This window comes from Sphingobium olei (assembly GCF_042678845.1).
GTDB lineage: Bacteria > Pseudomonadota > Alphaproteobacteria > Sphingomonadales > Sphingomonadaceae > Sphingobium > Sphingobium olei.
This window is the reverse complement of sequence record NZ_JBHTLS010000126.1, coordinates 56,408-106,207: the sequence shown is the minus strand read 5'-3', so window position 1 is coordinate 106,207 and position 49,800 is coordinate 56,408. Positions and strand designations below refer to the sequence as shown.

At 65.9% G+C, this 49,800-nt stretch carries 46 protein-coding genes, 1 other RNA gene and 1 pseudogene (1 of these 48 running past the window's edge); 15 read left to right on the top strand and 33 right to left on the bottom strand.

The window, feature by feature from the left end; all coding sequences use genetic code 11:
• Positions 1-110, top strand: a pseudogene (locus ACFQ24_RS12405) (IS5/IS1182 family transposase); the annotation flags it as partial.
• A 3-nt stretch (positions 111-113) separates the two neighbouring features.
• Here the strand turns inward: ACFQ24_RS12405 and ACFQ24_RS12400 are convergent.
• The 3 genes from ACFQ24_RS12400 to ACFQ24_RS12390 form a co-directional block, all read right to left on the bottom strand.
• Positions 114-590 (bottom strand): DNA methyltransferase, encoded by a 477-nt coding sequence (locus ACFQ24_RS12400; RefSeq protein ID WP_380911626.1) that lies wholly within the window; start codon positions 588-590, stop codon positions 114-116.
• A gap of 118 nt (positions 591-708) precedes the next feature.
• Complete coding sequence (locus ACFQ24_RS12395; RefSeq protein ID WP_380911624.1) at positions 709-1,545, bottom strand: hypothetical protein; 837 nt, start codon at positions 1,543-1,545, stop codon at positions 709-711.
• Between the two features lie 4 nt (positions 1,546-1,549).
• Complete coding sequence (locus ACFQ24_RS12390; RefSeq protein WP_380911622.1) at positions 1,550-4,417, bottom strand: SNF2-related protein; 2,868 nt, start codon at positions 4,415-4,417, stop codon at positions 1,550-1,552.
• 96 nt (positions 4,418-4,513) lie between these two features.
• Between ACFQ24_RS12390 and ACFQ24_RS12385 the strand changes: the two genes are divergently transcribed.
• Both ACFQ24_RS12385 and ACFQ24_RS12380 read left to right on the top strand, forming a co-directional pair.
• On the top strand, positions 4,514-4,822 hold the full coding sequence (locus ACFQ24_RS12385; protein WP_380911620.1) for a hypothetical protein: 309 nt from the start codon (positions 4,514-4,516) through the stop codon (positions 4,820-4,822).
• A gap of 146 nt (positions 4,823-4,968) precedes the next feature.
• Positions 4,969-5,718 carry a hypothetical protein gene (locus ACFQ24_RS12380; RefSeq protein WP_380911618.1) on the top strand — a complete coding sequence of 250 codons (750 nt, stop codon included), beginning with the start codon at positions 4,969-4,971 and terminating at the stop codon, positions 5,716-5,718.
• 25 nt (positions 5,719-5,743) lie between these two features.
• Here ACFQ24_RS12380 and ACFQ24_RS12375 read toward each other — a convergent pair whose 3' ends face one another.
• The 24 genes from ACFQ24_RS12375 to ACFQ24_RS12260 form a co-directional block, all read right to left on the bottom strand.
• Complete coding sequence (locus ACFQ24_RS12375; RefSeq protein WP_380911616.1) at positions 5,744-7,054, bottom strand: McrC family protein; 1,311 nt, start codon at positions 7,052-7,054, stop codon at positions 5,744-5,746.
• Complete coding sequence (locus tag ACFQ24_RS12370) at positions 7,051-10,086, bottom strand: McrB family protein (RefSeq protein WP_380911614.1); 3,036 nt, start codon at positions 10,084-10,086, stop codon at positions 7,051-7,053. The genes ACFQ24_RS12375 and ACFQ24_RS12370 overlap by 4 nt, the downstream gene beginning before the upstream one ends.
• 9 nt (positions 10,087-10,095) lie before the next feature.
• A complete protein-coding gene (locus tag ACFQ24_RS12365; protein ID WP_380911612.1) occupies positions 10,096-10,785 on the bottom strand; it encodes an HNH endonuclease in 690 nt (229 codons plus the stop codon).
• Entirely contained in the window at positions 10,782-12,263 is a 1,482-nt protein-coding gene (locus tag ACFQ24_RS12360; RefSeq protein ID WP_380911610.1) for a DUF2779 domain-containing protein, read from the bottom strand. The genes ACFQ24_RS12365 and ACFQ24_RS12360 overlap by 4 nt, the downstream gene beginning before the upstream one ends.
• Positions 12,260-13,156: a hypothetical protein gene (locus ACFQ24_RS12355; RefSeq protein ID WP_380911608.1), complete on the bottom strand. Its 897-nt coding sequence runs from the start codon at positions 13,154-13,156 to the stop codon at positions 12,260-12,262. The genes ACFQ24_RS12360 and ACFQ24_RS12355 overlap by 4 nt, the downstream gene beginning before the upstream one ends.
• Positions 13,153-13,902: a PGN_0703 family putative restriction endonuclease gene (locus tag ACFQ24_RS12350; RefSeq protein ID WP_380911606.1), complete on the bottom strand. Its 750-nt coding sequence runs from the start codon at positions 13,900-13,902 to the stop codon at positions 13,153-13,155. Before ACFQ24_RS12350 ends, ACFQ24_RS12355 begins: the two co-directional genes overlap by 4 nt.
• On the bottom strand, positions 13,899-14,933 hold the full coding sequence (locus ACFQ24_RS12345) for a helix-turn-helix transcriptional regulator (RefSeq protein WP_380911604.1): 1,035 nt from the start codon (positions 14,931-14,933) through the stop codon (positions 13,899-13,901). The genes ACFQ24_RS12350 and ACFQ24_RS12345 overlap by 4 nt, the downstream gene beginning before the upstream one ends.
• Before the next feature lie 84 nt (positions 14,934-15,017).
• On the bottom strand, positions 15,018-15,419 hold the full coding sequence (locus ACFQ24_RS12340) for a DUF3883 domain-containing protein (protein WP_380911602.1): 402 nt from the start codon (positions 15,417-15,419) through the stop codon (positions 15,018-15,020).
• A gap of 602 nt (positions 15,420-16,021) precedes the next feature.
• The gene (locus ACFQ24_RS12335; protein WP_380911600.1) at positions 16,022-16,906 is read right to left on the bottom strand and encodes a hypothetical protein; all 885 of its coding nucleotides are present in this window, start codon (positions 16,904-16,906) and stop codon (positions 16,022-16,024) included.
• A 79-nt stretch (positions 16,907-16,985) separates the two neighbouring features.
• Positions 16,986-17,531, bottom strand: a complete 546-nt coding sequence (locus ACFQ24_RS12330; RefSeq protein ID WP_380911598.1) for a hypothetical protein — start codon at positions 17,529-17,531, stop codon at positions 16,986-16,988.
• Between the two features lie 115 nt (positions 17,532-17,646).
• On the bottom strand, positions 17,647-18,531 hold the full coding sequence (locus tag ACFQ24_RS12325; protein WP_380911596.1) for a 3'-5' exonuclease: 885 nt from the start codon (positions 18,529-18,531) through the stop codon (positions 17,647-17,649).
• A gap of 317 nt (positions 18,532-18,848) precedes the next feature.
• Positions 18,849-19,592 (bottom strand): prepilin peptidase, encoded by a 744-nt coding sequence (locus tag ACFQ24_RS12320; RefSeq protein ID WP_380911594.1) that lies wholly within the window; start codon positions 19,590-19,592, stop codon positions 18,849-18,851.
• Entirely contained in the window at positions 19,589-20,311 is a 723-nt protein-coding gene (gene gspN / locus ACFQ24_RS12315; protein ID WP_380911592.1) for a type II secretion system protein N, read from the bottom strand. The genes ACFQ24_RS12320 and gspN overlap by 4 nt, the downstream gene beginning before the upstream one ends.
• Positions 20,308-20,796: a type II secretion system protein GspM gene (gene gspM / locus ACFQ24_RS12310; RefSeq protein WP_380911590.1), complete on the bottom strand. Its 489-nt coding sequence runs from the start codon at positions 20,794-20,796 to the stop codon at positions 20,308-20,310. The genes gspN and gspM overlap by 4 nt, the downstream gene beginning before the upstream one ends.
• A complete protein-coding gene (gene gspL, locus ACFQ24_RS12305; protein ID WP_380911588.1) occupies positions 20,793-21,911 on the bottom strand; it encodes a type II secretion system protein GspL in 1,119 nt (372 codons plus the stop codon). Before gspL ends, gspM begins: the two co-directional genes overlap by 4 nt.
• The gene (gene gspK, locus ACFQ24_RS12300) at positions 21,908-22,897 is read right to left on the bottom strand and encodes a type II secretion system minor pseudopilin GspK (protein WP_380911586.1); all 990 of its coding nucleotides are present in this window, start codon (positions 22,895-22,897) and stop codon (positions 21,908-21,910) included. The genes gspL and gspK overlap by 4 nt, the downstream gene beginning before the upstream one ends.
• Complete coding sequence (gspJ, locus tag ACFQ24_RS12295) at positions 22,890-23,528, bottom strand: type II secretion system minor pseudopilin GspJ (RefSeq protein ID WP_380911585.1); 639 nt, start codon at positions 23,526-23,528, stop codon at positions 22,890-22,892. Before gspJ ends, gspK begins: the two co-directional genes overlap by 8 nt.
• A 110-nt stretch (positions 23,529-23,638) precedes the next feature.
• Positions 23,639-24,013, bottom strand: coding sequence for a type II secretion system minor pseudopilin GspI (gspI, locus tag ACFQ24_RS12290; RefSeq protein ID WP_380911583.1), 375 nt, complete (start codon positions 24,011-24,013; stop codon positions 23,639-23,641).
• Complete coding sequence (locus ACFQ24_RS12285) at positions 24,006-24,446, bottom strand: GspH/FimT family pseudopilin (RefSeq protein WP_380911581.1); 441 nt, start codon at positions 24,444-24,446, stop codon at positions 24,006-24,008. Before ACFQ24_RS12285 ends, gspI begins: the two co-directional genes overlap by 8 nt.
• A 19-nt stretch (positions 24,447-24,465) precedes the next feature.
• Complete coding sequence (gene gspG / locus ACFQ24_RS12280; protein ID WP_380911579.1) at positions 24,466-24,921, bottom strand: type II secretion system major pseudopilin GspG; 456 nt, start codon at positions 24,919-24,921, stop codon at positions 24,466-24,468.
• Between the two features lie 10 nt (positions 24,922-24,931).
• The gene (gspF, locus tag ACFQ24_RS12275; protein ID WP_380911577.1) at positions 24,932-26,149 is read right to left on the bottom strand and encodes a type II secretion system inner membrane protein GspF; all 1,218 of its coding nucleotides are present in this window, start codon (positions 26,147-26,149) and stop codon (positions 24,932-24,934) included.
• A complete protein-coding gene (gspE, locus tag ACFQ24_RS12270; protein ID WP_380911575.1) occupies positions 26,142-27,665 on the bottom strand; it encodes a type II secretion system ATPase GspE in 1,524 nt (507 codons plus the stop codon). The genes gspF and gspE overlap by 8 nt, the downstream gene beginning before the upstream one ends.
• Positions 27,662-29,869, bottom strand: a complete 2,208-nt coding sequence (gspD, locus tag ACFQ24_RS12265) for a type II secretion system secretin GspD (protein ID WP_380911573.1) — start codon at positions 29,867-29,869, stop codon at positions 27,662-27,664. Before gspD ends, gspE begins: the two co-directional genes overlap by 4 nt.
• Complete coding sequence (locus ACFQ24_RS12260) at positions 29,866-30,711, bottom strand: type II secretion system protein N (protein WP_380911571.1); 846 nt, start codon at positions 30,709-30,711, stop codon at positions 29,866-29,868. Before ACFQ24_RS12260 ends, gspD begins: the two co-directional genes overlap by 4 nt.
• 155 nt (positions 30,712-30,866) lie before the next feature.
• On the opposite strand from ACFQ24_RS12260, the gene ACFQ24_RS12255 reads away from it, so the two are divergent.
• From ACFQ24_RS12255 to ACFQ24_RS12245, 3 genes are all read left to right on the top strand, one after another.
• Positions 30,867-31,517 (top strand): prolyl hydroxylase family protein, encoded by a 651-nt coding sequence (locus ACFQ24_RS12255; RefSeq protein ID WP_380911569.1) that lies wholly within the window; start codon positions 30,867-30,869, stop codon positions 31,515-31,517.
• Between the two features lie 202 nt (positions 31,518-31,719).
• A complete protein-coding gene (locus ACFQ24_RS12250; protein ID WP_380911567.1) occupies positions 31,720-33,306 on the top strand; it encodes a hypothetical protein in 1,587 nt (528 codons plus the stop codon).
• 89 nt (positions 33,307-33,395) lie between these two features.
• Positions 33,396-36,125 (top strand): TonB-dependent receptor domain-containing protein, encoded by a 2,730-nt coding sequence (locus tag ACFQ24_RS12245; RefSeq protein WP_380911565.1) that lies wholly within the window; start codon positions 33,396-33,398, stop codon positions 36,123-36,125.
• 123 nt (positions 36,126-36,248) lie between these two features.
• Here ACFQ24_RS12245 and ACFQ24_RS12240 read toward each other — a convergent pair whose 3' ends face one another.
• From ACFQ24_RS12240 to ACFQ24_RS12230, 3 genes are all read right to left on the bottom strand, one after another.
• On the bottom strand, positions 36,249-36,635 hold the full coding sequence (locus ACFQ24_RS12240) for a tetratricopeptide repeat protein (protein WP_380911563.1): 387 nt from the start codon (positions 36,633-36,635) through the stop codon (positions 36,249-36,251).
• Between the two features lie 290 nt (positions 36,636-36,925).
• Positions 36,926-37,269, bottom strand: a transfer-messenger RNA (tmRNA) gene (ssrA, locus tag ACFQ24_RS12235).
• Between the two features lie 18 nt (positions 37,270-37,287).
• On the bottom strand, positions 37,288-37,800 hold the full coding sequence (locus ACFQ24_RS12230; protein WP_380911561.1) for a hemerythrin domain-containing protein: 513 nt from the start codon (positions 37,798-37,800) through the stop codon (positions 37,288-37,290).
• Between the two features lie 91 nt (positions 37,801-37,891).
• On the opposite strand from ACFQ24_RS12230, the gene ACFQ24_RS12225 reads away from it, so the two are divergent.
• From ACFQ24_RS12225 to lexA, 7 genes are all read left to right on the top strand, one after another.
• The gene (locus tag ACFQ24_RS12225; protein ID WP_380911559.1) at positions 37,892-38,467 is read left to right on the top strand and encodes a hypothetical protein; all 576 of its coding nucleotides are present in this window, start codon (positions 37,892-37,894) and stop codon (positions 38,465-38,467) included.
• Between the two features lie 180 nt (positions 38,468-38,647).
• Positions 38,648-39,238 (top strand): anthranilate synthase component II, encoded by a 591-nt coding sequence (locus ACFQ24_RS12220; protein ID WP_380911557.1) that lies wholly within the window; start codon positions 38,648-38,650, stop codon positions 39,236-39,238.
• A gap of 156 nt (positions 39,239-39,394) precedes the next feature.
• Complete coding sequence (trpD, locus tag ACFQ24_RS12215) at positions 39,395-40,387, top strand: anthranilate phosphoribosyltransferase (protein ID WP_380911555.1); 993 nt, start codon at positions 39,395-39,397, stop codon at positions 40,385-40,387.
• Entirely contained in the window at positions 40,384-41,172 is a 789-nt protein-coding gene (trpC, locus tag ACFQ24_RS12210) for an indole-3-glycerol phosphate synthase TrpC (protein ID WP_380911553.1), read from the top strand. The genes trpD and trpC overlap by 4 nt, the downstream gene beginning before the upstream one ends.
• The gene (gene moaC / locus ACFQ24_RS12205; RefSeq protein ID WP_380911551.1) at positions 41,169-41,645 is read left to right on the top strand and encodes a cyclic pyranopterin monophosphate synthase MoaC; all 477 of its coding nucleotides are present in this window, start codon (positions 41,169-41,171) and stop codon (positions 41,643-41,645) included. The genes trpC and moaC overlap by 4 nt, the downstream gene beginning before the upstream one ends.
• Positions 41,642-42,823 carry a molybdopterin molybdotransferase MoeA gene (locus ACFQ24_RS12200; protein WP_380911549.1) on the top strand — a complete coding sequence of 394 codons (1,182 nt, stop codon included), beginning with the start codon at positions 41,642-41,644 and terminating at the stop codon, positions 42,821-42,823. The genes moaC and ACFQ24_RS12200 overlap by 4 nt, the downstream gene beginning before the upstream one ends.
• A gap of 85 nt (positions 42,824-42,908) precedes the next feature.
• Positions 42,909-43,580 (top strand): transcriptional repressor LexA, encoded by a 672-nt coding sequence (gene lexA, locus ACFQ24_RS12195; RefSeq protein ID WP_380911547.1) that lies wholly within the window; start codon positions 42,909-42,911, stop codon positions 43,578-43,580.
• Here the strand turns inward: lexA and ACFQ24_RS12190 are convergent.
• Complete coding sequence (locus ACFQ24_RS12190; protein ID WP_380911545.1) at positions 43,541-45,700, bottom strand: ComEC/Rec2 family competence protein; 2,160 nt, start codon at positions 45,698-45,700, stop codon at positions 43,541-43,543. The genes lexA and ACFQ24_RS12190 overlap by 40 nt on opposite strands.
• 69 nt (positions 45,701-45,769) lie before the next feature.
• Here ACFQ24_RS12190 and gltX point away from each other — a divergent pair, with 69 nt between their 5' ends.
• Positions 45,770-47,191, top strand: a complete 1,422-nt coding sequence (gene gltX / locus ACFQ24_RS12185; RefSeq protein ID WP_380911640.1) for a glutamate--tRNA ligase — start codon at positions 45,770-45,772, stop codon at positions 47,189-47,191.
• A gap of 20 nt (positions 47,192-47,211) precedes the next feature.
• Complete coding sequence (locus tag ACFQ24_RS12180) at positions 47,212-48,498, top strand: citrate synthase (protein WP_380911543.1); 1,287 nt, start codon at positions 47,212-47,214, stop codon at positions 48,496-48,498.
• Positions 48,499-48,559: 61 nt separating this feature from the next.
• Here ACFQ24_RS12180 and ACFQ24_RS12175 read toward each other — a convergent pair whose 3' ends face one another.
• Together ACFQ24_RS12175 and ACFQ24_RS12170 are read right to left on the bottom strand one after the other, a co-directional pair.
• The gene (locus ACFQ24_RS12175; protein ID WP_380911542.1) at positions 48,560-49,318 is read right to left on the bottom strand and encodes an alpha/beta hydrolase family protein; all 759 of its coding nucleotides are present in this window, start codon (positions 49,316-49,318) and stop codon (positions 48,560-48,562) included.
• Positions 49,315-49,800: the end of a DUF3182 family protein gene (locus ACFQ24_RS12170; protein WP_380911540.1), read on the bottom strand. Its footprint extends 630 nt past the window's final position; 486 of the gene's 1,116 nt are visible here — the last part of the coding sequence; its start codon lies beyond the right edge, outside the window; it ends in the stop codon at positions 49,315-49,317. Before ACFQ24_RS12170 ends, ACFQ24_RS12175 begins: the two co-directional genes overlap by 4 nt.

The following is a 49,800-nucleotide window of genomic DNA, read 5'->3' as shown; positions in this document are numbered from 1 at the left end:
GAAATCGACGCTTGGCAAAGGACTTCGAGCGAACCATCAAATCCGCAACTGCACTTCTATATGCAGCTGCCGCCGTCGTCCTCATCAGGCGCATCGCTCGTTACGCATGAGATTCAAGACAGGCTCTTAAATCCAGATGGTGCATTTGTTGTCGTTGTGACCGTCGCGACGTAGTTTGCACGTCCAAATATTTCGTCCATCAGCACGCGGGCATAGGCTGCTTCGTTATCGTCTAAGTGAACAAAGATATATCCGTCATCAGATAGCAACGTGCGCAACGCTGCAAATCTTTCGTGCATGAGACTTAGCCACAGGGAGTGCTCAAGCCCGTCATCATAATGCTCGAACGCCGCGCCGGTGTTGAAAGGCGGATCGATATAGATGCACTTTACCTTTCCTGCATAATCCTGCTCCAGCGCCTTTAGCGCAAGCAGGTTGTCTCCCTTGATCAGCATGTTGTCGAACAGGTCGCCTTCGCGGCGCGAGGCTGCATGGTGGCCACGCTCCGGATGCTCGAGCAAGATGCGCGGCTCCAGCTGCGGACGCTTGTCCTTGCCCGGCCAGGTCAGTTCGAGTTTGGTCTTCTTCACGGTATCTCGCTCTCCGGCTGGGCAGGATCGATTTGCCGGTGCCGGCAAGGTTGTTTGATGGGTCGCCGTGCGACAGCACAGCGTCTTCGGAATATGCTAACGCCCTGCGGTCGCTCGCTCAACGTCTTGCACGCACCGCCATTCCGCCCCGCGCGGCCCTGGGATCTGTTCGCCCTGCCGCGCGGTCACGCCACCAGGCATTCCGGCGCGTTGCCTCATAGGTGAACTCGACGCGCGGCGGGCGCCAGTCAAAGTCGGCCGTGTGATCGGCCGCGCCGGCAAAGGCGGGCGCTCCGTCGTGCCAGCTCACCACATAGGCAGGTTCGATCTCAACCTTAACCGCCGCGTGTTTCAGCAGCTGACGCTCTTTTTCCCCCGCTTCTGCCCGAATCCGCCCGCGCTCGAGCTCCAGGTTGTGCAGCGCCGCCTCGACCCCGATTTCGAGCGAGGCAATGGCCTCGTCGATGGCGACGCGATTGTCCGCCGTCAGAAGCGGCGAGCGCCGCCGACGACGCAGGTCGCCGACGTCGGCCAGCGTCCGGTCGATGAGGTCGCTGGTCCGGTGCTCCTCGGCGGCGACCGCGGCTTCGACTGCTTGAGCGAGCGTCAGCAGTTCCCGGTTGTTTTCGCGCAGCCAGCGCAGTTTCACCTCGCGCGCCTCGCGCTGGGCGATCGCCTCAAGCACGGCCGGCGCATATTCGTCGCACGGCTGGGGCAGCGAGCATGCGCATTCAAGCAGGTGCGCCGCCTGCCAGCCTGGAATAGCCTCACCCCACTCATCGCAGCCGACCACGATGCCGAGTTCGTGCTCACCGTCAGGCGTGGTCATGACCGTGTTCGCCACCATCAGCCAACCGCGCCGGTTGCGGAAGCGATCAACATGCGTCCACGGCCCGTCATAGCTGTCGAGATCGAGTTCGAGGCAGACCGGTGCCTGTCCGAACCCGTGGAGCATGGCGTCAGGCGACCGTCCAGCGGAGCGTGAACAGCTCCTCGATTCGCGGCTTCTGGTCGAGCATTGCCGCAAGGTCGTCGAGGGCGCGGTTGATATCGGCGTTGACCTGCCGCTTGGTCTCGAACTGCGACATCTTCAGGTCGTCGCGTGCGGTCTCTTTCTTGCGGATGTCCCGCATCTGGGCGAGCTTCTCCTCCATGCCAAGGCCCGGCGCACGCTTGGCCCGCTCCAGTTCCTTGATCTCGGCATCGAGCGCGGCAACCTGCGCCTCGATCTCGATTTCGCGGTCCCGCGCATAGCGGCCGAGCTGCTCTTCCTTCTCGAGCAGCCAGGCATAATTCTCTTTTGTCACGCGTTCGGAAAAGGCGGCGAATTCCGCCTCGCGCAGAGCATCGAGCCGATCCGAAGGGGGCGCGACGTCGGCCGGTCCAAGGCGTCGCGCGGGCGCCATCATCATCTTGTCGCCGACTCCAGCAGGGATGACCTCACCCTGGTCGGTTTCGGCGACGATCAGCACCTCCTCGCGCTCGGCATCCGGCACCGGCATGATCGCCTTGAACGCGCGCAGCCAGCCCGACCGCCCGGTCAGATCGACTACACCGCCGAGCTGACCCGGATAGGGATATGCCGCCGGATCGAACACTACCGCCTCGACGCCGTCCTCGACGCGAGCCTTTGCTCGCTCGACGATTTCGTGCCCCAACGCCTCGCCGACCCGGAAGAACTGCCAGCCCTGCTCGTCCGCCATAGGCCAGCGGGTCGTCCAGCGCTGTCCGTCATAATCGAACCAGATCGCATCCGGCGTGGGGAAGCGCGCTTCCGGCAGCTCGGCCTGCGCAACCATCAGCAGGCGCTGCTGGAACTCAGGCAGGATTTCGGCCAGCGCTTGCTCTCGTCGATGCAGCTTGGCGACGACATCGCTGTCCATGCTTTCCAGCACCTTCGCGCGGGCGGCCTCCATATCGGCATCGATGCTGTCCTGTATGCGAGCGGTCAGGACATCGAACTCAGCGTCGGCCTCCTCGGCACTGCGGCAAGATTGTACGATCCGCAGCACCTCGCGCTCGAAGTCGATGCCATCGGTCAGGATACCGAGCACCTCGTCGGACGCGCCGAATACGCCTTCGAACAGGTGTAGCTTCTGTTCGAGCAGTTCGTGGATACGCGCCTCGGCGCGGTTCTTGAGGTTCAGCATGTTGACGACGGTGACGTCGACCAGCTGGCCGTAACGATGGCAGCGACCGATGCGCTGCTCGACGCGCTGCGGGTTCCACGGCAGGTCGTAATTGATCAGCAACGAGCAGAACTGGAGGTTTATGCCTTCGGCGCCGCTCTCCGTGGCGATCAGGATGGTCTTGTCGTCGCCCCGGAACGCCTCGACGATGGCCGCCTTCATATCCGCGGTCTTCGACCCCGATATGCGGTCGGTGCCGGCGTGCTTCGCCTTCCATGCTTCATAGATGGCGCGACTTTCCGGGTCGTTGTTCGACCCGTTCATCAGCACCATACGGCCGGAATAGCCGTTCTCGGCGAGCAACTGGTTGATGTAGTGCTGGGTTCGCACCGACTCGGTGAAGATCACCGCCTTGCGCTGTCCACCCTTCGCCTCGATCTCATCCAATACGGCGGGCAGGTTGGCGATCAGCTTCTCGCCCTTGCCGTTGACGCCGATACCGCGTGCGATGTCGCGCATCGCCTCAACATGCGCGATTTCGGCGGCGAGCTTTACGGGGTCGATCGGCTCCTCGGCCTCGTCGTCTTCGTCGTCGAGTGCCTCCTTTTCCTCTTCGAAGCTGTCCTCGAAGTCGTCGGTCATTTCAGCCGAGGCGCGCTCCTTGCGCCGCAGCCGTTCGAGCAGCGTGTCGAGATAGCCGGCGACGGCGGCGGTCGACGAGCCTAGGCTCTTGCGCGCCTGCAGGATCACCAGTGCGTTGGTGCGGCTGCCATAAGCGATGGTGTCCGGATCCTGCAGGTATGCCGACAGTTGCTCGTATAGGTCGGTCTCGACGTCATGGGGCTCGAACTGGAAGGTGACGGCGTGGCGCTGGCGGAAGTTGATGTGCCCCGCCTCCTGCACCTGGCGGCGCAGCGTCCGGTGGCAAATGGTCCTCAACCGCTCGCGCAGAATCTCCTGCGACGCGGGTGTGGCGTTGGCCCCCATGTATTGAGCCTTGAACGCATTTTCGCCGCCGAAGTGCATTTCGTCGATCATCGAAACGATGCCGTAGAGTTCCGTCAGCGAATTCTGCAGCGGCGTCGCGGTCAGCAGGATCTTAAAGCGGCCGTCGACTGCCTCCTTCAACACCTTGGCCCGCTTCGCGCCCTTCTTGTGGACGTTGCGAAGCCGGTGGGCTTCGTCGAATACGACCAGATCCCACGCAACCGCGCGAACGTCGTCCGCCTTGCGGGCGGCGAACTCGTAGCTGACGATGACGACCGCGTCCTTGGCCTCGAATGGCCGTGCGATGCCCGAGCGTCGCCGGTCGCCATAGGTCTTGGCATCGAGGATCACGGCGCGAATCGAGAACTTCTCGAACAGCTCCTGCTGCCACTGCTTGCGCAAGGACGCGGGGACAACGAGCAGCACGCGCCGCCGCCGCTCCGCCCAACGCTGCGACATCACCAGCCCCGCTTCGATGGTCTTGCCGAGCCCGACCTCGTCGGCGAGCAGCACGCCCTTGGCGAACGGCGACTTCAGCGCGAACAGCGCCGCATTGACCTGATGCGGATTCATTTCGACCCGTGCCGACGTCAGCGACTGCGTGAAGGCGTCCTCGCCGTTGCCAGCAACGGTAAGCCGGTGCGCGTGATAGCGCCCCTGAACCGGAAGATACCCCAACGCCTGTTTCCCCTTTGCTTGCGAAGTGATCATAGAATGCCTGCAATCTCAATGCGCAGTGTCAGTATAATTGCGCCGATTTTGTATTTTCTCCTCGCTGTAACAGGAGCCACCTCCTACAATGGGAACATGAACCGCGAGGCGCCCCAAACGGACACTGCGGCCGACCCGGCGATCCCCGATCGCGCGCATTCGGCTGACCTGCTGATCATGCTGGGCCAAGTCCTGCGTGCGATCAGCGACGTCCTAGACGGGATCAAAGACAAGCGGCGAGGCTCGCTTACTGCCCGGCGGCTGATCTCGATCTTGTTGTTCTTCATCAGCGCACTTCTGCGAGAGGTGCGCGCCAAACAGCACATTTCCCGGCCGCGATACCGAGCGACGGCAACTTTCGACCGGGCTCTCGTGGCACCGCCGTCCCGCTGGGCGGCACCGTAACCTAGTCCGTCAGCGCAAGCTCCGTCGCGTCCCACCGGCGCGGCGCATGACAATCGCGTCCGCGCGCACGCCGCAGCCTGAGAAACATGAGAGAACTGCGATGCTGCGAAAGGTGAGAACTCGCGGGCGAGCCGAACGAGGCTTCGATGGCAACCAAGGACGAGTGGGTCGAACCGAAAGAGTTCGACAAGATCGCAGACGAAACTCTGCTTGAGAAGGGGGGAGACCTCAAAAAGGTCAACGCCAATATGATTGCGACGCGGATGGGAAAGACGAAAGCCAACGCGACCTTCTATCGCCTGTTCGACGATTGGAAGCAGCGGCGGCGCGTGCAAGCACACCTGCCGCCGTTTGTTGTACAGGACAAGCACCGCGAGATGCTCGAGGCTGTGTTGGTCGCCGTCGGCACCGAGATCTCGGCCGAGGCAACCCACGTCGCAGGCTTCCGGACGCGCGACCTGCAGGATGAGAACGACAGCCTGCGGGGTGATCGGAACGACCTGCTTACGATGGTGGACGAACGCGATGCTGCGCTGGAAGCGGCTGGCCGACAGATCGAGCAGCTCACTGCGGAACTGGCGGAGGCATGCGCTGATGTAGCTGACCAGACTCGCAAGGCTGAGGCGTTGGAAAGCCGTCTGTTCGCGCTGCAGGATACCAGGAACGCTCTCGGCGACCCTGACACCATCCGCCATCTGGCTGGACTGATCGCCAGCGCCGTGTCGGAGAAAACGACGGAACGGCCGGAGCCGGGGGCGAAGGACAGGCCCGCGAACAGGCCGACGAAGGTTTCCGACCCCGCCGCCGACGGGCACGCAGATTTGCTCGGTCATCGCCCAGCGTCCCGCGCATCTGGCTCGAGCAGCCGGGACCTCGACGGAGCCTGTCACAAGTAGATCATTCAGCGACACTGCCCGGCGATCACTCAGTGGTGGCCGGGAAGGTCGTTCCGGCCGCCTTTGTGATCGCCAGCAGTCGGTGATGAATTCGATCGTCGATGGCCACGTCGATCGTGGAAGTGCTGAGGAAACTGGCGGAGCCGGTAATACGATGCATTTCCTGCATCCCCTCGCGACCGCTGAGTCCTGGATGATGCGGATATAGCAGCATGAGCTGATCGCAGGCGTATAGCCGCCCGTAGGCCATCATCTGATAGACGTCTGCCTGCGACACGCCCTGCTTGGGATCGTCAATCCGGGCGGAGATGCGCTTCCACTTGGTGTCGATGATCTGCACGACGGCGTCGCCGCGCTTGATCAGGATATCCGGCCGCGTCTGAAACAAGCCGCGCCGGTTGTCATTTTCCAGGCAATAGAGCCGGCCACCTTGGCTGACGCGACCCAGGTCGGTGTCGGCCAGCGCACGCCTGAGCATTCGCGCAACATACTCCTCGAACAGCGTGTTCATCTCGAACAGCAGGGAGAAGCCGTCGCTGCCGCCGGCGGACGTGGTCTGGAACCGGTCGCCGAGTAGCAGGCGCGCCAGATTAAGCAGCTCACGCCAGCGGGCGTTAGTGCGATCGAGCGTGACCCCATCCCACCGTAGCGCAGCGACGGACACGTCCGCGATATCGGCATAGGCGAAGGCCAACTCGCGCAATCGCCGCTGGTTGTCGGTCGTGCCGGCGATGCGCGACAGCCGCGTGACCGCCGCCTTCATGATGCGGTTGAGCGCGATGTCCGGGGTCAGCGCATCGAAGCGGCACGCCAGCCGCGACGGCTCGACCGCCAGCGTGGTGAACTGCCGCGTCACATTCAGCCGGCCCCGCAACATCGACAGGTCATCGGCGTGCTCGACATAGCGGCGCGGCATCCCCTGCCGCACGGCATCGACCAGCTTTTCCGAGAAGAGGCGGATCAGAATTTCGAGCAGCGTCTCGCGCTGCCAGTCGAGCGCGGTGACCTGACCAGCGTCGATCTTCAGATCGAGCGCGACGGCGAGCATGTGGACGAGACGGCGGCGGATGCTGCCGGTCGCCTGGGCACCGTCCACACCGGGAATGTCGATCTTCGGCAAGATTTCCAGCGCGCAGCCCTGCGCGGCAATGACGCCGACAACACCGCGCGCCCGAAGAGCCTTGCGGCCATGTTCGAGTACGCCACCGCGGCCCCGACCTGCCAGCGGGGACGCCGCCGCCACCGCCGCTATCCGGTCAGCCGCTGCGGCCGGCATCTCATCCGCCGCCTCGCCGTAGCCGATGGATTTCCACTCAAGGATCGTGCGGCGGATCACGCTTCGGCGAAGCCATCGTAGGAGAAGCTGTCGCGAATGCTCCAGCGGTAGCGCGTCGCGGCGTCCTCGTCTCCGCCCAGACCCTTGGGCGCCTTCAGCCGGCGACGGTCGATGAAGCGGCCTTCGCGATCACCCTCGCCATCGTCACCGTCCCCCAGCACTGCGGCGACCTTCGCCCAGTCCTCGTAGAAATATTCCGCCAGCAGCGGGATGACCTTGTGGCGCATCACCTCATCGACATCGGCACGAGTCGCGCAACGAATGAAATACGCGTGGCCGATCTGATGCTCGCGGTCGAACAGATACTCGATCCGCTCGTTGATCGTGGTCAGTAGCCCGGTCAGGTCGATGCCATCGACCGGCTTCAGCAGCTTAGCGTCCGGCATTAACTCACGGAACTCGAACCGGCGGCGCAGCGCGGTGTCGAGCAGCGCGATCGAACGATCGGCGGTGTTCATCGTGCCGATGATGTGCAGGTTCGCTGGCACGCCGAACCGCGCCTCGCTGTAGGGCAAGGTCAGCCGCATGCCCTCGTCCATGCCGAGCCTTTTGTCTGGCTCGATCAGCGTGATGAGTTCGCCGAACACCTTGGAGATGTTGGCGCGGTTGATTTCGTCGATGACGAGGACGTGCTCTTCGGCGCTGGCCTCGGCTGCCTCCGCCATCTGGCGCAGGATGCCCGGCTTGGCCTTGAGCGTGAAGCCGACGCCATCCGCCAGCGGCTGCGGCCGCAGGCCCTCGACGAAATCCTCATAGGCGTAATTCTGGTGGAACGTGACGAAGCCGATCTGCCCCTGTCCCTTCAACTCCTCATAGACCTTACGCAGTTCCTGCCGGCGCTCGACATCGGTCAGCAGCGGGTCGGTCTCGGCCAGGCCGCGGCATAGCCGAACCGCCTCGGCCATCGTGCGATAGGTCTTGCCCGTGCCCGGCGGCCCATAGAGGATCAGGTTGAGCGGCGAGCGCTTCACCGGATCCGGCGCGGGCGCCTCCTCGGCGGGCAGACCGCCCCAGTGAGACATGTTGCGCAGGAACCAGTCGTAATCCTGCGGCTCGTCCATGAAGGCGAAGCGGATCAGCCGCTGCGCCATCTCGTTGGTCGGATACACCTCCCAGATCGTCGGCTGATAGGTGTAGTGATACCATTCGCGCGGCGCATAATCGGTCTGCCAGTCGACCGACACGCGCTCGCCGTCGCCGGCGTTGGCGGTGATCGTGCCGATCGCCTTGATCGACATGACCGATACCGATCGCCCGCGCCCGTCGAACGGCAGGCCGTTCTTGCGGACATAAGTCGCCTTGATCGCGATCCGCTCGCCCGGCTGCATCCGTAACACCTGCTCGCGATTGCGGTCGCTGGGGCTGTCGATGTCCCAGATGCCCTCGCTAAGGAAGCGCTCGACCTGATCGTCGCGGCGGCCATAGGACGCGCCGACGAACCAATAGGGACCGTCCTGCAGCACCTCTGCCTCCGCTGCGTCGAGCGGTGCGGCGGGCGGGGACGCGTCCTCGCCATCCCATTTTTCTTCCAGCGCCACCCAGACAAAGCCCTGCACGTCGAACAGGTCGAGCGGGTTCCAGCCCAGCTCCTCCCCGAACAGCGCGAACAGCGCCCGCAATAGCTGGAGATATTCGTCGAGATCAGTCGCCTCGAACTGCTGGTGAGCGAACAGTTTGCGGCCGAACAGGCGCTGGCCCATCGCCTCGATGCGGCTTACCTTGAACCAACTCGCCGCTTCCGGATGGATGGTGCCGACGACGCTGATCGTGATCGCCAGCACCTCGCCACGACGCAGGCCAGCAATCCCGTCGGCCTTGAGCTGTTCGAGCGCGCGGGCGCCATCGGCGATCGTGGCGAGGGGATCGTCGTCGCTGCGCGCCAGCCGTGCGACGATCTCGAAGAAGCGGTCGCGCAGGGGCGCCTCGGACTTCTGCACCTCGTCGAGCGTGCGCCAGCTGAGGGGCAAGCCCTGCGCATCGACGCTGAGCGCGCGATAGATCTGCTCGCCGACCGTACGGTCGTCGGCATCCGACGCGGCGAGCGCGCGGACCTTGTCGATCGTCTGGTCCTTGTAGCGGCGCTCGACCGTCCAGTAATCGCCGTCCTGTCGCCGGAAATCCTCGAACCCCGCCATTCGCGCGCGGAAGATGTCGCGTAGAGCCTTGAACGCCGGCCAGTCGATCACGACGAAGCCTAGTGCCTCAAGTGCTGTCTTGCACTGGGCACCGCCCGGTAGTGCGTCGCTTCCGACATGCGCGAGAGCGTCGCGAACGATGGCCTTGCTGGGGTAGCGCTTGCCGCGGTGAAGCAGCCAGAACTTGGCGGGTGGTCCAAGCCCGTCCTGACCGGCGATGAACGCCTCGACTGACCCGGCGGCATCGCACCGGGCGATGGCATCGAGGACGTCTTGTGCAGTCAGCCCGAGCCTTACCCCTGAACTTTTTGCACCGGCATCATCGCGACCGATGATCGTGTAGCCGAGCGCTTTCAGCAAGGCATAGGACTGGCTCTCCCCGAAGCCGCCGAAAAACTCGCTGGCCGTCTTTGGCGTTTCGCCGGGCAACTTGCCGACCGCGATCCCCACGATGGCCTTAGCCGGATAACGCTCGCCGTTCGATGGACGAATGACCCAGTTCGATGGCCGGATATATTTATGAGCGCGCAGGAAATCATCGACACCGACCGCATCGCAATCGTCCATCGTCGTCTCGATATGCGCTGCGGTCAGGCGCGCGATCAGTTCGCCATGACCTCGATCGCGCGCGGGTGTACTGCCGCCCTCAAGAAAACGGCGATAGTATCTCAGACTGGTGGGGAGATGCCCGCGCTCGCCATCGTTGCCGATATCTTGAGGCAGGTCGTCGCCAGCTTTCAACCGGGCTTCCAGCTCGGCGAGCTTTCCAGCCGCGTTGAGCTCATCGAGGTCACCGAAGACGCGATCGATCTTTCTGATCTTGCTCATCTGCGTATTGATCGTGTTGCGGGAGTAATCCTGCGCTTCCATCCACGCCTTGAACTCAGCTTCTCTCATACCAAGGCCCTATTTCCGTCTTTCAGACCAGCGCTTCAACAGCGCCGGCTGCCATTGTTGTCTCTGCTGATTATTGAGTTTGAACGACAGGAGATCGGAGTAATCTTCTGCGCAGGCTGCGTGCAGCCAGATACGACCGCTTTTCGGCGAAATTGCAATAAAACCCAGGTCGAATAACCGGTGAAGGTCAGCCCTCAGCAGCATGCCGTTGTCGGTCGCGTCGCTTCCGCCAGCGGCGAATGGCATAATGTGAGCGGCCTCAAGTGACGCGACAGCACCGCAGCCAGTAAGGTGGCAAACGGGGTTGAGCCCAAGGAGCGCGCTGCGAAACGCCGCCTGACCCTTGCGCTTCAGGCGCTTGACATACTCTGTCTCAAGTTCCTCTTCTTCGGTCAGTTGGGTGCGCGTGAGAACCCCCACTTTCGGTTCGTGGACGAGTGTGAAGCCATCGCAGAGGTGCTTGAAGCGATCGAAGACAGCCCGTGATTGCAGGTGGTTCCACTTTAGTCCGGCAGTCTTGTAAGCAGCTTTAATGACCAGTTTAAGGCTGAGCCGGCGCGCTTGGACGGCGACATAATATCCGCGAGCGTCTTTCGCCTTCAATTGCTGCCGCCTTTTGACGAGCTCAGCCTCGTCCCACGCTGCGACCAGTCTGACAGCAGCTTCGAACTGAGTATCTGTGATGGGGATTTGATTCATAACGCTCCTGACAATCCCCGAGCCAGCACGATCATCGCCTCGGTATCGCGACCGCAATAGGCCCTCAGAGCGGCGTCCAGCGCCGCCCGGCGTTCGGCCGTGCAGTCAGCCGCGATCGCCTCGGCATAGGCTTCCTGCGCGCTGCCGCCGTCCTTCACCTCGAGCGCGGCATAGTCCATATCGGCGGCGACCGTCGGCAGCACGGCCTTGATCGACCAGCTTCCGCGCTGGTCGCGGTGATACCAGTTGGCGCGGGTCACCGGCAGCAAGTCGACGACGCGCGCCGCCATCGCGGTCAGCGCGTCGGCAAGCTCCGGGAACGCGGCGGCCAGTTCGAGGATACGCCCCTTTTCGAAGCTGGCATTGTAGCCGATGACCGCGCCCGTTTGCGGCACCATCTCGACCAGCGCCTCAGCGCACGCCCGGCGCGGATCGCTTCCGTCGAGGCTAAGAAATTCGTGGTGCGTGACGGCGCCTTCCTCCGTCTCGACATGGGCCGAGAACTGGAACGGCACTTGCTGATAGGGCCGCGCGCCGATCCAGCGCGGCACCGCGAAGCCGATCGTCTCGAAGTCGAGCCAGGTGCGTGGGAAAGCCCAGCCGGCCATAGCCGCGCGGGCGCCCTCGACATCGTGATAGACCTCGCCCGAGACGGTGGCGCGGTGGACGCGGGCATGGGTGGCATTGGTGAGCGCCGCGGGATCGACGACGAAAAGATCGACGATGCCCTGCTCGACCCAACGCTTGCCGCCGCCGTGCGGCAACACCGTCACCGGCCATTCCGGGCCGGCGGGCAGCGCTGCGTGGCAATAGCCAGCGAACTCGCACGGGAACGGCGCATCGCAATGGGCGCCGGGAGCGGTGCCCGGTTCCGCGCCGGCCAGTGTCGCCCGCGCGGCTGCGACGGTTTCGCTGCGACCAGCGATGATCGGCTCGGCCGCCGCCATCAGATCGGTGTCGGCGAACAGGCCGTCGAAATCGCCTTCGCGTTCGAGGATGAAACTGCTGTCGATGTGCCGGATCGCCGCGCTGCTGATCGGCACACCCGCGTTGCGTGCAACCCAGAGCTGGGTGGCGAGGTCGCCGACGTGATAATCCTTGGCCTTGGTCGAACTCTTGACCTCCGCCATGTGCCAGCCGCTGGCCCCGTCCGGCTCCAGCACGTCGATCCGCACGAGAACACCGTCGTGCTGGAGCGTCGCTTCGAAGATCGGCCGGTCATGGCCGTTGTAGAGCAGCGCTTGGGTTGTGGCGACCGCCGCCGCGAGGTCCGGCTCAGCCTCGATCATCACGCCATCCGGCAGCAGGGCGCAGGCAAGCGCGCCGACCTCGTGCCCGGTGGCGAAGCGCGCCTCGGCGCCTTCGTCCTGCTCCGCAAGTTCCCCGCGATGCACGGACAGCCACAGCCGCTTGGGGCATTGCTCGAACATGGTGATCTTCGACTTGGACAGGCCGACGCGGCGCGGACGATCGGTCATTGCTGTCGCTCCAACACTGCTTTCACCAACGGCGTCGGATCGGCCGCCGGATTTCGCCAGTCCGCTCTGCCGGGGTGCGTGACGGTGACGACAGCGCGACCATCCGCAGCTATGTGAGCTTCGCTGGACCAGCCCCGGTCGTTGCTCTCCTGAAAGCGATCGATCAGCGCGTGGGCACCGATCGCTTCGCGCGTCCATCGGCCGGCGGTCGTGCCGAGACACAGGATTGTACGGATACCTAGGTCACGGATCACCGCTGCGTGGACGGGCCAACACTGCGGAAGCAACACTGCCTTCTCGCTTGCGAGCGCAGCCTCATTGGTCGAGCGAACGAACACGACGTTGCTCGCAGGAACTTCGCGCAGATCGAGGCCGAGGCGATCGAACATGTGTCGCATGCGTGGCTGCATCCCGTGGGCGCCGGCAGGTTTGCCCTGCCAGGATTCGTCGAGATATGCCGACCACGGCAATGTCAGGGCCCGCCAATCCGCAAGGTCACGTTCAACGGTCTCAGTCGCCTGAGCGACCGGCGAACCACCCGGGTTGAGGCCCAGCACATACAGCGAATGCTGCCCCTGAAATGCGCTCGGGCCGGAATAAAATAGCGATCCCGACCGCCGCATGATCGACGGCGCAAGCTGTTCGACCGCAGACAAAATCGAGGCAGGCTGAACATCCGTCATTATCAACGCCTTTCGTGATTTTGGGGGAGATGGTCGCGGGTTCGGATAACCTGTTGATCGGCGAGGCTTGGCGACTTGCTTGCGGTTCTGACGATGCAGCCAGATCGCGAACGCGAAGATTGCCAGCAGAAGCGCCACACCGATGGCGACGCCTTCGTAGACGATGAACCATATACCGAAGACGCCGATCAGGTTGATCCATAGTCTCACGGGCGGAAGCGCGCGATAAGCGCGTCGGCATGTTCGCGGGCATCGCTGGTCCAACCGGCCAGCCACTCGCGCCAGGAACAAGCGGCGAACCGCACTTCTGCGCCCGCCACGGCGGAAGCGAAGTCGGCAATCTCGGCGCGATGGCGCTCGATGGCAGTGCCCCGAACGAGCGCGGAACCGCGGTGGGTGGGTTCGGCGTAGAGATAGAACAGCACCGGCGCCTTGCCGAGCCGGCGTCCCTCCGTGACTAGGCCGAAGGCGTGCTTGACCAGCTGGGCGGCGTCCAGATGGTGATAGTGGCCATCACCCGCACGCAGTCGGTCGCGCATCGCGGTGAACGGCGTCATCTGATTGCCCCACACCTCGCGGTCATAGGCGTCGGACAGATTGACGGTCTTGGCGTCCCGGAACGGCTCGAACCGTTTGGATTCGATACCGATGACACGGCCGCAGGTCTCCACCGATGCGTCGAGCCAGGGGTGTCGTCCGCCGCGCCACGGGAACCGCATCTGCCGCTCGACATCAACGCGCACGGCGGGCCAGTCGAGATCGGCAAGGCCGGGAAACGGCGGCAGGTCGCCGGCGCGTTCGATGAACCAGCCGAACGCATTGACGGCCAGTGCCGCGCTGCTCTCCGGGCTGTCGAGCTTGCCGCTCTCAATCTCGTTGCCGCCCGCCCTCGTCAAGGCGGCACGGACGAGATGCTCCGGCACGCCGGGCAGGAATGTGGGAAGGCGAATCGTCATGATGCACCTGTGGCGGCGTCCTGCGACAGGATCGGTCGCACATCCTTCGGCAGCATTGTCTGCGCCGCCGCGATGCGTTCCCGCATCACCGCGATGAGCGCGTCGGGCCCTTCGATCACCAGCTCGCCACCCCAGGTGAACAGATGCTCGGCGAGTTCGCGCATGCCGCCGGTGGCGAAGCGGATGCGAAGCCCACCGTCGGCGAGATCCTCGATCCTCTGCTGACCGTGAAATCGCCAGTGTCGCGCGCGGGCGGTGGAGGACGGCGGCACGCGCAACGCCACATCCTGTTTCTCGTCGCGCCACACCGCGAAGCTGTCGGCGAGCCAGGCATCGATATCCCACTCGTCCGGCGCGCAGCCGATCGTATCGCTCACCGTCACTGCGGTCATGCGGTCGAGCCGGAAATAGACCGGCTGGTCGTCGCGGGCGGGCATCTTGCCAAGCAGATAGGTCAACGGCCCGTGGACTAAGCCGTAGGGGATCACGCGCCGCCAGCGCGACTCCGGCCGTTCTTCGGTCGTGTAGTGGAATTCCACGCATCGGCCGCAAAGGATGGCGCTCTGGATGGTCGTGACGGTTTCCGGCGCGACGGCGGCGATCGGCCCGGCGGCCACCATCGTCCGCTGGAGCCGGGCAAGGGCGTCAAGGTCCGGATCGAGCCGCCGCCTCTCGCGGTCGTCGAGCGCCGCCTTTACCTTGGCGAGCAGGCTGGCCATTTGTTCTGCGCGGGCGTTCTGCCCGGCCAACGTGCGGCCATCGACCTCGGCCTGCAGGGCGGCAACCTCGGCGGCAGTCGGTCTTGTGTAGGCTCGCCGCAAGCTGTCTCGAATCAGGAAGCGCTTACGTCGATCGTCGGCGATCTCATCGAGGTCGAAGTGGCGGGCAATGATATCGCGCATCCGCTCCGCCGTGCGCCGGTTGACGTCGAGGCGGCCGGCCATCTCGTCGAGCGTGAGGCCCTCGGTCGTGTCGGAAAGCGCGTGAACAAGTGCCAGCAGGCGATCGAGCTTCGCCATCCTTTCGGTCATCAAGCCTCCTGCGTCCGTATTTGTCGCAAGATCGAGCAAGCACCATTGGATGGCAAGCGCCGTGCAGAGCCGTCTTTCTTGTCGTTATGCGTTGAAGCTAGCCTGAAAGCTCGTCGGCATCAGCGACACGTGCACTTCCAGCGGTGGTCGCAGCTCGAACGCGCGGGGCTGGCGGGCGAAGTTCCACAGGCGGACGAGGCACCAGTCGCGGCGTCGCTCTTCGGCAACGGCGAGTTCGTTGCGGCTGATGTGGAAAGGCGTGCGCTCCCAGCCGTTGGTGGTTTTCACTTCGATGAGGCGCGGGCGGCCGTCGGCCTCGAAGCTCGCGATATCGTAGCCGGCCCCGCCACCGTTCTGATCCGATACCCAGCGGACCCGATCCGCGAGGTCGCCGCGCCCCGCAGCGGCCAGCGACGAACGTTCGTGGACAACGATTCGGCGCTCGCCGGCGCGGCCGAGCGCGCGGTTCCGGGCATCGCGCAGCAACGTCGAAGCGCCGGGCGATATGCTGCATCTGCTCGAGCTCGTCCGGTGGTGGCGCGTTGCTGACCGTTGGCGGCGGCCCGATCCACAGCGTCGATGCTTCCTGCACGCGCGATGGTGCAGCCGTGACTGTGGGTGACAGACGGGTGTCCGGCGACACCCACGCCGGATGCGCCGCCAGCCAACGGGCGACGGCATCGACCAGTGATGCCTGAAAGTTGAAGGCGGGCTTGTAGCCTGGGATCCAGTCTTCGCCGAGCCCCTTGAGCACCGCGCTGATGTTCTGATGCTTGTATTCGATCGATCCGCGTGGGCGACCGATCACCTCCTGCAACTGCCGGTTATGTTCGGCCTTGCTGTAGGGGCGCCCTGCTTCGTCATCGGCCAGCATCGTGAAATAGTCGGCGACGATCGCGTCGTTCTGCTGATCGGTCCACTCGCTGGCTGCCATTGTAAGAGGCTATGCGATGCCGACGAGGCTGTCACGCGATCCTAGGAGAGTTGCGCTCTACCGGCCACCCTGCCGTAAACACGTGCGAGGATCCTCACGATGCTGGAGCTGTAGCCGTGGGAGGCGGGCCGAAACCCGCCTCCTTCAGCCCGTGTCAGGCCGCTTCCGCCGACAGCCAAGGCGCGAGCACCTCGGCATCGTTGCTCGCCTTGCCGACCCGCTTCGCGAAGCTCGCCCTCCGCCGCGCCTGCAGCGCCGGGATGTAGCCGCGCCCTTCGCGCAGCTGCTCGATGCTGCGCAGGATGCGATCCTCGACGACGTCGATGTCGGCACGGCCGTCAAGCAGCTTGCGCCAGCGGGCGAGCAGCAGCGCCAGCGTGATGACGTCGCCCTCGCACACTTCCTGCACGAGCTCGAACTGCCCGGCGTTGATGAGCTTGGCAACTATGAACGGCGCCGCCGTCATCTTCGCCGGGATATCGAGCGCCGCGGCGTATTCGGCCTGATGGATCGGCTTCATCTTGAAGCCGCCGGTCAGGACGCGGGCGAAGTCGACGTGGCGGACACGGCCGTCACCGCCGAACGCGATCCACCCCCAGTTCGCGGGCAGCGACAGGCCGTGCTTCATCGCCGCGCAGGCGATCAGCGGCAGGTCGTGGAACGAGCCGGCCCACGACACGAACTCGGCGTTGGACGGGGCATCGGCCAGCACCTTCAGGACACCGGCGATCACCGCGCGCTCGTCGTGGTCCGGTGCGCTAAGCGTGACGAAGCGCGACACGTCGACGTTGCCGTCCTCGTGCTCGGTCAGCACCATCGCCGAGGCGGTCACCACCGTCTGAAAAACCCAGCGCGGCGTTTTCAGCGGGCATTCGGCGCGGGTGTAGCCGCGGCGGCTGTCGCCGTCGTCGTTGCTAGGCATCCAGCGCTCCATCGCGCGGTACCGCTGATGGCCGGCTTCATCGAGCACGGCGCTCTCTAGGTCGACGATGACGTAGCTGCGCGGGCGGCGGGGTTCGAACGGGTTCTCGATCTTCATGCATTTTCTCCACAGGGGATCATCCCCATCACGATGTCTATGATTGCGGCGGCCGGCCTCGGAGGTCGGACACCCCGCGTCAGCCGAAGCGGACGATCGTCTCGACCGGCGCCTCCGGCTCCATCCATGCACCTCCGGGGGGCACGAACTGGTTGTCGGCGAGCAGCTCGTCACCGAGGGTCGCGGCGGTTGCCTTGATGCGCTTCATCGCGAGCCTACGACCGGTGCCGATGTTCCTTGGCTTGCCAGGGAGGCGGACGAGCGTGCCGCGGCGATCCACTGCGAACATCTCGTCGCTCCGCGTGCTGACGAACACGATGGGTGCATCGTCGTTGGCGGCGAACGGCACGACGCGATCGACGACATCGACCGTCAGCAACTCGCGGAAGACGATCGTGAAGCCGAGCGGCGTGGTTGCCTTCATGCTGTCCCAGCCGGTGTAGACGGCGTCCTTGCGCATCATCTGAGCGATGCGCGCCACCTCGGATCCGACCGCGAGGTCCATCCGGCGGCCCGAGCAGAAGGCGATGCAGTCGTTGGCCGGTTTGAAGGTCGGCCAGCCCATCTCGCGGCGAAGCGCGAGCATGAAGTTCTGGTGCCCGAGGCCGATGGTGTTCTGTTGCATGCTGTCATTTCCTCATGTGACGGCCATCCTGGCCGGAGCATTTTCCCCTCCCTTGGGGTGCTCACTTCATTTCGTTCTGGAAGGGGCGGGCACGCTGCGGCGCGCCCGCGAAGGTTCACCGGTGGCGCTGGTGCCAAGTGATCGGCGTCATCCGCGGCAGCGGTCCGTGCGGTGCGATGTCCTGGCGGAACCAGCGCTCCTCCTCGGCACAGTCCTCTCTGGCGAGCTCGATCCACCAGACGCGGTTGCGCGCGTCCCAACGATAGCCGCGGCTTTTGAGTTGGGCGCGGCGGTCGAACGGGGCGCCGACCGCCTCGAAGCGGACGGTCGGACGTTCGGCGCTGGTGAGCAGGTCGCCGATGACCGTCCCGCCGTGCGGCAGCCGGTGCGCCAACAGATGCAGGAGGGTCACGACATCTGCCATCGCCCGGTGCGCGGTGTTGAAACGGCCGATCTGGGTCAGGAGGTAGCCGAGCTTCGCACCGTCAAACCCGGCTACCGCCCAGTCGAAGTCACGCATCGAACAGGCCCATGCCTCGCCGGCCAGACCGGGCATCAGGTTCTCGATGAAGCCAATGTCGAAGGCCGCTGAATGCGCGATGCGGACCTCGACGCCGGCAAGCAGCCGTTCGAGCCGATCCAGATCGATCGTCTTGCCGCGCACGTCCGCGTCGGTGATGCCGGTCAACCGGCTGATGTGCGGCGGGATCGGCATTCCCGGATCGCGCAGCGCCTGCCCGGCGCTGGCGATGCCGACGATCTCGCCGGCTTCGTCCACCTCGATCACGACCACCGCGATGTCGATGATCTCGTCATCGATGACATCGGTGCCGGTGGTTTCAGTGTCCACGATGGCAATGCGCCGAATGGTGCCGGTAGCGCCATCGGCCAGCGGGAAATCGGTCAGCGCCGATACGCGGCGCAGGATCCGGATGTCCGGGTCCCCGGCGCAGGTCGGCAGCGACGCCCCGGCAGAGGTGGCGTCGGTGATGCGGGTCATGGTAGATGCTCCTGTCAGGATCGACCGAGCCGCAGCGGAGCTTTTCCCCTCTACTGTCTCGATCACAGGAGATGCCCGCAGGCAGCTTTTCCAAGCCGACGCCAAGCGAAGAACATCCGACGAGGATCAGCAGGCCGTCGCGTGCCAGCCCAATACCCGCCCGATCGACACCGTGTGCACAATTGTGTCTAGAATTGTGTTTTCCGGTGTGTCAGTAATGCTTCATCGCCACGGTTCGCGTGGCGAAAGGCGCGGTTTTCCGCCGTTTACGGGAGGCGGGCCGTTAATTGGTTGGGGATCCTGTCTCCCCGACCATTTTACCGCATCAGCGCCGACAGGGTCGCCCATGCCGGCAGCGCCGCGACCGCCAGGAAGGTGCCGAGTGGAACGCGGGTGGTGGCGCTTCTGGCGCGTCCCGTCAGCAGCATGACGGCCAGACCCGTCCCCGACGCGATGAGCAGGATGAAGGGCAGCGCCTGCCAGCCGAGCCAAGCCCCGAGCGCCCCCAGCAACTTCGCGTCGCCAAGGCCCAGCCCTTCCCGCCCCCGTACCATGCGGTAGGCCACGGAAATAGAGAGTAGCAGGCCATATCCTGCCGCCGCGCCGATGATCCGATCCGACAAGGCGACGCTTGTCGTCCACAGGCCAAGGGTCAGGCCCAGAAAGGCCAGCGGCAGCGTCAATGCGTCCGGCAGCCAGTAATGCCGCCAGTCCAGCAGCGCGAGCGTCAGCAATATCCAGCCCAGCAAGGTCCATCCCATGCCTGCAACACCGGGCGCAAAGCCCAGCGCCAGCCCGCCGATGATGGCGCAGCCCGCCTCAACCCGGCCGTGCAGCGGATGGATCGCCGCGCCGCAGGTGCGGCACCGCCCGCCGCTCGCCACCGCGCTCAGCATCGGGATGAGGTCGCGGGCGGCGAGCGTCCTGCCGCACTCATCGCAGCATGATCGCCCCCTGGCGACGCTGCGCCCAGCGGGCCAGCGCAGGATCAGCGTAGCGAGGAAACTGCCGGCGATCGCCCCCGCCACGACGCCGGCCGATGCCGCCAGCGGATCGATCACAGATTTCCTTCGATCTTCAACAACTGCGCATTGCCCACGCTGGCGAAACCCGCCTGCCCCAATGCCGCCGCAAGCGCCGGGTCGGCGGTTTCGATCCGCATTTCGGCAACATAGCGCCCGGTGCGCCAGATACGCAGGTTGATCTTCTCGAGGCCCGATTGGCTGACCAGCGGCAACAGCAGCGCGTCCCCGTCGCAGGCGACTATGCCCGACAATCCCTGGCTTAGGTTCAGCCCCGGAAACTGGCCAGCCATGCGAGCGCGCACCCGCCCCTCCGCATGGCCGCACCGGTCGCCGCTGAAATAGCCGCTCACATCCTCGAACATCAGGCTGGCGACAGGCAGCGGCGCGAAGGTGCGGCCGAGCGGGACGGCGCCGCTCACATCGTCAATGCCGATCCGCCCGAACCCGGCGGTCAGCGCACCGCGAATATCGTCGGGCAGCCCCTTGTTCCGGGCGATGTCAAAGCGCGCGCGGCCGACCAGTAGCGGCAAAGGCGACAAACCCGCGCGCACCGTGCCGATCGGCATCTCGCCCAGCATCAACTGGCCGATGCGCCCGCTCCACACCGTGCCCCGCACCTCCTGCGCGGAGACGCCCAGCCGCTCCAGCCCTGCCAGGCCCAGCGCCACGCGCATCGGCAGGAACAGCAGCAGGCCGACCAGCAGCGTCGCGATCAGCACGGCCCGCATCCGCCGCGACAGGCGAAGCCCCATCATCGCCCCTCTCCCCGCACCAGCACCGCCTGCACCGACAGGCTGCCGGCAGTGGGCGACGGCCTGACGCTCAGCGTCTCCACGCGCACGCCCTGCGCCTCAAGCCGCGCGACCCAGCCGAACAGAGCGGATGGCCGGACGGTGGCGATGGCGATCTCCATCCTGTCCTGCCCCTGCGCCTGGGCGCGTTCCAGCGTCAGCCCTGCCTCGCCCGCGCTTTGCCCCACAAACTGGTCGATGGCCGTCGCGGGTCCGCTGACGACGGGCGTGCGCGGCAGCGCCTTCAACTGTTTGACCGCGGCGCGAATGGCAGCGTTCCGGTCCGTCGCCGCCAACAGCGCGTCACGCGCGCCGCGCTGCCCCCGGTCGAGCGGCATGGCGACGCCAAACCACAGCAGCACCACCGCCAGCAAGGCGAACATGACGCCCAGCATCCATTGCTCCCGCCGCGATCGTTCCGCCCACAGGCTTGCCAATTTTTCCATCATGACCGCACCGTAATGTCAGCCAGCGTGCGCCCGCCCGGATCCTGCGACGGCGTCGCCGTCACGGTGAAGCCGGCCGCCTGAAGGGCGAGCAGCACACTGTTGATATCGTCCGCCTTCGCCGCCGCCAGCGTCGCGCGGATCATGCCGTCGGGGTCGCGCGACAGGGCGGTCAGCGCCACGCCCGGCGCATCCTGCATCGCCGCGAACAGCCCGGCCACCGGCGCGGTGAAGGCGCGCGCGCCAGTACCCTGGGCGGCGAGCCGAGCGTCCAGCTCGCCCTGCGCCTGCACGGTGTCGCTCGCCTCCGGCAGGATCTGCCGCGCCAGCGTCAGGCTCTCATCGTCCAGCCGGCTCGCCTCCCAATGGTTCTTGGCGATGCCAACGAGAGCCGTCGCGAACGCCAGCGCCAGAATGATCCCGCTCCAAAGGGCGATCCGCCGCAGCAGCGCCACATCGGGCGCGCGTCGCACCCGCTTTGCAAAATCGCCTTGCCGCATGTCCAGCGGCGGCAGGTCCAGCGCGGCAATCGCGCGCTTCTCTATGCTTTCGGGCGCGATGTCCGTGATCGCCGCTTCGCCGACCAAAGCCGGGATCGCCAGATCCTGCGTCAACGCGAGATCGGTGCCCCGCAAAATCGTCTCGTCGCCCACGATCCCGCGAACGAACCCGCCGTCCGGCTCCGGCAGCAGCAGCGGCGTGGGCACGATGATGTCGGGGTCCAGCCCATGATGCTGCGCCCGCAGCAGCCAATGCTGCATGTCGGCCCGACCCGCCACCGCAACAATGTGCGGCCGCGCCGGATCATCGTTGGTATCGACGGCGGCGAAGATATGATCGGCCGGCAGGATGGATTGCGCGATCGCCGCCAGCCGCGCCGCTGCGCGCCCCTGCCGCGCCGGCAGATCGGGGTGAGATACCCAGTGCAGCGTCACGAGCGCGGCAGGCGGCACCAGCATGACGCGCGCCTGTTCGGGCAGGGCGGGAAGTCCGCAGGCCGCCAGCCAGTCCGTGCCCTGACCTGCCTTCACCGCCACGCCGTCCACCACGCGCATCCAGCGCGGCGCATCCTCGTCCCGCTCGGGCAGGAAGAGGATCAGGGCATCCTTGCTGCTCATGCGCCCGCGCCCCAGCTTCGCCGCACGATCCTGGCGGGGCTTTCGCGCGCGTCGATCGTCGCGCGTTCCACCGCCTGCGTCCCCCCGACATCCACCGACACAGTCACTCCAAAAAATCCGGTCGTCAATTTGACCTGCTGGTCCACCCCGGCCTCGGGCACGATGCCCCCACGCGCCGTCATCGCCCAGAATTGCGGCACGCTGCCGTAGCCTTCCGCGGGCCGTTGCGCCAGATATTGCCGCGCCTGCCCGACGCTCAATTTGCCCGGCAGCAGCATCGCGAACAGCGGTGCCTGGTCCGGCAGCAGCGTATTGATGTTGATCGGTGACAGGTCCGCGACCGGCAGCGCGCATACCCACGGCCGCGCGAGATCGTAGATGGCGGGCGTGATCCCTGCCACCGCGCGCAACTCGCTGGCGTCGGCCATCAGGCGATTGGCCGCGCGATAGGGTCGCTCCGCCTGCGCATAGGTCTCGTCCTCCGCGCCGCCGGGCTGCGGCACGCTGTCGCTGTCGATCCAATCCGCGAGGCCGCTCGCAGCCCGCTGCGCCTGCCGCGCATCCACCCCCAGCGCCTCCAGCAGCGCCTGGAACTGCGCGACCCCCACCGGCCGCACTTTCAGCGCCGCCTCGCTCTCGCCCGTCACCACGCTGTTGAGGTTGAAGCAGTTCCCGCCGTCCGTCACCTGCACGCTCGCCAAGCCACCGGGCACCGGCACCGTCTGCGGCGTGCCCATCCATCCGCCCTGCAGCGTCATCTTGGTCGGATTGGACGCCACCAGATCGCCGATGCGCAGCCGCGCCACCTCCGCGCCGGCATCGGCAAAGGCGCGCGCCTGATCGACCGCGCCGCCATTGCCGGTCATGCGCGTCGCCAGCGCCACCCGCTCCAGCGCGGTCGAGGCGACGACCGCCATCACCGCCACCAGCAGCAGCACGGTCAGCAGGGCGGCACCCTCTTCATGGCGGCGACGGGGATCAGGCACCGGCCGGCCCTTCCGCTATGACCGGTTTTTCCGCCGGACCGGGGGCGACAAGGAACCGGAGCATGACCGGCGGCTCGCCCGTACGGGTCACGCGTATTTCCACGGCGCGGGGCATCAGGTCGGGCTGGCTCGGCGTCCAGTCGTCGCGCCACTTGCCCTGCGCATCCCTGAACCGCAGCACCACCGCCTCGACATTCTCCAGCAAGGTCGCCGGATCGTCTCCGGCCGCACCGTCGAGCTGCGCATAGCCGCGCCGTTCCAGCCGCCCCTGCCGCACCCAATATTCGACCTTTTGCAACGACGGACGCGGCAGGTTGCCCAGATTGTCCCACCCCCCGCGCACGAACTGCATCACCGGCTGCCCCTCGCCCTCGACATGCGCCCAGAAGGCCGGCGCGAGCGTCCCCGCTTCCGTGCGGGTGATGCGCGGCACGGCCTGCCCCAGATCGGCGGCCAGCGCGCCGCTCGCCCGCTGCACCGCCGCCATGTCGTCCAGCCGCGCCTTCACCTGCGCCTGTGCAGACACGCTGTTGCCCAGCAACAGCACGCCCGCGCTGGCGAGCAGCGCGAAGATCATCAACGCAACCAGCAGCTCGATCAACGTGAAGCCCTGTTGGGCGGAACGCGTCAAAGGCGTGAAGCCCTGTTGGGCGGAACGCGTCAAAGGCGTGAAGCCCTGTTGGGCGGAACGCGTCGAACGCGTGAAGCCAGCTTCGCCACCCTGCGCTGCCCGGTTCCGCCTCATTCGACCACCCGCACAAAGCTCAGCACGGCGGGCGAAGCGCCGGGCTGCCCATCGACGGTCAAGTCGACCTGCAACAGCCGCTTGTCGTCCATCGCCTTGACCAGCCTGCGCCAGTGCCAGCGCCTGCCGCCATTATCGACATCGCCCTCTTCCTCGCCGATCGCCGGCGGGACGGGATCGGTCTGCACCTCGACCATCAGGTTGCGCGCGACGATCTGCCTCAGCGCCTTGCTGTCGAGGTCAGCGGCGGTGTGCAGCGTCACGCCCTGCAACCGCACCAGCGCCAGCGCGGCCAGGCTGAACACCGCCAGCGCCACTAGCATCTCCAGCAGGGTAAAGCCGCGCTCTGCGGGACGGACCACCCTAGCCACCGACCATGACCTTCCCCGCCATGTCGACGGTCACGGCCACCCGCTCGCCCTCGCGCGCCAGTGTCACGGTCAATGGATCGGTCGGCAGGCCGGTGCCGTCGAAGGCGATCTGCTGCCCGCCATCCTTGCCCACCAGCGCGCGGGTGCCGGCTTTCCAGTTGGCGTTAAGGAACGGCTTCTGGTCGATGGATGTCCAGCCCGTGCCATCCCGGCGCTGGAAGCCATAGCCGGATGCGGACACCCACACGCCCATGGGCCGCGCCGTGACGACCGCTTCGTCGCGCGCGGCGGCAACGCGCGCGGCAAAGCGGTCGGCGTCCTCCACCACCCGGCCACGCGGGTCAGGGATGGCGAGGACGACGGCAGCCGAAATGAAACCGATGATCGTCAGCACGACCATGAGTTCGAGCAGCGTGAAGCCACGCTCGCACATACGCGAGCGCGCCCCTGCGTCAAAGCTCGCTGGAGACGATGTCCGCATTCTCATTCTCCCCGCCCGGCTGCCCGTCCGCGCCCAGCGAACTGATGTCGAACGCGCCCTTCCGTCCCGGTGCGGTATAGAGATAGGCGCGCCCCCAGGGGTCTTGCGGCAGCTTCTTGATGTAGCCGCCCCGGCGATAGCGCTGCGGCTGCGCCAGTGAAGGCGGCGGGCTGATCAGCGCCTGCAACCCGTCCGACGCGGCGGGATAGGCCAGGTTGTCGAGCCGATATTGCTCCAGCGCCTGCTCGATGGTCGAAATATCCGCCTTCGCCTTCTCTACGCGCGCGGTGTCCGTCGCCGGGATGACGTTGATCGCCACGATCGTCGCCAGCAGTCCGATGATGACGATCACGACCATCAGTTCGACCAGCGTAAACCCCTCTTCACCCTCGACGGCGACGGCTCGAATGATCTTCCAATTCGACATATTCACTCCTTCAAGCCCCGGTGAGGCTTTGCAGCTGCAGGATCGGCAGCAGGATGGACAGGATGATGACGGCGACGATGCCGCCCATCAGGATGATGATGACCGGCTCCAGCATGGCGAGCGCGGCGGAGGTGAAGCTGTCGAACTCGCGCTCCAGATAGTCGGCCGCGCGCTCCAGCATCGTATCGAGCCGTCCCGCGCTCTCCCCGCTCGCCGCCAGATAGACGAGCAGCGGCGGGAATACGCCCGCGCGCCGCAGCGCCGCCGACAGGCTGCCGCCGCCCCGGATCGCTTCCACGATATCGTCCGACGCCTTGCGCAGCACCCGGTTGTGGACCGTGTTGGCGGTGAGCGACAGTCCCTCCATCAACGGCAGCCGGCTCGCCACCATGGTCGAAAGCGTCCGCGCCATCTGCGCCGCGTGGAGGTCGCGGATCAACCGGCCCAGCAACGGCAGCGCCAGCAGCGTCGCGTCGAACCGGTAGCGGAATCCGTCATTCTTCAGCGCGCGCCAGAACAGCAGTCCCGACAGCGCGATCAGGATCAGCAGCATCCACCAATAGCCGGCGAGGAAGGCGGACAGGCCCATCACCAGACGCGTCAGCAGCGGCAGTTGCTGTCCCACCGTGTCGAACTGCTCCACCACTTTGGGCACCACGAAGATCATGAGTGCGGCGACGACGCAGACGGCAAAGGCGGCGAGCACGCTGGGATAGGCGATGGCGGTCAACACCTTGGACCGGATCACCGCCTGCCGTTCCATCAGGTCGGACAGCCGCTCCATGATCGTGGGCAGGCTGCCGGAGCTTTCGCCGGCGGAAATCATCGCGCGATAGAGCGGCGGGAAGCTCTTCGGCTCTGCACCCAGCGCATCCGCCAGCCGCCGGCCTTCCAGCACCCCACCATGCACCTTTCCCACGATGGCGCGCACATGATCCTTCTCGCTCTGCCGGCCGATCGTGCGCAGCGATTCCTCCAGCGGGCTCACCTGGATCAGCGTGGACAGCTGCCGGGTGAAGAGCGTCAGTTCCTTTGGGCTGAGGCGCGGCGCGCGCAGTGACAGGCCGGCCCGCCTGCGCGCGCTCTCGTTCGCCCCCTGCTCCAGCCGCACGATGAATAGCTTGCGCGCGTCCAGCTTGGCGCGCGCATCCTCGATCGTGCCGGCCTTGACCGATCCGCCCCGCTCCCGACCCGCCGGATCGATCGCCACATAATCATACTCAGCCATCGCCGATGGTTTCCACCTCTGTCGCGTCGCGGCGCGACACGCGGATGGCTTCCTCCGCCGTGGTCTGCCCGTCGCGCACCAGCGCGCGAGCGGCCGACCCCAGATTGGGCGCGTTGAGGAAGGCGTGGCGCGCGATCAGCGATTCGTCCCCGCCGTCGTTGATCAGGCGACGGATCGTGTCGTCCACCCGGATCGCCTCGAACACGCCAATCCGGCCCTTATAGCCGGTGCCGTTGCACTGGTCGCAGCCATGAGCGCGATAGATGATCGTGCCGGGATCGAAGCCCAGCAGCGCGCTCGCCGACTTGTCCGCCTGCACCGGCTCGCGGCAATGCTGGCACAGCCGCCTCACCAGCCGCTGCGCGATCACGGCGCGGAGCGTTGAGGCGAGGAGGAAGGGCTCCACCCGCATGTCCCGCATCCGCGTGATCGCACCCACGGCGTCATTGGTATGGACCGTCGAAAGCACCAGATGGCCGGTCAGCGACGCCTGCACCGCAATCTCCGCCGTCTCGCGATCGCGGATCTCGCCGACCATCACCACATCGGGATCCTGTCGCAGGATCGCGCGCAGCCCAGCCGCGAAGGTCAGGCCCACCTTGGCATTGACCTGCGTCTGGCCGACACCCTCGATCGCATATTCTACCGGGTCTTCGACTGTCAGGATATTCCGGCTGCCATCGTTGAGCTGGCGCAGCCCGGCATAAAGCGTCGTCGTCTTGCCCGAGCCCGTAGGACCGGTGACGAGGATGATGCCATTGGGTTCGCTCAACCCCTCGCGGAAGATGCGGTCGGGCGCGCCGGTCATGCCCAGCAGGTCCAGGTTCATGCCCGCATTCTCCTTGTCGAGAATGCGCAGCACCACGCGCTCGCCCGCCCGGCTGGGCAGCGTGGAAACGCGCACGTCCAGCAGCTTTCCGCCCAGCGTCAGGCCGATGCGCCCGTCCTGCGGCACGCGCCGTTCGGCGATGTCGAGCCGCGCCATCACCTTGATGCGGCTGACCACGACCGGCGCGACATGCGGCGGCATCCGCAGCGTTTCGCGCAGCACGCCATCCACGCGCATCCTGACGATCAGGCCGGTTTCATAAGGCTCGATGTGAATGTCGGACACGCCCTGCCGCGCCGCCTCCGCGATGATGCCGTTGATCAGGCGGATGGCCGGCGCGTCGTCTGCGCTGTCGAGCAGGTCGTCGGCGGTCGGAATGTCGGCGGCCAATATGTCCAGCTCGTCCGCGCCGACCTCCAGCGACCCCGCCATGGCCGCCGCGCTGCCTTCCATCGCATAATGGTCGGACAGGTGCCGGTCGAACTGCGCGGGATCCACGAAGCGCACGTCGAAGCTGCGCGCCAGATGCCGCCGCACCTCCAGAAGCACGCGGGGATCGCTCCCCTCGCGCACCGCGATCGTCAGCCGCTCGCCCTCAAGCGGCAACATCACCACCCCATGCTTGCGCGCAAAGACATAGGGGATGTCGACGGGGCGCGGCAGAACTGGGTGCGGTTCGTCGCTCACCGCTTCACCTCGCTCGCCGGAATTTCGACCGGACGGACGACCCCGCTCGACTGCCGCACCGCGGGTTCGATCACCTGCGCCGGAGCGGCGGCTCCCGCCGGAGGCTGCACCGTCACATCGCCTGGCTGCGGCGCGATCGGCGGGGCCGCGCCCATATAATCGCGCACCAACTCGTCGATGGTCGGCTCGGCATCAGGATTGCGCTGCAATTGCATGCCGCGCACATAGCCGTAGCGCTGCTGCGTCAGTTTCTGCGCATCCTCCTTCGACCGCAGGATCGTGGGCCGGATGAAGACCATCAGGTTGGTCTTGCTCCGGCTCTTCGACCGCGACTTGAACAGCTCGCCAATGCCGGGAATGTCGGACAGCAACGGAATGCGCTCGATCGTGCGCCGCTCATTATCGTCCAGCAGCCCGCCCAGCGCCAATATCTCGCCGTCATCGACCGTCACCGTCGTCTCGATCTCGCGCTTGTTGATGATGAGGTCGCTGTTGCTGTTGCTCACCGGCCCTGCGACGCTCGACACTTCCTGCTTCAGGAACAGCTTGATCGCGCCGCCGGTGTTGATCTGCGGCTTCACCTCTAGCTTGATGCCGACATCCTGTCGCTGGACGGTGCGGAACTGGTTGTCGAAATTCTGGCTCAGCGCTTCGCCCGTCGTGATCGGCACCTGCTGGCCCACCAGGATCGACGCCTTCTGATTATCCATCGTCATGACCGATGGGGTGGAGAGCAGGTTGCTTTCCGTGTCGGACTTCACCGCATTGATGATCGCGCCGAAAATGCCGTTCTTGCCGATCTGCGTGCCCAGGCCCCCGATGATGCCGGTCGCGCTTTGCAGGCTGTTCACCGCCGCCTGCTGCAGGGTGTTGGCAAGGTCGCCATTCTCGCGCACCTCGGTCGTCGTGCGCGTGCCATCCGGCGCGACCACGGTGGTCGTCGTCGTGCCGAGCTGATTGGCGGCATAGGCACCCGCGATCGTCAGCAGGTTGGGCTGTGCATTGGAATAGTTGGTTGCGGCAAAGCCGGTCGAAGTGCTGCCGATCAGGAACTGCACGCCCAGCTTCTTGGCGGCGGCGTCGCTGATCTCGACGATGATGGCTTCGACCAGCACCTGCTCGCGCCGCGTGTCGATCTGACGGATGGTCTCGCCCAGCATCCGCTGCACGTCGCTGTTTGCCGCGACGATGATCGCATTCGCGCCCTCGTAGCGGGTGACGATGGCGGGACCGCGCGTCGATATGCCGCTGCCGCCCGAACTCGGTGCCGAAGCGGCGACCGGCACGGCGACTTGCGCGGCCGGCGCGGCGCCGCCCTTTGCGGGCGCTGGCGCTTCGGACGTCACAGGTTGCGCCGCCGATTGCCCCACCAGTTGCTGCAACACCGGCAACAGCTTCTCGGCGTCGGCATGTTCGAGCCAGTAGACGCGGATTTCCGTGCCGCTCGCAGCCTGCTGATCCAGCTGCCGCGCCATCGCCGCCAGCCGCGCGACGGTGCCCGCGTCGCCCCGGATCGCAACCGAATTGCTACTGTCGATCGGCACGACCGTCGCCGAAGCCGGCGCGGCATTCTCGCCCGTCCCGCCGCTCGCCACCAGCGCCTGGAGCGACGTCGCGATCTCCCGCGCGCCGGCATTCTTCAGCGCCACCATCTGCGTGGCCGCATTGTCGCGGTCGATGCGCGCGATCACCTGGCGGATGCGCGCGACGTTGTCGGCATAGTCGGCCACGACGACGCTATTCCCCGCCCGATTGGCAGTGACGGAGCCTTCCCGGCTCACCAGCGGCCGCAGCGTCTCCAATGCGCTAGCCGCGTCGATGGCGCGAAGGCGGAAGACTTCGGTAACGAAGCTGTTGCGGTTGGACGCCTGCCCGACGCCGCTCGGTTGCCCAGCCGCGCCGTCCACCGGCTGGATGCGATAGGCCCCGCCCGGCGCAGGCACGGCGACCAGCCCGTTGGCGCGCAGCGTCGACAGGAAAATCTCGAAATATTCGGATCGCGACAGCGGCCGGTCGGTCACGACCGACACCTTCCCCTGCACCTTGTTGTCGATGATGAAGGTGCGCCCGGTGACACGCGCCGCATCCTGAATGAAGGCGCGGATGTCGGCGTCGCGGACGTTGAGCGTCTGCTGCGCGAAAGCAGGCAGCGGCGCCGCGATCGCGAGAGCCATGGCGGCGGTCAGGAGCAATTTGCGGGTCATTGGCCTTGCACTATGAGGTTGACCGAGGCGGTGGTCGCGCCACGCTCCACGGTCAGGGACAGGCGCGCGCCGGGCGCGATCTGGTTCTGGAAGGATTGCAGGTCGCCGACCGGCCGGCCGTTGACCTCAGCGATGATGTCGCCGGGCTTGAAGCCGACGCCGGCAAAGGCAGGGCCGCGCGACTGGACGACCAGGCCGGTCAGGCGGCCATTCTCGATCCGCGGCGCAAAGCCGACGTCGCGCTTAAGGCTCTCGGCAGTCGGCCCCGCGCCGACTGCTGCTGGAGGCGGCGGCGCGGCGCTTTGCCATCCGCTGGCGGCAGGCGCGGCGGGCGTCGCCTCAGGCGCAGGCGTGGACTGATCCAGGAAGACCTGCTCCTCCGCCCCGCCCCTGTCGATCGTCACATGGTCGAAGGCCACCGCCTTCAGCACGACGCCCGGCAATATCTCGTCGCCCACGGCAAAGCTGTTCTGCACGCCATCCGGCCCGGCGATGATCGCCGACCCAAGTCCCGACCCTTCATTGAGGCGGATGCCATAAACGGTCAGCGCCAGCGATGTGACGACACCGCCCGAAGGCTGCTGCGCCCCGTCGCGGAAGAAGGGATCGAAGCTGGCGAAGAGCGCCTGCCGGGCCGAAGCCGACATCAGTTGCGCGCGCCGCCCTTCCCAGGGGCCGAAGCTGCCGACCGGCGTGACGATCGCCCAGGCCAGCCGCACGATCATCAGCGCCAGCAGGATAAGCAGCGCCCGCTCCAGCAGCGCGAGCCAGTCGAACGCGGGCGACGCAGTGCCGCGCCTGCCACGCAATCCGCGCACTCGGTCGCCGAACGACACCCGCATGATCCTGCCATACCCCGTTAGGAACTGGTCAGCCTGCTAGGCACCTCGTCTTACCGGCCGATGACAGTCGCATGACGGATTTGTGACGGTTATCCTGACCCTTGCTTTTCGCGCCACCCGGGATAGCAAATGCGCCTTCCACTCATGGAACAAACATGATCGAACAGCAGACCGCGCCCGCCGCTGCCGATGGCGACCCCGCCTGGATCGGCGCGCATCCTCGCGTGCAGCGCGTGCCGAGCCGCGACATCACCCTGTTCATCCGCCGGGCCTTCCTGAGCCGGGAGGAATGCGCGGAACTGGTCCGCCGCATCGACGCGCAACGGCGGCCCTCGACCATTGCCGACGCCAACGGGGACCATTATTTCCGGACGAGCGAAACCTGCGACCTCGATCCCGCCGACCCGTTCGTCGCCGCCATCGACGCGCGGCTCGATGCTTTTGCGGGCATCGCGAGCCATCATGGCGAGCCGATACAGGGCCAGCGCTATGACGTGGGTCAGGAATTCAAGGCGCATACCGACTATTTCGACCCGAGGGGCGCCGACTTCGCGCAATTCTGCTCGGTCGCGGGCAACCGCACCTGGACGCTGATGGTCTATCTCAATGAACCCCCCGCCGGCGGAGCCACCCGCTTCACCAAGATCGGCAAGACGGTGCAGCCGGAAACCGGGAAGCTGCTCGCCTGGAACAACCGGCTTCCATCCGGCCTGCCCAATCCCGCCAGCATCCACCACGGCATGAAGGTGCGCAGCGGCGTGAAACATGTCATCACCAAATGGTATCGGGAACGCCCCTGGGGCTGATCCACCAGATGCCACGCCGCGCCTGAAACGACTGTCACGATACTGTCATTTCAAAGACGCCGAACCGTCACGCAATCAAAATGTTGCTGTCATGTGCCGGGCCTAGTTGCCGCTCCCGAGGGCGACAGGGGGCGTTGTCCGAATCATTTCCCCTGCGCTCCGCGGTTCAACAATCCCGGCCATGGGCCGGAGCGGAGACGACATGGCCAAGATTAACCCTATTCGCACGATCCTGATGGCGAGCTGCGCCTGCGCGGGCCTCAGCGCCTGCGGCGCGGACGACATCGCCTCGCCCGGTGAAGGCACGATCGTCATCCCCGCACCGACCCCGACACCCACGCCCACTCCGACGCCCACCCCCACGCCAACCGCTGTGACCCCGGCCGCAAGCTGCCCCAGCATCGCCGGATCGGCCCAGTTGTCCGACGCAGGCACCATCACCGACGGCACCAACACCTGGCGCAACTGCGCCTTCCCGGCGCGCTTCACCAGCTCGACCGTCATCGCCAAGCAGGCCGGCGTCATCTACTCGATGCCGGGCCGCGTCGATGTCGGCACCGATCAGGGCCCCGGCAGCACCGGCAACAATGTCACGCTGACGATCGATCCGGGCGTGGTGATCTTCGCCGGCACCGGCAACAGCTTCCTGGCCGTCAACCGCGGCAACCGCATCAACGCCGTGGGCACCGCCACGCAGCCGATCATCTTCACCAGCCGTGAAAATGTGCTCGGCACCAACACCGACCAGTCGTCGGGCCAGTGGGGCGGCGTCGTTCTGCTCGGCCGCGCGCGCATCACCGACTGCGCCGCTCCGGCGGCCGCGCCCGGCACCACCGCGTGCGAACGCGACACCGAAGGCGCGAGCGGCGCGCTCTATGGCGGCGCGGACGATGCCGACAATTCGGGCCGCATGTCCTATGTCCAGATCCGCTATTCCGGCTTCGTCCTGTCGGGTTCCAGCGAGCTTCAGGGCCTGACCCCCTCGGGCGTCGGCAGCGGCACGCAGCTCGACCATATCCAGGTCCATAACAGCTCCGACGACGGCATCGAAATCTTCGGCGGTTCGCTCAACCCGCGCTATCTGGTCCTGACCGGCAATGAAGACGACAATCTCGACACCGACGTCGGCTATCGCGGCACGGTCCAGTATCTGATCTCGGTCCAGCGCGCCAACAACGACATCGGCGACAGCTTCCTCGAAACCGACTCGAATGCCGGCACCAACGCCAACAACGGCGTCGACGCCCTGCCGCGCCAGTTCATCAAGGTTGCGAACTTCACCTATATCGGCCGGTCGACCACCGGCGCCAATGGTGCGGCGATGCTCCTGCGCGGCGGCGCTGACCTCAACCTCATCAACGGCCTGATCGTCAGCCCCAACCAGAGCTGCCTGCGCATCGACGCCGCCGCCACGGTGCGCGATGCCGACACCGCCCTGCAGGATGCGGGCAAGCCGCGCTACATCTCGGTGGCGATGCAGTGCAACGGCACCCCCTATAAGGGCAATAACGGCGTGACCGCCGATGTTGTGAAGACGATCTTCGAAGCCGGCCCGAACAGCACGATCACCTACACGCCGTCGCTGAGCAACCTGTTCGTCAACGGCGCGACCGAAACCGCGCTGGTGGCGACCGATCCCAAGACGATCGACAGCAACTTCACCTCGACCAACTATGTCGGCGCGGTGAAGGACAGCAGCGACACCTGGTATGCCGGCTGGACCTGCAACTCGGCGACCGCAAGCTTCGGCGCCACCAGCAAGAACTGCACGGCCATTCCGACGACCTGATCGGACCCACGACCTCAACAGGGGCGGGGGAGCGTGCGAGCCGCTTCCCCGCCTTCTTTGCACTGATTTTCCCAAGGGGGATATTTCGCATGTCGAAGCCGCTGAGCCTGGCGCGCCTGCTCCTGATTTCCACCGCCCTTTCGGCCCCGGCCGTGATGGCGCAGACCGACTCCGCCGCCGGCGTGGGTGGCGGATCCACCACCAGCACGGGCACTGCGGGCAGCGCGGGCGATGCCGGCATGTCGACGACGCCCAGCGCCGCTGACGAAGCCGCCGCGCAGACCGGCAATGTCGATGTGTCCATTCCCGGCGCCGACATCGTCGTCACCGGCCGCCGCACCACCAACGTGTCGCAGGCCGCACCGCAGGTCGTCAACGTCCTCTCCGCCGCCGACATCAAGCGGACGGGCGAAGGCGACATCGCCGGATCGCTCCAGCGCGTCACCGGCCTGTCGGTCGCCTCGGGCGGCTATGTCTATGTCCGTGGCCTTGGCGACCGCTATTCGCTCGCGCTGCTGAACGGCTCGCCTCTCCCCAGCCCCGAACCGTTGAAGCGCGTCGTCCCGCTCGACATCTTCCCCACCAGCGTCATCGCCTCGACCTTGGTGCAGAAAAGCTATTCGGCCAACTTTCCTGGCGAATTCGGCGGCGGCGTCATCAACCTGACGACCAAGGCCATTCCGACCGAATCCTATCTCGAAATCGGCGTCGGCAGCTCGGCCAACACCGAAACATCGGGCCAGATGGGCTATACCTATTATGGAGCGAAGTCCGACTGGACAGGCTTCGACGATGGCACGCGTGACCTGCCCTCGGGGCTCAAGAACCTCATCAACAGCGGCACGCCCTTCTCCAACATTCCCCGCGCCGACCTCAAGGCCGCGGCGATGCAGCTCCAGAACAGCAACACCTCCGTCCTCCAGCGCACCAACAGCCTGCCCTTCAACTTCTCCGGCTCGGTCAACGCGGGCACGGCGATGGACATCGGCAGCGACGGGCGTCTGGGCGTGATCGCAACGGCCTCCTACAGCAACAAGTGGCGCACCCGCTCGACGCTCCAGCAAGCATCGCTCGACGTCGCGGCCGGCGCGGGCAAGAACTACACGCAGGTCAGCACCGACAATCAGGTGACGGTGAACGGCCTGCTCGGCCTGGGCCTTGAACTGGGCGACCAGAAGATCCGTTGGACCAACCTCTACATCCGCGACACGCTGAAGCGCGGCGCGCTCGCGGTCGGCCAGAATGACGGCCAGATCCAGGGCGCGGACTATATGACGCAGAGCACCGCCTGGTATGAGCGCCAGCTGATCGACACGCAGCTGGTCGGCGAATTCAAGCTGGGCGACCTCAGCCTCGACCTGCGCGGCGGCTATGCAAATTCGCAACGCGAGGCTCCCTATGAGCGCGACTTCGAATATGTCCGCACCAATCGGCCGCTGGATACCGATCCGGTGGGCGACCGCTTCGTCAATGCGCTGAACCGCCAGCGCGGCGACGCGTCCGTTACCTTCAGCGACCTCAATGAAGACCTGTGGTCGGCGGGCGCGGACCTCAGCTACAAATTCTCGCCGGACGTCACGCTGACGGCGGGCTACGCCTTCACCGATACGAAGCGCACCTCGTCGCGCTATGAATTCCACTATGATGCGGTCAACCTGCCGATCCCCGTGCAGCAGCTGCGCCCCGACTATCTGATCTCCGACTCGACCATCCAATATTTCGACCTGACGCTTCTGGAATTTTCGGGCAATTATCCCGCTTATGACGCAGCGCTGCGCGTCCATGCCGGCTATGCGCAGTTCCAGGCGGAATTCATCGAGGGCGTTACGCTGAACGCGGGCGTCCGCTATGAAAAGGGCCGCCAGTCCGTCACCGGCGTCGATGTCTATAACACCGGCGTCACGCCGACCAACCGCATCAACAAGGAATATTGGCTGCCTGCCGTCACGCTGACGGTCGAAGCCGCCAAGGGCCTTCAATTCCGCGCCAGCGGGTCGAAGACAATCGCCCGGCCGCAGTTCCGCGAGCTGATCGCCCAGCCCTTCCTCGACACCGAATCCAACCGCTTCTATCGCGGCAACCCCTTCCTGCAGGACAGCGAGCTGTGGAACGCCGACATCCGCGCGGAATGGTATATGGGCCGCGAGGAACGGATCACGGCGGCGGCCTTCTACAAGAAGATCGACAATCCGATCGAAACCTACACCACCATCACCGACACCTACAATGTCACCACCAGCTTTGCGAACGCGCCCGAAGCGACGCTGTACGGCGCGGAGTTCGAGCTGCAGAAATATGTGCCGCTCGATGGCTGGAACTCGACCTTCTTCCAGAGCCGCCGCATCGCGCTGATCGGCAACTATACCTACACCCAGTCGAAGCTGAAGGTGAAGGATGGCGACACGACGACGCCCTATAGCTACACGACCGGCCCGCTGCCGGCCGCGTCGGACTATTTCCTGAACGGCGTGCCCCTGACCGGCCAGTCGGACCATCTGGTCAATCTCCAGCTTGGCCTGGAGGACACCGACCGGCTGTCGCAGCAGACGCTTCTGCTGACCTACGCCAGCCCTCGCGTCACCAGTCGTGGCCCCAACCTGCAACCGGACATCAAGGAAAAGCCGGGCTTCACGCTCGATTTCGTGGCGCGTCAGGCGGTCAAGCTGCCAGGCGGCGTGAACAGCGAGTTCAAGCTGGAAGCGCGCAACATCACCGGGCGCAAGTTCCAGGAATATCAGCAGGCGGGCGACAGCAAGGTCTTCTACAACCGCTACAAGATCGGCACGACCATCGCCGCATCGATGACCGTCGCCTTCTGATCCTCCATCGCCCGGCAAGGGGCTTCCGGGGCACCCGCCCCTCCCCAGCCTGGCACCGGACAAGGAAAAGGGCGCCGTCCGACCCGGACGGCGCCCTCCTCCCTTCCCCTCAGGGCAAGCCATTTACCGCATGGCATAGGCCGGGTTCAGCCGGCCGAGCGCGCGCTTGGCGACATCGCGCGACGATTCCTCGGTCCCGTCGGCCAGCACCAGCGTCAGTTCCGGGGCGGACCGAGCCGCGCGATAGGCTTCGCGCGCCTGCGCCATGCGGCCAAGTCCGGCATAGGCATTGCCGAGGTTGATGAGACGCGCAGGATCATTTTCGCCGAAGACGCGCATAGGCTCCAGCTTCCGACGGGCAGTCTCGAAATTGCCGGCGGTGATGGCCTTGGCCGCGAGCCGGCCGTCGGGCACACCCACAACCACCAGATCCTGCCCGTCGGACGCCATCGCGATGCCCGGCGCGGTCGCGGCCAGCATCAGTCCGATCATTGCAGCGGCCTTGATCATCTCCTCGTTCCTCCCGAAAAAAACTCTCCAATATAGCGAGGATTATTTCATTCCGATGACATTGGAGCAAGAGGCGCAAAGCGGATGAAAAAGGATTTAGTTTATATCTTTTTCAATGGCTTATAATTTTTACGCGAGACTGTCACAAAAGCGTAATCGAAAAGACAGGTGCGCAGCGAGCCGATTCGAATCGGCAAAAGGCGTACCGCCCCGCCGGACGGCAACGACATGGAGGGAGCATGGGAGGAAAGGTCCGGAGGCTTCTGTTGCCCGGCGCCTCCGGGGGCCGCTGAATTCCCTTCTGTTGCCCGGTGGGTTCAACCGCGCTATTTTAGAGTAATATCAGGCCGTGAGGCCCTCAATTACGCTGCAATGGCGAGTGCTTCGTTATCGTTGGCACTTGTGAGTTTTGCACAGTTTAACGGCTTACACGGGCCGGGTGAAAGCATCGTCTTTCAACACACGTCGATCCTAGTTCGGCCCCGTCAGAAAGCCCCGAAAAAGGGCCTTTGTGGTGGAGCCGCCGGGTACTGCCCCCGGGTCCGCTGCGCCTATTATACGACACGATTTATCACCATAGCCGGGCGAACCCGGCAACACCCATATGGCGGTGCGCGGCCGCTTTTTCAAGCCGCCGCGTGCGCGCCTTCCGTCAGGCCGGGATCAACCGGACGGCGGCGGGCTTGGCGGCCGGCAGCCCGCCGGCCTTCGCCTGCGCCATCAACTCCTGCTTGCGCGCCAGCATCTGGTCCCGCAACGCCACCAGATCGACGTCCGTCTTGCGGCACTGCGCAAACATGCCCTCCTTCTGCGCTTCTTCCTCATGGACGTGATGCTTGATCTCTTCGGACAGCACCTTGACCTTGGCGTCGTAGAAATCCTCGTCCGCCGACCCGGCCTCGATGTCGTTCACCAGCACCTTCGCGCCGTCATGCTCGACATAGGCTTCGTCCAGCGTGTCGTCCTCGATTCTGCCGCGAAAGGCGGGGTAGAAGATTTCCTCCTCGATCATCGTGTGGATCTTGAGTTCCAGGCAGATCTTGCGCGCGATATCCTCCTTGCGCTTGCCGCCCTTTGCGCTCTCGAACTGCTCGAACAGCGCTTCCACCTCGCGGTGGTCCGCCTTCAGCAGGGCGATCGCGTCGGTATAATCCTTGTCGGCCATCTCATCCTCCTCAACTACAAAGCGCATGGGCAAGCGCTGGAAAGGGACAGCGGTTCCCTCGCGCTCTGCGGCTCAGCAGGCGCGATAACCTATGTTATCGCCGGAGCGGGCGGACGGCTGGAGCGTTGCCTTCATTGCCATGCCCAAGCTCAAAGTCTTCCGTACGCCCATCGGCTTCCACGACGCCTATGTCGCGGCCACTAGCCGCAAGGCAGCGCTGAAGGCCTGGGGTGCGGACGCGGACCTGTTCGCGCGCGGCGCGGCGGAGCAGGTCACGGACGAAGCGCTGATGGCGGAGCCGCTCGCCCGCCCCGGCGAGGTGATAAAGCGGCCGCGCGGCACCGCCGCCGATCATCTCGCCGCCTCCACCCCTCCGCGCCGGACGAAGAAAGCTGCGCCTGAGGCAAAGGCGAAGGCCCCCTCGCGCACCAAAGCTCCGCCCCGTCCCAGCCGCGCCGCTCTGACCGCGGCGGAGGAGGCCCTGGAAGATCATCGCCGCAATGTGGACGCGGAGATCGCGCGACTGGAAGCCGAACGCGCGCGGCTCACCAGCGAGATCGTCGCAACCCGCAAGTCGGCAGACCGCGAAGCGCGCAGGCTACAGGCGCAACATGACAAGGCGCGCGCCGACTATGATAAAGCGCTCAACAGATGGCGCGAGGGATGACGGGGAAGTATAAGTGAGCCCGTCGTCACCCCGAACTTGTTTCAGGGTCCATCCCTCCAGATTGACCGAACGAGCATCGGGCACGATGGATGTTGAAACAAGTTCAGGGTGACGGCCGACCTGAAAGCTCTCCCCTTCCACCCTTCCCCCCGCCCCGATCGCGCGCTACAGCGTCTTCCCATGATCCTCGTCATCGACAATTATGACAGCTTCACCTGGAACCTCGTCCATTATCTCATGGAACTGGGCGCGCAGGTGGAAGTCGTCCGCAACGACGCCATCTCAGCGGGTCAGGCGCTCTCCACCGGGGCGAAGGCCTTCCTGCTCTCGCCCGGCCCCTGCACCCCCAATGAAGCGGGCGTCAGTCTCGACCTCGTCGCCGCCTGCGCCGACGCGGGCGCGCCGTTGCTGGGCGTGTGCCTCGGCCATCAGGCGATCGGCCAGCATTTCGGCGGCAAGGTGGTGCGTGGCGGCCTCATGCACGGCAAGACGTCACCGGTCAGCCATGATGGCACCGGCCTTTTCGCCGGCCTGCCCTCACCCTTCACCGCGACCCGCTATCATTCGCTGATCGTGGAGGACATTCCCGACGCGCTGGTCGTCAATGCGACCAGCCAGGACGGCTCTGTAATGGCCTTCCGCCACGCAAGCCTGCCCATCCATTCGGTGCAGTTCCACCCGGAAAGCATCGCCACCGAATATGGGCACGAGATGCTGGCGAACTTCCTGACCATCGCGGGGTTGCCGGTGCGGACGCGGGAAGCGGCCTGATCTGTCCTACCCTCGGTCGCAGCCATAGAATGCGGATGCTTCTTTGCGGAAGTTGCTCGGGTAGGACATGAAATGTCAATTTCTGCGGGAAATATGCGAAGCTAAGCGGGATCGCCCCCTCGACAGCGCGCCCTTCCGCCGATTAAGGCCGGCGCGATGACCCGTCTGCCCGATCCTTCGATGCCGCTGGATGCCGATGCCGCCGCGCAGGCGTTCGACCTGCTGTTCGACGCCGATCTGACGGACGAAGACATCGCCGCCTTCCTCGTCGCCATGGCCCGGCGCGGCGAGACCGCGACGGAGATCGCGGCCGCTGCTCGCGCCATGCGCGCCCGCATGATCGCAGTCGAAGCGCCGGCCGGAGCCATCGACGTCTGCGGCACCGGGGGCGATGGCCACCACACCCTGAACGTCTCGACCGCCGTCAGCCTGGTCGTCGCAGCCGCCGGCGTGCCCGTCGCCAAGCACGGCAACCGCGCCGCCTCGTCCAAGGCCGGGGCGGCCGACACGCTGGAGGCGCTCGGCCTCGATCTCGACCGCGCTGCCGCCACGGCGCAGGCGACATTGGCCGATCTCGGCATCTGCTTCCTCTTCGCGCAAAACTACCACCCGGCGCTGAAGCGGCTCGGCCCGATCCGCAAGGCCATCGGGGAGCGGACCATCTTCAACCTGATGGGACCGCTCGCCAATCCCGCCCGCGTCCGCCGCCAGCTGATCGGCATCGCCCGCCCCGCCTATGTCCCCATCTATGCACAGGCGCTGGGCGACATCGGGGTGGATCATGCGATGATCGTGTCGGGGGACGAAGGGCTGGACGAACTCTCGCTCGCGGGCGGCAACGACGTGGCCGAAGTGACGGCGGACGGTCTTGTCGCGATGCGCCGCCTAACTGCCGCCGAGCTTGGCCTGGCGACGTATCCGGTCGAAGCGATCCGGGGTGGCGATGCCGCCCACAACGCCGCCGCGCTGCGCGGCCTGCTTCAGGGCGAACATGGCCCCTATCGCGACGCCGTGCTGCTGAACGCAGCCGCCGCCCTGCTGGTCGCCGGCGCCGTGCCGGACCTTCGCGAAGGCGTCGAGGAAGCCGCCGAAACCATCGACCGGGGCCTTGCCAACGCGCTCCTCAATTGCTGGATAGCCTATTCATGAACAAGCTCACCGAAATCTGCGACTTCAAGCGCGAGGATGTCGCGCGGCGCAAGGCGGCGACCAGCATGGCCGATCTTCAGGCGCGCGCCGCCGGCCAGACCCCGCCCCGTGGCTTCCGCCGCGCACTGGATGCCGCCGCCACGACCGGCTTCGGCCTCATCGCTGAGGTGAAGAAAGCCAGCCCTTCCAAGGGGCTGATCCGCCCCGATTTCGACCCGCCCGCCCATGCCGCCGCCTACGAAGCCGGCGGCGCGGCCTGCCTCTCGGTCCTCACCGACCAACCCTATTTCCAGGGCCATGACGATTATCTGGTGGCCGCCCGCGCCGCCTGCTCGCTGCCGGTGCTGCGCAAGGATTTCCTGGTCGATCCCTGGCAGGTGCTGGAAAGCCGGGCGTTGGGCGCGGACGCCATCCTCATCATCGTCGCCGCGCTCGATGACGGGCAGATGCGTGAGATTGAGGATGCCGCCCACGGCCTTGGCATGGACGCCTTGATCGAAGTGCATGACGACGCAGAACTGGAGCGCGCGCTGTCCCTCCGCTCCCGCCTCATCGGCGTCAACAATCGCGACTTGCGCGATTTCACGGTGGATTTCGCGCGCACCTACGAACTGGTCGGCAAGGCTCCCGAAGGCTGCACCTTCGTTGCCGAAAGCGGCCTTGCCGGCCATTCTGATCTCACCGCCATGGCCGACCACGGCGTGCGCTGCTTCCTCGTCGGTGAAACGCTGATGCGGCAGGCCGATGTCGAGGCGGCGACCCGCACGCTGCTGACCGGCGCATGAGCGGCGGCCTCACCCATCTGGACGAGGACGGCGCGGCACGCATGGTCGATGTGTCCGCCAAGGCGACTACCGCACGCGAAGCGGTCGCATCGGGCCGTATTGATATGAACCCGGACGCCGCCGCCGCCATTGCGCAAGGCCTCGTCAAGAAAGGCGACGTTCTGGCCGTGGCGCGTGTCGCCGGCATCATGGCGGCCAAGCGCACCGCCGACCTCATCCCGCTCTGCCACCCCATCGCCTTGAGCGCCGTGACGCTCGATTTCGATCTGGATGAAGGCGGCGTCACCGTCACCGCGACCGCCCGCACCGCAGGACAGACGGGTGTCGAAATGGAGGCGCTCACCGCTGCCTCCGTCGCCCTGCTCACCATCTATGACATGGCGAAGGCGCTGGACAAGGCCATGGTCATCGGCGGCGTTCGCCTCGAATCCAAGACCGGTGGCAAGTCAGGCGGCTGGCGGCGGACGCCATGAGCCTGCTCCCGGTCGCTGAGGCGCAGGCGCGCCTGTTCGCCCTCGCCTCGCCGCTGGCGGTGGAACAAGTGCCCGTGGTGCAAGCGGCCGGGCGCTGGCTGGCTCATGACGTTCTGGCGCTCCGCGACCAGCCCTGGGCCGATCTCTCGGCGATGGACGGCTATGCCGTGCGCGCGGCGGACTGGCCAGGCCCTTGGCGCGTCGTGGGTGAAAGCGCGGCCGGCGCGACCCAGCCTCAAGCTATCGGCGCGGGTGAAGCCGTCCGCATCTTCACCGGCGCGCCGCTCCCGCCGGGTGCCGACGCCGTCCTGATCCAGGAAAACGCCACGCGCGATGGCGACCACCTTACCGCCAGCCACGATCCCCTACCGTCCGGGCACCATGTCCGCCCTGCCGCATCCGACTTCGCGGACGGTGCGATATTGCTGGAGGCCGGGCTTCATCTTGGCCCGGCGCAGGTCGCGGCGGCGGTCCTTGCCGGCCATGGCGCGCTGCCCGTCCGCCGCCGACCGCGCGTCGCGCTGCTTTCCACCGGCAATGAGCTGGTGCCGCCCGGTGCGCCGGTGCCGCCCGGTTTCCTCCCTTCCTCGAACGCGCCGATGCTCGCTGCGATGCTGGCGGCGCTGCCATGCGAAGTCATCGACATGGGCATCGTGCCCGACGATCTAACGCAGATGACCGCCGCCTTCGCCAGCGCTGCGCAGGCGGACATCATCGTCACCACCGGCGGCGCATCGGTGGGGGATCATGACCTTGTCCGCCCCGCTTTTGAGCAGGCTGGCGGCGCGCTCGATTTCTGGAAAATCCGTATGCGTCCCGGCAAGCCGCTGATGGCTGGCAAGCTCGGGGACGCGCTCTTCCTTGGCCTGCCCGGCAATCCGGTTTCCGCCTTCGTCACTGCGACGCTCTTCCTCCTACCCCTCCTGCGCCACATCAGCGGCGCCGCCCGCCCCCTGCCGCGCAGCAGCGACGCACCGCTCGCCTCACCGCTTCCCGCGACAGGCGAGCGTGACGACTATCTGCGCGCCTTCCGCGCCGAGGGCGGCATCGTATCGGTCACATCGCAGGACAGCGCCGCCACGGCCGCCATGGCGCGAGCCGACTGCCTGATCCTGCGTCCCGCCGGCTCCCCTCCCGCCTCGGCTGGCGACCGGGTGACCATCCTCCCGCTAGATTGACCTGGGTCAAATTCGGCGGGTTCTTTGCTTGACGAACCACTTTGTGTTTCCTATGCGTTCCTCATACGTTCCATGGAGGATCGCGATGTTGACGCCCAAGCAGCAGGAATTGCTGAGCTTCATTCAGACCCGGCTTGACGAAGGCGGCGTATCGCCCTCGTTCGAGGAGATGAAGGACGCGCTCGACCTGCGGTCCAAATCGGGCATCCATCGGCTGATCAACGCGCTGGAGGAACGCGGCTTCATCCGCCGCCTGCCCAATCGCGCCCGCGCGCTCGAAGTGCTGAAGCTGCCGGACGCCATGCACCGCGCGCCCGCCCCGGTCGTGTCGCTGAAGCCCAAGGCTGCGCCCGCGCTCCCGATCGCAGCCAACGACGTAATCGAAATCCCCCTGCACGGCCGCATCGCCGCCGGCGTCCCGATCGAGGCGATGGAGGGGCAGACGATGTTGTCCGTCCCCGCCGCGCTGCTTGGTGCCGGTGATCATTATGCGCTGGAAGTGTCGGGCGATTCGATGGTGGAGGCCGGCATCCTCGATGGCGACTTCGCGCTCATCCAGCGCACTGAAGTCGCGCGCGAAGGCCAGATCGTCGTCGCCCTGATCGACGATGCCGAAGCGACGCTCAAATATTTCCGTCGCGAAGGCGCGAAGGTCCGCCTGGATCCGGCCAACGCGGCCTATGAGCCGCAAATCTACGACCCGCGCCAAGTGCGCATTCAGGGCAAGCTCGCCGGGCTGCTTCGTCGGTATAATTGAGGTCGCCCGCGGCGGACCTGGCGCGCGATCCACGGATGCGCGTCGCCCGGTTGCCGAACGGTGCGGATATCGCCGCTCGCGAGGGCGATCGACAGCCCTCCGGTGCGGGCGAGCAGGCGGCGGTCGATCTTCAACCAGCGCGGCTTGCACCATCGCGGCAAGGCCCGGTCGCTGACCACGATATCCGCCGCCGCGCAATCGCGCGCGAACGTCCGCCGCTCGATCAGCATGTCACTGCGCGTGAACAGCAACCGCCATCGCCGCCCTCCGCTTTCCATGCGCAGTGCGCACAAATCCTGCGAGCAACGCGCGCCGGGCAGACTCGCCAGCGCCGCCAGCTCTCCGTCATAGCCGGCGCTTTCCGATAGCATGTCGCGCACATAGTCCCCGGCCCGCTCGCGCAGCAGCGCCATGCCCTCGTCAGTCCGAACCGCCACATGTCGTCCATCGCCCGTGACCAGGATGTCGGGCGGTCGCGCCGTCAGCGTCAGGATCATCCCCACCAGCACCGGCGGCACTCCAAGCCATCGCCAGCGGCTGCGCCAGAGCAGGCACCATAGCAGGCCGGCGATCATCCCGCCGAACAACGCGTCGCTTGTCGCCGGGGCTAGCATCGTCGCCATCGGACTTGCCGCCACGCCATGCGCGATTCCCAGCAACAGGTCCAGCGCTCGTCCCGTCAACCACCAGAAGGGCGCGCCCAGCCCTACAATGTCCAGCGTCAACGCCAGCGCCTCCAGCGGCATAACGACGAAGGTCGTCAGCGGGATCGCCACGAGATTGGCGAACGCGCCGAGCATACCCGCCTTATGGAAGTGAAACAGCGCGATGGGCATCAGCGCCAGCTCCACCGCCACCCCGGTCGCCAATGTTACGGCTAACATGCGCAACCCCTTGCGAAACACGCTCTCGTCGCGCGCCGCCGCAAAGGCGCGGAATGCCCGATGCTCCGACAGCGCCACCAGCGCCGTGACTGCCGCGAAACTCATCTGAAAACTCGGCCCCACCAGCGCCTCGGGCCAGAAGATCAGCACCGCCAGCGCGCCCGTCGCGACCAGCCGCAGCGTCATGGCGTCCCGCCCCATCGCCAGCCCGCCCAGCACCAGCAAGGCCGCGACGCAGGACCGCAGCGTCGGCACCTCCGCACCCGTCAGCCAGGTATAGAAGATGCCCGCCAGCGCCCCTCCCGCCGCCGCGATCAACATCAACGGCAGTGTCAACGCCGCGCGCCGGCTCAGCGCCAGCGTCCGCATCAGCAGGAATATGACCGCGCCGATCAGCGCCGTCACATGCAAGCCGCTGATCGACAGCAGGTGTGCCAGCCCGCTGCGCCGCATCGCTTCGGCATCCTCCTCGGCGATCGCGCCCTGATCGCCCGTCGCCAGCGCGGCGGCGATCCCACCCCCGGCCCCATCCACGCGCTCAAGTATATGGCCGAACAACCGGGCGCGCAGCGGCGGGGCCGCGTCCGATGCACGCAAGACTTCGACAGGCTTCAGCGCCTTGCCGGTCGCGCCGATACCCTGGAAATAAGCGCGAGCTGCAAAGTCATATCCGCCCGGTACGCTCGGCGGCGCGGGCGGCATCAACCGTGCGCGAAACCGGATCGTCGCGCCTTCGCCCAGCCCCGCCGGCACGTCCGCCTTCGCGATGTTGATCCGCACCAGGCTCGGCAGGTCCGGCGCGTCGACGGGCCGCACGCGCACCCGCACGATGTCCTGCGCGGGCACGTCCTGCACCGACTCCACCGTTCCCATCACGCGCGCAAACACCGCGCGGGCAAGCGGCCTCTCGCCGATCACCGCCGCCTTGCCCCACACCAGCAGGCATCCGGCGCACAGCAGCGTCGCGCCTATGATGACCATCCGCCGCACCCGTCCGCCAGCCGGCAGCATCGCGCCGATGCACGCCAGCGCCAGCATCCCGCAGCACAGTGCCAGCCACATCGGCGCGTTGGGCAGCATGAACCACGCCGCCACCCCTGCGCCCAGCGCGACCGGCACCCACAGGCCGACCTGCTCCCGTTCCTCTTCCAGCCATCCTTCCGCTGCGGCGCGGGCCGTGGTCAGCCATTGCGCAGCCCCCGCCCGAAGGGACGTTTGTCGCGGCGCAAAAGCCATGCTAGGGGGCGTCGCATCCATGGGTCGGCAAGGCGAATGTCAAAGAATATGAGCGGAAGTGCAACGGGAATGAACAAGGCTGTGGTGACCCGTTTCGCCCCCTCGCCCACGGGCTATCTGCACATCGGCGGCGCGCGCACGGCGCTCTTCAACTGGCTCTTCGCGCGGCATCATGGCGGCAAGTTCCTGCTCCGCATCGAAGACACGGACCGCGCCCGTTCGACCGAGGAGGCTGTCGCGGCCATCTTTGACGGGCTTGAATGGCTCGGCCTTGGCGGCGACGAGCCCGCTGTCTTCCAGTTCGAGCGTACGCCCCGCCATGCGGAGGTCGCGAACCAACTGCTCGACGCCGGCCACGCCTATAGATGTTACGCGACGCCCGAAGAGCTTGCTGACCTGCGCGAACAGCAGCGCGCGGCCAAGCAGCCGCTGCGCTATGACGGCCGCTGGCGCGATCGCTTGGCCGAGGAAGCACCCGAAGGCGCGCCCTTCGTCATCCGCATCAAGGCGCCACGCGAGGGCGAAACGGTGATCGAGGATGCGGTGCAGGGCCGCGTCGTCGTCCAGAACAGCGAACTGGACGACATGATCCTGCTCCGCTCGGACGGCACGCCCACCTATATGCTGGCGGTCGTCGTGGACGATCATGACATGGGTGTGACCCACGTTATCCGCGGCGACGACCATCTCAACAACGCCTTCCGTCAGCTGACGATCATCAAGGCGATGGCCTGGGAAGAGCCGACCTACGCCCATATCCCCCTGATCCACGGGTCGGACGGCGCGAAGCTGTCGAAGCGGCACGGCGCGCTGGGAGTGGACGCCTATCGCGACGAGATGGGCATGTTGCCAGAAGCGGTGCTTAACTATCTGCTGCGGCTGGGCTGGGGCCATGGCGACGAGGAAATCTTGTCCGTAGCGCGCGCCATCGAACTGTTCGACATCAATGGCGTTGGCCGCTCGCCCTCGCGCTTCGACATCAAGAAACTGGAAAATCTGAACGGCCATTATCTGCGGGAGGCGGATGATGCGCGCCTGGCGGCCCTTGTCGCGCCGCGCGTGGAAAGCCGGCTCGGCATCCTGCTGACCGACGCCAACCGCGACATACTGACCGCCGCGATGCCCTCGCTCAAGCCGCGTGCGAAGACGCTGAACGAGATCGCGGAAGGCGCGGAATTCCTGTTCAAGGCCGTGCCGCTGGATTTTGACGAAAAGGCATCCGCTCTGCTAGACGATTCCGCGCGCGCGCTGCTGACCAAGACAGCCGACGCTCTGCAAGCCGTCCAGTCCTGGACGGTCGAAGCGATCGAAGACGCAATACGCCGCGTGGCGGAGGATGCTGGCCTGGGGCTGGGCAAGGTGGCGCAGCCGCTCAGGGCGGCGCTCACCGGACGCACGGTCTCGCCGGGTATTTTCGATGTCCTCTTTCTGTTGGGGAAAGAGGAGAGCTTGGAACGACTGACCGCGGCAGGGCACGCCACGGCTGGTTGATGGCACGCAAGGAGAACAATATGTCCGATAAAAATGCCACTCTGACCGTCGGCGGGGAGAGCGCCGACTACGCCATCATGAATGGCACCGTGGGTCCGCAGGTCATCGACGTGCGGAAGCTCTACGCCAACACGGGCATGTTCACCTACGATCCCGGCTTCACCTCGACCGCCAGTTGCGATTCGGGGCTCACCTATATCGATGGCGACGCGGGCATCCTGCTCCATCGCGGCTATCCGATCGACCAGCTCGCCGAACAGTCGAGCTTCATGGAAGTCAGCTATCTGCTGCTCAACGGCGAATTGCCCTCGAAGAAGGAGCTGGAGGACTTCACCCGCACGATCACGCGCCACACGATGGTGCATGAACAGCTCACCACCTTCTATCGCGGCTTCCGTCGCGACGCGCACCCGATGGCGATCATGTGCGGCGTTGTCGGCGCGCTCTCGGCCTTCTATCACGACTCGACCGACATCAACGATCCGGAACAGCGCAAGATCGCCAGCCACCGCCTGATCGCGAAGATGCCGACGATCGCGGCGATGGCGTATAAATATTCGGTGGGTCAGCCCTTCGTCTATCCGCGTAACGACCTCTCCTACACCGCCAACTTCCTGCGCATGACCTTCTCGGTCCCGGCGGAGGAATATGTGGTCGATCCGGTGATCGCCGACGCGATGGACAAGATCTTCATCCTCCACGCCGACCATGAGCAGAACGCCTCGACCTCGACCGTGCGCCTTGCCGGTTCGTCGGGCGCCAATCCCTTCGCCTGCATCGCGGCGGGCATCGCCTGCCTCTGGGGTCCGGCGCATGGCGGCGCGAACGAAGCCGCGCTCAACATGCTGCGCGAGATCGGCACGGTGGACCGCATCCCGGAATATATCGCCCGCGCCAAGAACAAGGACGATCCGTTCCGCCTGATGGGCTTCGGCCACCGCGTGTACAAGAATTACGATCCGCGCGCGACGGTCATGCAGAAGACCGCGAAGGACGTGCTGGAGAAGCTGGGCGTCACCGACCCGGTGTTCGACGTCGCGAAGGAACTGGAGCAGATCGCGCTCAACGATCCCTATTTCATCGAAAAGAAGCTCTACCCGAACGTCGATTTCTATTCGGGCGTGATCCTGTCGGCCATCGGCTTCCCGACCGAGATGTTCACCGTGCTGTTCGCGCTCGCCCGCACCGTGGGCTGGGTCGCGCAGTGGAACGAGATGATCTCCGACCCAGCGCAGAAGATCGGCCGTCCGCGTCAGCTCTACACCGGCCCGACGCAGCGCGATTACGTCCCGGTCGGCAACCGCTGACACGGACAGGATGAAAATGAAGCACGGCGCCCCTCACCGGGCGCCGTTTTTCATGGGGCACTCAGCCGCCGCGCCGTCCGCCGCGCACCATCTCTTCCATCCAGTTGACCAGCAGCCGGTTATAGGCCTTGCGACAGCTTTCGTTGCGCAGCGAATGGTCCGCCCCCTTCAATATCCGGTGGCTGAGCGATGATGCGCGGTGAAAGGCAGCGATATAGGATGTGATCGCCGTGTGCGGCACATAGCTGTCATTCTCCGATTCCACGATCAGCACATCGCCGGTGAACCGCTCGCCGGCCGCAAGCGCCCTGTCCTCGCGTGGGCTGCGGAATGCGCTTCGATATCGGTTGATCTCGTCCCGATCGATCAACGCCTTGGGCACGTCCCAATGGCTGTCGGGATAAAGCGCCGGCACTCGCAGCGCCAGCCATGTCACGGGCCGCTCCGCCGTCAGCAACGTCGCCAGATAGCCGCCATAGCTCGTCCCCACCACGCCGATGGCCGAGGGGTCCACGCCTTCCTGCGAAGTCAGAAAATCATAGGCGGCGGTCACATCGGCCAGTCCGTCCGCCCGCGTGACGATATTGCGCTCATCGGCATGGCGCGCATGGCCGCGCAGGTCGAAGGTGAAGCAGATGCAGCCCAGCTGGGCAATTTCCTCGGCCCGGACCATATCCTGTTCCTGGCTCCCGCCCCAGCCGTGGATGAACAGCACGCCGGGTATCAGCTTGGCGGGCGACAGCAGCGTGCCATCCAGATGCTCGCCATCCACCTTGATCGAAACCCGTCCATCGGTCGCGTTCGCCTGATGCGCCGTCATAGTTCCACTGCATATTTGGTCATCGGACCAGCGACGGGATCGACACCGCCATAATAGAGGCTCGCCTGCGGCGGCGCCGCATCGACATCGCCATAAACCTCCATCGTCGCGCAGGTGACGCTGCGGCGATCGGGATCACGCGCCAGCGCCTCGAAGGCAGCGATTTCCGCCCCGCTCGCCCCGCCCGGTCGCCAGCTTTGCTCCAGCACGCCGATCCGCCGTTCGCCCCGGCCGTTATGTCCGAACGCAACGTCATAGTTGCGACGCGACGCGATCAGCCCCGGATAGGCTTGGAACACCGCGTGGTCATAGGCAGTCGCCTTCGCCACCGCTTCGGCCAACTCCACCGCCAGCGGCTCCCGCGCCAGCGCATCGAAGCCGCCGCGCACCACATGCAGCTGCGACCCGCCATAGACGGTTTCGCCATGATTGTTCATCGTCAGCCTTTGGGTGCCCCAATAGGCGATGGACTGGCCAAACAG

What these genes read in the sequence shown, in the direction of transcription:
- ACFQ24_RS12245 (WP_380911565.1), top strand. Translation starts at nt 33,396, where the DNA reads ATGTCGAAGCCGCTGAGCCTGGCGCGCCTGCTCCTGATTTCCACCGCC.
- ACFQ24_RS12380 (WP_380911618.1), top strand. Translation starts at nt 4,969, where the DNA reads ATGGCAACCAAGGACGAGTGGGTCGAACCGAAAGAGTTCGACAAGATC.
- ACFQ24_RS12190 (WP_380911545.1), bottom strand. Translation starts at nt 45,700, where the DNA reads ATGGCTTTTGCGCCGCGACAAACGTCCCTTCGGGCGGGGGCTGCGCAA.
- ACFQ24_RS12260 (WP_380911571.1), bottom strand. Translation starts at nt 30,711, where the DNA reads ATGCGGGTGTCGTTCGGCGACCGAGTGCGCGGATTGCGTGGCAGGCGC.
- gspM (WP_380911590.1), bottom strand. Translation starts at nt 20,796, where the DNA reads ATGATGGAAAAATTGGCAAGCCTGTGGGCGGAACGATCGCGGCGGGAG.
- ACFQ24_RS12200 (WP_380911549.1), top strand. Translation starts at nt 41,642, where the DNA reads ATGAGCCTGCTCCCGGTCGCTGAGGCGCAGGCGCGCCTGTTCGCCCTC.
- ACFQ24_RS12365 (WP_380911612.1), bottom strand. Translation starts at nt 10,785, where the DNA reads ATGAATCAAATCCCCATCACAGATACTCAGTTCGAAGCTGCTGTCAGA.
- ACFQ24_RS12255 (WP_380911569.1), top strand. Translation starts at nt 30,867, where the DNA reads ATGATCGAACAGCAGACCGCGCCCGCCGCTGCCGATGGCGACCCCGCC.
- trpD (WP_380911555.1), top strand. Translation starts at nt 39,395, where the DNA reads ATGACCCGTCTGCCCGATCCTTCGATGCCGCTGGATGCCGATGCCGCC.
- ACFQ24_RS12230 (WP_380911561.1), bottom strand. Translation starts at nt 37,800, where the DNA reads ATGGCCGACAAGGATTATACCGACGCGATCGCCCTGCTGAAGGCGGAC.
- moaC (WP_380911551.1), top strand. Translation starts at nt 41,169, where the DNA reads ATGAGCGGCGGCCTCACCCATCTGGACGAGGACGGCGCGGCACGCATG.
- ACFQ24_RS12395 (WP_380911624.1), bottom strand. Translation starts at nt 1,545, where the DNA reads ATGCTCCACGGGTTCGGACAGGCACCGGTCTGCCTCGAACTCGATCTC.
- ACFQ24_RS12240 (WP_380911563.1), bottom strand. Translation starts at nt 36,635, where the DNA reads ATGATCAAGGCCGCTGCAATGATCGGACTGATGCTGGCCGCGACCGCG.
- ACFQ24_RS12180 (WP_380911543.1), top strand. Translation starts at nt 47,212, where the DNA reads ATGTCCGATAAAAATGCCACTCTGACCGTCGGCGGGGAGAGCGCCGAC.
- ACFQ24_RS12225 (WP_380911559.1), top strand. Translation starts at nt 37,892, where the DNA reads ATGTTATCGCCGGAGCGGGCGGACGGCTGGAGCGTTGCCTTCATTGCC.
- ACFQ24_RS12330 (WP_380911598.1), bottom strand. Translation starts at nt 17,531, where the DNA reads ATGCAACAGAACACCATCGGCCTCGGGCACCAGAACTTCATGCTCGCG.
- ACFQ24_RS12390 (WP_380911622.1), bottom strand. Translation starts at nt 4,417, where the DNA reads ATGATCACTTCGCAAGCAAAGGGGAAACAGGCGTTGGGGTATCTTCCG.
- gspG (WP_380911579.1), bottom strand. Translation starts at nt 24,921, where the DNA reads ATGTCGAATTGGAAGATCATTCGAGCCGTCGCCGTCGAGGGTGAAGAG.
- trpC (WP_380911553.1), top strand. Translation starts at nt 40,384, where the DNA reads ATGAACAAGCTCACCGAAATCTGCGACTTCAAGCGCGAGGATGTCGCG.
- ACFQ24_RS12345 (WP_380911604.1), bottom strand. Translation starts at nt 14,933, where the DNA reads ATGACCGAAAGGATGGCGAAGCTCGATCGCCTGCTGGCACTTGTTCAC.
- lexA (WP_380911547.1), top strand. Translation starts at nt 42,909, where the DNA reads ATGTTGACGCCCAAGCAGCAGGAATTGCTGAGCTTCATTCAGACCCGG.
- gspD (WP_380911573.1), bottom strand. Translation starts at nt 29,869, where the DNA reads ATGACCCGCAAATTGCTCCTGACCGCCGCCATGGCTCTCGCGATCGCG.
- ACFQ24_RS12175 (WP_380911542.1), bottom strand. Translation starts at nt 49,318, where the DNA reads ATGACGGCGCATCAGGCGAACGCGACCGATGGACGGGTTTCGATCAAG.
- gspF (WP_380911577.1), bottom strand. Translation starts at nt 26,149, where the DNA reads ATGGCTGAGTATGATTATGTGGCGATCGATCCGGCGGGTCGGGAGCGG.
- ACFQ24_RS12350 (WP_380911606.1), bottom strand. Translation starts at nt 13,902, where the DNA reads ATGACGATTCGCCTTCCCACATTCCTGCCCGGCGTGCCGGAGCATCTC.
- ACFQ24_RS12325 (WP_380911596.1), bottom strand. Translation starts at nt 18,531, where the DNA reads ATGACCCGCATCACCGACGCCACCTCTGCCGGGGCGTCGCTGCCGACC.
- gspL (WP_380911588.1), bottom strand. Translation starts at nt 21,911, where the DNA reads ATGAGCAGCAAGGATGCCCTGATCCTCTTCCTGCCCGAGCGGGACGAG.
- gspN (WP_380911592.1), bottom strand. Translation starts at nt 20,311, where the DNA reads ATGATGGGGCTTCGCCTGTCGCGGCGGATGCGGGCCGTGCTGATCGCG.
- ACFQ24_RS12285 (WP_380911581.1), bottom strand. Translation starts at nt 24,446, where the DNA reads ATGTGCGAGCGTGGCTTCACGCTGCTCGAACTCATGGTCGTGCTGACG.
- ACFQ24_RS12220 (WP_380911557.1), top strand. Translation starts at nt 38,648, where the DNA reads ATGATCCTCGTCATCGACAATTATGACAGCTTCACCTGGAACCTCGTC.
- ACFQ24_RS12370 (WP_380911614.1), bottom strand. Translation starts at nt 10,086, where the DNA reads ATGAGAGAAGCTGAGTTCAAGGCGTGGATGGAAGCGCAGGATTACTCC.
- gltX (WP_380911640.1), top strand. Translation starts at nt 45,770, where the DNA reads ATGAACAAGGCTGTGGTGACCCGTTTCGCCCCCTCGCCCACGGGCTAT.
- ACFQ24_RS12360 (WP_380911610.1), bottom strand. Translation starts at nt 12,263, where the DNA reads ATGACCGATCGTCCGCGCCGCGTCGGCCTGTCCAAGTCGAAGATCACC.
- ACFQ24_RS12250 (WP_380911567.1), top strand. Translation starts at nt 31,720, where the DNA reads ATGGCCAAGATTAACCCTATTCGCACGATCCTGATGGCGAGCTGCGCC.
- ACFQ24_RS12335 (WP_380911600.1), bottom strand. Translation starts at nt 16,906, where the DNA reads ATGAAGATCGAGAACCCGTTCGAACCCCGCCGCCCGCGCAGCTACGTC.
- ACFQ24_RS12385 (WP_380911620.1), top strand. Translation starts at nt 4,514, where the DNA reads ATGAACCGCGAGGCGCCCCAAACGGACACTGCGGCCGACCCGGCGATC.